Origin of the sequence: Nonomuraea bangladeshensis (assembly GCF_039529455.1) — a bacterium.
Classification (GTDB): domain Bacteria; phylum Actinomycetota; class Actinomycetes; order Streptosporangiales; family Streptosporangiaceae; genus Nonomuraea; species Nonomuraea bangladeshensis.
Window position 1 is genome coordinate 556,112 of sequence record NZ_BAAAMV010000009.1, and the last position, 54,446, is coordinate 610,557.

The following is a 54,446-nucleotide window of genomic DNA, read 5'->3' on the forward strand; positions in this document are numbered from 1 at the left end:
GGTCGTCGGCCAGGAAGACCACCAGCGTCGTACGGTCGGAGCCGGTCGGCGCGGGCAGCGGCCCGCCGGGGCGGTTGACCTTGACGAACCTGGTCACCGTGTCGGACCGGTCGCCGATGCCGCCGGCGAGCTCGGTCAGCCCGTAGTACTCGCCCGCGATGCGGGGGGCGATCGCGGCGTCGTACGGGGACCCGGGCAGCGAGACCTCCTGCGCCGCGGCGGCCGTCGAGGGCGCGGCCACCACGACCGCGTCCGGCAGCTCGCGCGCGATGTAGCCCCGGCACTGCGTGATCGCCGCCGGGTGCGTGTAGAGGCGCTTGATGTGCGGGATCTCGGTGCCGGGCCTGGCCAGCAGCGAGAACCGCACCGGCAGCAGCAGCTCGGCCGTGATCAGCAGCGGCTCGCCCCAGGCGAACTCGTCGAGGGTCGTGGTGATCGCGCCCTCGATGGAGTTCTCCAGCGGGACCACGGCTCCGTCGGCCTCCCCGGCGCGGGCCGCGTTGAGCGCCGCGCTCACGTTGGCGCAGGGCAGCCGCTCGGCCGTGGGGTCGAGGAGGCTCAGGGCCTCTTCGGTGAACGTACCCTCGGGCCCGAGGTAGGCGAGTCTGGGCATGCGTCCAGAGTAACCGCAGGTCGCCAGGCCCGCGCCCGTTTCGCCCCTGATCCGCCCTTGATCCGCCCTTGATCTGTCAGGTCAGAGCGGGCCCGCCGAGCGGCACGGCACCAGCGGTCCGAGCCCCAGCCGGGCGGCCCGCACCGCCTCCGCCTCTTCGGGCGACAGCGGCTGCTCGCCCTTGCCGCCCACCACGGGCCGCACGTACGTGCGCGTCTCGCTCTGCCCGTTGATCGAGGTCAGCACGATCCCGTCGCCCAGCCCGTTGATCATCGCCACCGAGAACGACAGCCGCCCGCGCATCTCCGACAGCGCGTCGTAGCGGCAGACCGCGACGTCCCTGATGGCCTTGAGATCGCCCATGCCCTCGCTGCTCTGCCTGGCCAGCATCCGCTGGCACTCCTCCACGGCGGCCCTGGCCTGCCGCAGCGACAGCCGGCCGATCAGCACGCCGCTGACCCCGGCGACGACGCCCACGATCACCCATGCGGTAACGAGCACGTGACCGAGGGTAACGGCTCAGTCAAGCAAGCTCGCGCCGTTTCGGCAACCACGACACCAGCAACCACACCAGGACCAGCGCCCCCAGCCCGAACCCGTTCTGGACGATCTTCCCCAGCACCAGGCTCACCCCCGGGATGCCGGCCGCGATCAGCGCCACCCCCCACCACGGGACCGGCACCACGTAGTACAGCCACACGCCGCCCGCCACCCGCAGCCGTACGCGGTCGCGCCCGTCGCCCACGATCGCCCCGAGCACCACGACGATCCAGGCCAGGTGGTGGATCCAGGCGACCGGCGAGAGCAGCACGGCCATCAGGCCGACCAGCGCCACGGCGGCGAGCGGGTCTCCCGCCCGGTGCGCGTCCCGCGCCCCCCTGAAGCCGAACCAGCCGACCACGGCGACCAGCACCAGCCAGATCGCCGACTCCACCGTCTCGTTCATGTAGAGGCGGATCAGCATGCCGCGCATCGACTGGTTCGTGGTGGCCGCGTTCGCGCCGAGCCGCTCGGGATCGAGCAGCGCCGAGAACCAGAAGTCGGCCGCGTCCTGCGGGATCACGGCGAACGGCAGCAGCGTGAGCACCGCCGTCACGAACGCCGCCATCCAGAACGTCCGCCACTGCCGGGTGACCAGGAGATAGATCAGGAACACGCCCGGCGTCAGCTTGACCGCCGTCGCCAGCCCGATCAGGAAGCCGCGCGGCCACCAGGGGCGCCTGGCCAGGCAGTCGGCGACGCAGAGTGAGACCAGCAGGATGTCCACCTGCCCGAAACGCACCTGGTCGCGGATCGGCATCAGGTACGCGCAGGCCACCATGAGCAGCCCGAACACCCACGGCGCGTACCGCCGGACCGCCTCCCCCTTCAGCACCTGCCGGAACGAGAACCAGACGGTCACGGCCAGCGTCACGTAGATCCCGGCCGTCCACACCCACTGGGCCGTCTCCCACGACATCACGGCCAGCACGACGGCCAGCATGGCCGCCACCGGCGGGTACGTGAACGGCAGCAACTGCGGCGCGGGCGTGTAGGCCGCGTACACCGGGCGCCCTTCGAGCAGCATCTGCCCGCCGGTCCGGTAGACGTCCAGGTCGACCAGGCGCTGGTCGTCCGGGTTCGTGAGCCACGTGTGCACGAGCGGCGCGACGGCCGCCGCGACGGCCAGCGCCACGATCGCCCACGTCCACCACTGCCGCCGGTTCACCCGCACCTCGCCTCTTGTCACGGTGTGGCACGTTACCGTGGCTGTTGTTGTACGAGGGGCAATCACTGGGGGTTCCATCCATGGCGTACGAGAGCGCATCCGGCCTGCCAGGAGGTCGGCCCGGCTCCCGCCCCCGCCTCGTGCACGGCCTCGCCGTCGTCCTCCTCGCCGCCCTCCTCGCCCTCCTGACCCTCACCCCGGCCGCCGCCCAGAGCCGGACGGGTGGCCGGGTGGCGCTGATCGGCGTGCCCGGTCTCCAGTGGAGCGACCTCGACGCGACCCGCACCCCCGCCCTCTGGGAACTCGTGGGCCAGGGCTCATCGGGCTCGCTCTCCACCCGGGCGGTGCCGCCGCCGGACCGCGGCATCACCTGTCCCGTCGCCGGCTGGCTGACCGTCTCCGCGGGCCAGCGCGCCGGCACCGACGGCAAGGGCTGCCCCGCCGCCCCTCAGCCGTCCGGGCGGGGCGACGGCGGCGCCACCGTGCCCGGCTGGCAGGCCATGACCGCTTACCAGTCCGACACCGGGTACGACGCCCGGATCGGCACGCTCGGTCAGCTGGTGACGGACGGCGGGGGCAAGGTCGCCGCCGTCGGGCCTGGCGCGGCCATCGCCGGCGCCAACAAGTCCGGAAATATCGCCAAATACGCCCCCACCCCCGACGCCCTGGGCGACCCGGCCCCGTACAACCTCATCGTCTTCGACGCCGCCCCCCTCGCCGACGCCTGGTCCCGCCAGCCCCTCGACGAGTACGGCGTCCCCGCCGGGATGCCCGCCGCCACCCGCCAGGCCGCCGTCGCCGAGGCCGACCGCCAGGTCGCCGCCCTGCGCGACCGGCTCCCGCCCGGCACCACGATCCTGGTCGCCGGCCTCTCCGACGTGACCCCGAACGCCCACCTCCACGTCGCAGTCGCCGCCGGCCCGTCCCCGGCCGGGGGGCCGTACCCGCGCGGCCACCTCACCGCCACCTCCACCCGCCAGGACGCCCTGGTCACCATCACCGACCTCACCGCGACCGTCATCCAGCTCCTGGGCCTGCCACAGCCGCGCGACGTAGTCGGCCGCCCCTGGCAGGCGGGCGCTCCCGCGTCCGGCAGCACGGCGGACACGGTCTCCGGCCTGGCCGACGCCGACCTCGCCAGCCAGGTGCTCAGGAACGTCCGCGGCCCGTTCTTCACCGTCCTGGTCACCCTCCAGCTCCTCTTCTACGCCTGCGCCGCCCTCGCCCTACGCCGCCGCCGCTCCACCACCCCAGCCGCACGCGACGCCGCGACCCCGCCTCAAGCCGGCATCACCGGCCTGCCCGGAGGCGCCGCGAGCTCGCCCGGAGGCGCCGCGAGCTCGCCCGGAGGCGCCGCGAGCTCGCCCGGAGCCGGCACCACCGGCCCGTCCGGAGGCGATACCGCCGCCTCACCCGGGAACGACGCCGCCATCTCCCCAGCCACGGCCGGGGGCGACGCCGACACACCGCCCGGGGGTGAGCCGGGACCCGGCGCCACGACGCCCGACGTCACCGGCACCGGCACCGGCACCGGCACCGACGACAGCCGCGGCGGCAGCAGCAGCGCCGACAACAGCATCGGCGGCGGCAGCAGCGCCGACAACAGCAGTGGCGGCGCCGACAACAGCAGCATCATCATCATCGGCGGGGATGCGAGCGCGTCCAAGCTGCTCCGCGCCGTCCAGATCGTCGCCGTGCTGAGCGGCGCGATCGCCGTCTCCACCTTCCTGGCGCAGCTCGTGCCCTGGTGGACCCTCCCCGTGCCGATGGTCTCGGTCGTCGTGACGATCCTGGGCATCGCCGCGCTCATCACCGCCGCCGCGTTCGCGGGCCCCTGGCGGGCGCACGTGCTGGGCCCGCTGACCGTCGTCGCGGCGCTGACGTCCCTGGCCCTGCTCATCGACGTCATGACCGGCTCGAAGCTCCAGGTCAACGCCGTCACCGGGTACGAGCCCGTCACCGGCGGCCGCTTCTACGGCTTCAGCAACATCGCCTTCGCCGTCTACGCCACCGGCACCATCCTGGGCCTGGCCGGGATCGCGCAGTGGCTGCTGAACAGAGGCGTCTCCAGGCTCGTCGTGGTCGGGGCCTGCGCGCTCTACGGGATGTTCGCGGTGTTCGCGGACGGGTGGCCGTCCTGGGGAGCGGACTTCGGCGGGGTGCCGGCGTTCGTGATCGGGCTGGCCGTCTTCCTGATCCTCCTTTCCGGCAGGCGGGTGTCGGTGCTCAGGCTGCTGCTGGTCGGCGTCGCGGGGGTGGTGGTCGTCGGGGTGTTGTCGGTGGTCGACTGGTTGCGTCCCGAGGCGCAGCGGACGCATCTGGGGACGTTCGTGCAGCAGGTCGTCGACGGCCAGGCGTGGACCGTCGTCGGCCGCAAGTTCAGCGCCATGATCGGCGTCACGGTCGGGAACTGGTCCTTGACCCTCCTCACGCTGGTCGCGCTCGCGTTCCTCTTCCTGGTGCTGGCCCGGCCCTCGCGGTACGGTGCCGCGGCGCTCGGACAGGTCTACGCCCTCGCCCCGACGCTCCGCGCCGGCCTGTTCGGCGCGTTGACGTGCGCGTTCGTCGGGTTCCTGATGAACGATTCGGGCATCGCCATCCCCGCCATGGCGCTCACGGTGGCGGTGCCGCTGACGCTGGCGGCGTGTGTGCGCGCCCTGCAGCTCGCCAGGCCCACACCGCCAGGGCGATCGTCAGGGCGAGCAGCACCCAGGCCGTCTGAGGCCGGACCACGCCGCTGAGCCACGCGAGGTCGGCGGGCTGCCCGTCGACGCGGGCGGGCAGGTAGGCGAGCGACAGGGCCAGCAGGTGCACGACGAGGAACGCGTCCACCGCGGACCCCGCCACGAGCGCCAGCATCCCGAAGGCCAGCCCGTGGTACCAGGGCAGCACGTACGGCGAGGCGAACACGTACGCCACCGCCAGCCCGGCCGCCACCACGGGCGCGCCGAGCCCGGCCACCCCGGCAGGCTCCGCGCCGGCGCCCCAGGCCCATCCGGTGCGGGCGGCCCAACGGAACAGCAGCCAGGCCAGCAGCGCGAGCAGCAGGAGCGAGCCGACCTGGATCTCGCCCCGGTAGGCCGTCCCCGTGCCGATCACCGACTGCAGCCACCCCTGAACCAGCTTCCAGATCGTGGCGTGCGAGATCGCCTTGCTGGTGCGCGTCACCGGCGCGATCGCGTCCGTGCCCGCCACGGCGTAGCCGGCGACCACCACCGCCAGGGCGCATCCCGCCATGACGGCCAGGCGGCCGGGGCGGCGGCGCAGCTCCCAGGCGGGGCCAAGGGCGACGAGACCCGCGTTGACCTTGATCGCCACCCCCAGGCCGAGCAGGACGCCCCCGCCCACCGGACGGCCCCTCGCGAGGAGTGCGGCGACCATGCAGGCCACGGCCAGGGTGTCCACGTGCATGCCGGCGACCAGGTGGTAGAGGAGGAGCGGGTTGGCCGCCCACAGCAGCGCGGCGCGGCGGCGGGCGGCCTCGTCATGCCTGGTGAAACGGTCGATGAGCAGGGCGGTCACGATGAAGGCGGCGGCGTTGACCAGCGCCAGAACGAAGATCGTCAGCCGGAGCGAGTCGCCGCCGACCCAGCTCGCGAACGCCTGGACCGCCGTGGCGACCGGCCCGTACACGCTGGGCTCCTCGCGCCACGGCCGCTCGACCGCGTCGGCGATCACGTCACCGGGGAGGTCGGCGGCCCCGTGCGTGTACGGGTTGATCCCCAGCGTGACCATGCGGCCGTACGCCGCGTAGTTGAGGTGGTCGCCGGAGCCCGAGGGTGGCAGGAAGGCGAGAATCGCGGCGGCGAGGCAGCCGAGCAGCATCAGCACCCGCCCGTCCGGCAGCCGGCCGCCCCCGAGGCTGGCGGCGCGCCAGGCGGCGGCCGCGCCGGGCGCGCCCCGGGCTCCGGCAGGGCCTACGGAGACGGGCAGCGCCACCTTGGCCCCCTCGGCCGCCGGAGCCGCCGACGCGCGCGCAACAGAGGCCCCAGAAGCGGGCGCCGATGCGGGCGTCGCAGGGCCCCCCGGGGCAGGCGTCGCAGGGCCCCCCGGGGCAGGCGTCGCAGGGCCCCCCGGGGCAGGCGTCGCAGGGCCCCCCGGAGCGGGCGTCGCGAGCGCGAGCAACGTGGTCAGCAGGCCGAGACCGCCGAGAATGATCGCCGCCGCACCGAGAGCGACCGTCAGATGCGGATCAGGGTGGACGTCCAGAGAGTACGACGGCTGCCAGGCGGGCCCGCCCAGCGCGGGGACCATGGGCGACGGGCCGAGCAGGCCGATGGCGGCAGTCAGCAGCACGGAGGCGCCGATCGCCCACATGCCCGCCCACGCGATCCGCCCGCGTGCGGTGTCGTGCCGCGTCTCCGTAGTCACCCGCGTATTCCAGCACACGAGCGGACGGCCTCGGCCCGGACGGCGGGCACCTGTGGATAACCGGCCGGGCACCCCCGCAGGTGCCCGGTGACCGTGGCGCGGGCTCGACCTGTCCGGAGGTGGTCAGCGGTTGGGGTGAAGTTTGTTCAGGTTTTGGACGACCACCGGGTCGCGGGTGGCCAGCGCCCGCGCCACGTCCCGGAGCTGGATCGCGCGATGGAGCTGCGCCCGCCAGTCCGTGCCCGTCGCCCGGTGGGCCATCTCGACCTCGACCTGCTCCACCCGGTATCCCTTGCGCACCAGGTCGATGGTCAGGGCTGTCTCCACGCCGAACCCGTGCGCCAGCGGCCGCGCGGCCTCGAAGGCGGCCCGGGTCAGGCAGCGCTGGCCGTTGAGCGGCTGGGCGAGCTCCAGGCCGGTCGCGCGGCGGATGCCCTCCCTGGACAGGCGGACGACTAACCCGTGGCCCCCGAGCTTCACCCTGGTGGCGAAGACGGCGATGGTCATGTCGGCCGCGCCCGCGCGTACGGGCTCGACGAGCGGCGCGGCCGCGGCGGCGGTGTCGCCGAGGTCGGCGTCCAGGAACAGCAGGTGGCGCGGTGCGGCGTCGTCCCCGTCCAGGAGGCGTACGGCCTCGGCCCCGCTCTCCATCGCGGCCGCCTTGCCCCGGTTGCGGCTGTGCCGCACCACGCGGGCGCCGGCGGCGCGCGCCGCCTTGCCGGTCAGGTCGTGCGAGCCGTCGTCCACGACCACCACGAGGGCCACGCCGGGCAGCGCCGAGGCGGCCTTGACCGTGGTCGCGATGCGTTCGGCCTCGTTCGCCGCCGGAATGACGACCGCGGTGTCACCGCTCACTGCTCGTGAACCCGGTGCGGCCGCCGTCATGATCCCTCGGATATGAGGAACTCCTGCGGAACCTCTTCGTGCACGGTGAACACCGAGTCGAGCCCGGTGACCTGCAGGATCTTGCGCACGGCGGGACGGGGCGAGGCCACCTCCAGCGTGCCCCCCTGCTCCTTCATCCTCTTGAGCGCCGAGAGCAGCACGTTCATGCCCGTGGAGTCGCAGAAATCCACGGCGGACATGTCGATGACCACCCGGCTCGGCCCTTCCTGCAGCAGCCGAGTGAACTCGGACTGCAGGTGAGGCGCCGTATAGAGGTCGATTTCCCCGGTGACCGCGACGAGCGCGAACCCGGCATGTGATCGAGTCGAGACCTTGAGCTCCACATGGGCAGGCTAGCGGCGCGGAGGCTTCCGGTCACGTTGTCACGCCGATAGGGCAAGCACAGGTTTTTGTCCTCCGTTTGGGCTCCACGGGCACGGAGAGTACGCGAAGCTTGACAGCGTGACACCTGAACACCCGCCGCGGCATCGAGAAGGAGGGACCAGGGCACGGCTGACGGGCCCCACGTCGATGAAGACCGAGAAACCCGAAGATCCTCAGCGCGAAGGGCTCCGCGACCGGCTGGAGTCCATCCTTCTCCGTACGGAGAAGGCCAACTCATGGCACGACGAAGCAGCGCGGCTGCGTGGCCTGCTCAACCACGAGGGCTACGTCCCGATCCGTACGCGGCTGGTCCGCGAAGACCTGGAGTTCCTGGCGGGGGCCCGCGCCGACCTGCTCAGGTTCTCCGAGCTGGGGCTCAGGCTGCTCGACCTGCACCAGCCCCGTGACGCGGGTGGCATCACCAGCGACGCGGCGCACCCGATCCTGCGGTGCCGGAGCTGCATGTGGCGGTGGCCGTGCCCGACGTTCCGGGCGATGGTGGAGTCGTTCGGCTCCCAGCGGGACACCACCGGCGCCCAGAAAAGCCAGGACACCGCGGCCGACGGTCCGGCCCGCCCCGCCACGGAGCTCCGCATCGGCGAGGAGACGGTCCGGAGCACACCCACCACGGAGAGCACCGTCACCGCGGAGACCACCCTCAGCACGGAGACCACCCTCAGCACGGAGACCGCTCTCAGCGCAGAGAGCACCCTCAGCACGGAGAGCACCCTCAGCACAGGGGCAGCCGGATCTCGAACCGGCACCCCGGCCCGTCGTTGACCACCCCGATCACCCCGTCATGCGCCTCCACGATGCCCTGGGCGATGGCCAGCCCGAGCCCGGCCCCTCCGTCGGCGGTCGGCGTACGCGCGCTCTCCCCCCGGAAGGCCACCTCGAACACGCGAGGCAGGTCCTCCTCCGGGATGCCGCCGCAGCAGTCGGCGACCGACAGGCACGCCATGCCGTCGTCCACGGCGGCCCGCAGCACCACGGACCGGTCCGACGGGGTGTGCCTGATGGCGTTGACCACGAGGTTGCCGAGGGCGCGCCCCAGCGCGCCCGCGTCGGCCTCGACGGGCACGGCGGCGTCCGCGGCCTCGGCGGTCAGCAGCACGCCCTTGGCGCGGGCGAGCGGTTCGGCGCCCGCGACCGTGTCGGCGACGAGGTCGGCCAGCCCGACCCGCGCCCGCGACAGCCGCAGCGCCCCCGCGTGGATGCGCGACAGCTCGAACAGGTCGTCCACCATGGCCGACAGCCGCTCCACCTCCAGCTTGATCTGCCCGTGGTAGCGGGCGACCGTCGCGGGGTCGGAGACCACGCCGTCCTCCAGCGCCTCGGCCATGGCCCGCATGCCGGCGAGCGGCGTACGCAGGTCGTGGCTGACCCACGCGACCAGCTCGCGTCTGGCGCCCTCCAGGGCCCGCTCGCGGGCGTACGACTCCTCCAGGGTGTTCGCGATCTCCTGCAGCTCGGCGGGCAGCCCCTGGGGCGCCTGGAACGGCGGCTCACGTACGGCGTCCACGAGCCGGCGGCTCTCCCGTACGACCCGCTTGGACAGCACGAACGCCACCCCCAGCCCGACCAGCCCGCCGACGGCCACCACGCTCAGCACGAAGTCCTTGACCGGCCCCTCGATGATCATCTTGGCGATGATCGCCACGACGCCGGCCAGCGTGGCCGCCACGGCCACCACCACGACCACGGCCAGCATCACGCCGATCGAACGGGTGCGCAGCCGCCCCATCGCCCAGATCCCGCCGAGCGCCACCAGCAGCCCGAGCCCGGCCGCCACGGCCACGACCATCGGCAGCTCCCCGACCGCCACGGCCGGAGAGACCCCGTGCGGCGCCATCAGCCCTCCATCGGCTCGTAGCGGTAGCCGACTCCCCACACGGTGACGATCCTGCGCGGCGCGGTCGGATCCGGCTCGATCTTCTCCCGCAGCCGCCGCACGTGCACGGTCACCGTGGACGAGTCGCCGAACGACCACCCCCACACCTGGTTGAGCAGCGCCGACCGGCTGAACGCCTGGCGGGGGTTGCGCATGAGGTAGGCCAGCAGGTCGAACTCGCGGGCGGTCAGCATGACCTCGGCGCCGCGCAGGCGTACCTCGTGGGCGCCGACGTCCACCGTCAGGTCGTCGTCGCGCAGCACCCCGGTGCCGCCGGTCACGGACGCGCCCCGCGCCCGCCGCAGCACCGACTGCACCCGCAGGGCCAGCTCGCGCGGGCTGAACGGCTTGACCACGTAGTCGTCGGCCCCCGTCTCCAGGCCGACCACCCGGTCGATCTCCTCGCCCAGCGCGGTCAGCATGATCACCGGCACCGGCCAGCGCTCCCTGAGCCTGCGGCACACCTGGAGCCCGTCGAGCCTCGGCAGCATGAGGTCGAGCACCATGAGGTCGGGCGGCTGCGCGAGGGCCCGGCGCAGCGCCTCGGCGCCGTCGCCCACGCACTCGACCTCGTGCCCGTCACGCTCCAGATAGCGGGCGACCACCTCGGAAACGGTCGGATCGTCCTCGACCACCAGGATGCGCGTGTTCACCACTTCACGGTACGGCTCACGCCCCCGGGACCGCCGCTCACGTCATCACTCCGTAAGCCTCGCGGCCCCTGCCCGCAGGACGTACGGTGGCCTCATGAGTAGAGTCGTGATGATCGTCATAGGGGCCCTGCTGGGCCTGTTCGTGGTGTTCAACTTCCTGCTGCCGCTGCTGGCGGGGCTGTTCAAGCTGGCCTTGATCGTCGGTCTGATCGCTCTGGTCCTGTTCGTCGTGGTCACCGTGATGAGCAAGTCCTCCCGTTCGCAGTGACCCAGCTCCTCTTCGACCCGTGGCTGGCCGGGATCACCATGGTGGCGATCCTGCTGCTGGTCGCGTGGGCGGCCACGTTGCTGCCCGTCCTCGGCGGGGAGCCCCTGGGCTTTCCGCTGACCTACGCGCGCCGCACCGCCTTCCAGCGTCAGCGCGACCCTGACGCCGCCGGGCGGTCCCGCCCGCGCGCTCCTTAGGCACGCCCCGCTTCCCCAGGCAAGCGGGGCTCGCCGCCGGGTGAGCCCCATCCCGATCGTCCCCATGGATGGAAGGCTCGCTTTTTCATGATCGATTCTCTTGTGACGTTCGTCGTCGGCGCGGCCGGAGGCGACGCCGCGCTCGCGATCGTGCTGTTCACGCTCGCCGTACGGCTCCTGCTGCTGCCGCTCAACGTGCGCCAGGCCCGTACGGCGAGGATCCGCGAACGCCTCGCCCCCAAGCTCCAGGCGCTGAAGAAGCGTCACGCGCGCCACCCCGAGCGGCTGGCCGAGGAGACGAGGGCGCTGTACGCCGCCGAGGGCAGCTCGCCGTTCGCCGGGTTCCTCCCGATGCTGGGGCAGTTGCCGTTCCTGTGGCTGATGTACCGGGTGGCCACGCATCCGACGGCGCTGGCGGGGCACACGTTGTTCGGTGCGCCGCTGGGGCAGCAGGTGGCGGGTCTGGTGGCGAATTACGGTCTGCTCAGTGTGCCTGTTTCGGTCTTCGCGCTGGTCATCCTGCTGGTCGCGGCGGTGGCGTGGCTCTCCGCGAGGAACATCAGGGTCGGGGACGACCAGCCGGAGCTGCTCAGGAGGATGGCGAAGCTGGCGCCGTACGGGTCGATCATCGCCGTGCTGGTGCTGCCGCTCGCGGCGGGGCTCTACCTGCTGGTGTCGAACGCGTGGGCGACCGCGGAGCGGGCCGTGCTCTACCGGCGCCCCGCCGGCGCGGGCGCCTGACGCGGCTCAAGGGCCGGTCAGCCGGCCTCCTTCAACGCCGCGACCTGCCCGTTCATCGAAGCAGCCTGAGGAGCGGGCAGGATCGCCCACACCGTCGTGGTGTCGCCGTCGTGGCGCACCCCCCAGCTCTCCGCGACGTACTCCACGATGCCGAGCCCCCGCCCCCCGAGCGAGGACAGGGTCGGCCGGGCCGCCCGTGGCTCCGTCGCCGCGCCTCCGTCACTCACCGCGACCTCGATGTGCCCGTCGCTGCGCAGCCAGGCGACTCTCACCATGCCGGACGGCAGCGGGTGCGCGTGCCGCAGCGCGTTGCTCAACAGCTCGCTCACGACGAGCACGGCGTCGTCGATCGCCGTGGCGAAGACCCCGCTGTCCTGCAGGTCCGTGCTCAGACGCTGGCGGGCGACGGCGACGCTGGACGGCGCGTACGGCAGCAGCACCACGCTTGACACACCCACCTCCCCGTTCCCTGTGCCCCCCGCGGGAACACTCCCCGGTACGACCGAAATGCCCCGTTACTCGATCCCAGAAACCGCATCTCGATCACAGCTTGTACACATTGGAAGATAGATCAGCTCAACCGTGACCACCTCGTTACCGCATCGGTGTGTCGGATCCGATAGTGCCGGCGGCCTTCAGCACCAGCCGCATCCTGGTGCCCCCGCCGGGCCTCGGATGTGCGCTCACGTCTCCTCCTTGTGCCCTCGCCAGACTGCGGACGATGTAGAGCCCGAGCCCTACTCCACCAAACCTTCTCCGGTCCCCGCTGTCCACCTGGACGAACCGCTCGAAGACCCGTTCCCGGTCAGGAGCGGCGATACCGACGCCCTCGTCGTCCACCACGACCACCACGTCGTCGTCCTCCGGCCACGCCTCCACGCGGATCAGCCCGCCCTTGGGCGAGTACTTGAACGCGTTCTCCAGCAGTTGCCCGAGCACGATGTCCGTGGCGAGCGCGTCGCCGAGCACGCACGGCAGCCCGTCGCCGATCGCGACCTCCACCCGGTGCCGGTCCGACAGCACGGGCAGCCCCAGCGTGGCCGCGTGGATGCGCTCGGCCAGGTCGAACTCCTCGATGCGCACCTTGAGCTCGTCCGCCCCGGCCCGCGCGCCGAGCAGCAGGTGGTCCATGAGCTGGCCGAGCGACCTGGCACGCTCGGCGATGGTGTGCACGGCCGCGCGCCGCTCCAGGTCGCCGAGCTTGTCCCAGCGGGCGTCGAGGGTCGAGGCGAACCCCCGCACGATCGTGATCGGCGTGCGCAGCTCGTGGCTGGTCGTGGCGAGGAACAGGTCCTTCGCCTCCTCCAGCTCCTTGGCCCTGGTCACGTCGCGGAAGTCGACCACGACCTCGCCGGTCTCCTCGATCCGCGCGCCCACGACGTCCAGCCACCGCCCGGTCTCCAGCTGGAAGGTGAGCTTCTCGCCCGGCTCGGGCAGCGGGAACGGCGGCGGCCCGCCGAGCACGGTCTCCTCGGGGATCGCGGTGATCTCGGCGGCGGCCGGGTTCCAGCGCACCACCCGCCCGGCCTCGTCCAGCACGGCGATGCCGTCGGCGCTGGCGTCGAAGACGGCCCGCTCGTGGGCCCGCTGCCGTACCGCCTCCTGGTAGGCGACGGCGTTGCCGACCGCGATGCCCGCGTGCCCGGCCAGCAGCTCCAGCAGCTCCAGCTCCAGGTGGCCGGGGGTGCTCCTGGCGAACAGCGCGTAGAGCGCGCCGTAGGGCCGGCCGCCGACCGCGGCCAGGCCGAGCGCGATCGTGTGCAGGCCTTTCAGCCGCGCCCACACGAGGTCGTCGAGCCCGCTCGACTCCAGCAGGACGGTCTTGCCCGTGCGTAAGAGCCGGTCCACGAGGCTCGTCCGCAGGTCGGTGGTGGTGCCGCGGAGCCCGTCAGGCAGCTCGTACGTGCTCACCAGCCGCAGCCGCTCCCCCTCGATGAGCACGAACCCGCCCGCGTCGGCCCCGGTCAGCTCGGTCAGGCTGGCCGAGATGCGGTCGAGCACGGCCGACAGCTCCAGGTCGGAGTTGATGTCGCCGACCACGTCGGTCAGCCGGCGCACCAGCCTGGCCCGGCGCGCCATCCGGGTCTTCGCGACCTGGTCGGCCCGCGCCAGGTGGTGGACGCACACGTAGCCGGCGACGGCGCTGCCGAGCCGCAGCGCGCTGATGTCCACCCGCACGTCGAGGAGGTCGCCTGCGCTGTCGAGCCGTTTGGTGCGCACCGACACCTGGCCGCCGGTCCGTACGCGCTCCAGCGCCGCGTTGTGCTCGGCGGTCAGCTCCGCCGGGACGATCGGCGCCCGGCGGCCCAGCATCTCCGCGGCCGTCCAGCCGAACAGCCGCTCGGCCGCCTCGTTCCAGACCAGCACGGTCTGGTCCCTGTCGACCGCGACGACGGCGTTGGGCGAGCTGTCGAGCACCGCGCGGGCGATCTCGTCGTCACTACCGGCCCATTCGTCCCCCACTCCTCCATAGTGCACGTGGCGCGGTGGGTGCGTCGGGCGATCCGTCCGATACGCTGCGGTCACGACGATTCCGGGAGGGCGAGGGCATGACGAGCGGCGAACTGGACGCCCTGCTGCGCGTGACCTCCAGCACCTACCGGGGAGACGCACCCGACATCGCGTTCGGCACCTACGACGGCGCCGTGGGCCGGCTCGTGCTGGCGGTGACCGCCAAGGGCGCCGTGGCCTGCTCCTTCGAGCCGGAGAACGACGTCTTCGAGCTGATCAGCCGCACCGTGGGCCGCTTCATCGGCCCCGACCCGCGCCGCCTCGACCCGCTGCGCAGAGAGCTGGACGCCTACTTCTCGGGGCGGCTGCGGGCCTTCGCCACGCCGGTCGACCTGGCGCTCGCCACGCCGTTCGCGCGCACGGTGCTGCAGAAGACGATGGCGGTCCCCTACGGCACCACCACGACGCTGGAGCTCATCGGCGAGAGCATCGGCCGGCCGCGCGCGCTGCGGGCGATCGGCAACGCGCTGGCCTCCAACCCCCTCTGCGTGATCGTCCCCTGTCACCGGGTGGTGCGCGAGGACGGCGCGCTCGGCGACTACGCGGGGGGCGTCGCCGCCAAGCAGCACCTGCTCAACGTCGAACGGCGCGCCTCGACCGGCCCGTGAGCCACCCGGCGAGCAGCGTCACCAGCGCCGCCACCAGGGCCGCGCCGAGCGCGCCGTTCATCCACGGCTGGCGGGTGAAGCCGATCGCGTCGCGCAGGCCCGCCCAGATGCCGTCCCAGGCGGCCACGGTGGGCGTCGAGGTGGTCAGCCAGTAGGCGACGAACCCGAGCGCCCACGGCACCAGCATGCTCCAGCGCGAGGGGGCGTCCTCGGCGGTGTTCCAGTGGCCGGCGCGGGCGAAGACGAAGTAGTCCACGGCCAGCACGGCGAACATCGGCACGAAGACCGCCCCGATCACGCCGAGGAACGCGCCGTAGGAGGTCACGTCCACGACCAGGGCGATCGCGACGGTCAGCACGCCGATCGCGACGGAGAACACCCGCCGGTCCACGCGCGGCATGAGGTTCTGCAGGGACATCGTGGTCGAGTAGACGTTCGCGAACGACTGGTCGGTCTCGCGCAGCACCAGGATGCCGAAGAACAGCGCGCCGAGCGGGGCCGCCACGAACGGCGCGAAGACCGCGGTGCTGTCGGCGATGACGGCGGCGGAGCCGGCGATGGCGACCGCGTACACGCCGAGCCCCAGGCAGGCGACCTGGGCCAGCGTGTAGCCGCCGACGACGCCGGTGAACGCGGCGCGGCTGGAGCGGGAGTGCCGGGCGAAGTCGGCGGCCATCGGCACCCAGGAGACCGACAGGGCGATCACGTAGTCGACGGCGGCCGGGAACGCGGTCCACGAGCCGCCGGTGTACGTGGGGGCCTCGTTCAGGAAGAACCAGGCGAACCAGAGCATCGAGATGATCACGCCGACCGTGACGTAGCGGCGCAGCAGCCTGATCGAGCCGAGCGGCCAGATCGTCAGCGCGGTGGTGAGCACCCCGGCGACGATCACCCACACCTGGTAGGGCACCCCGCCGAAGATCGCGGTGGCGGCCTTGGCGATCACCCACAGCTCGAACGCCCCCCAGCCGAGCATCTGGACGATGTTGAGCACCGTGGGGACGTAGGAGATCTTCGCCCCGAACAGCCCGCGCAGCAGCACCATGGCGGGCTGCCCCGTCCGCGTGCCGGGGACGGCCGACAGACCGACCATGGCGGTGCCGATGAGGCTGCCGACCAGGGCCGCGACGAGCGCGCCCGCCAGGCTGAGCGGGGCGTTGCCGAGGGGGTCGAGCAGGAACAGCGCCCCGGAGAAGCCGAGGAGGCTGACGCCGAGGTTGGCCCAGAGGGCGCCCTGGTCGAGGACGCCGAGCGTCTTCGGCGGAGCGCCGTCGAGGGTCAGGGGGACTTCGTCGGCGACATGCGCCATCGCACACTCCCTACGCCGGCATTACCCGGACAGGTTCAGGCGGTCGGCAGCGGCTGGTCAGCTGCCCTCTCAGCCCGGCGAACCCCGAGCTCCCGCGACGATCTGTAGTTTTCGCCCTCATGATGCCTCAATGGCGCCAGAAGCGCCATATGAGGCTCTTCCTCGGCCGATCAGGCCACGAACGGGTCCTGACCGGTCTCGCTCACCATGGGCCGGCGCGCGGCCTCCCACGACTGCATGCCGCCGCCGACGTTGACGGCGTCGCGCCCGAGCTGGTTGAGCCAGGCCGCGACCTGCAGCGACCGGCCGCCGACCCGGCAGACGACGTAGACGGTGCGGTCGGCCGGGATCTCCTCGACCCGGCCCTGGATCTGGGTCATGGGGATGTGCACGGCCTCCGGCGCGTGGCCCGCGAGCCATTCGTCCTGCTCACGCACGTCGAGCAGGTAGGCGTCCGCGGGGACGGCGCTGGCCTCGGTCTCAGGAACGGTCATGCTTCCATTGTCCCGCCCGCGCGGAGCTATTTGAGCAGCTTGGACATCCGCCGGTCGGCCAGGGGCTTGCCGCCCGTCTGGCAGGTCGGGCAGTACTGCAGCGAGGAGTCGGCGAACGACACCTCGCGGATCGTGTCGCCGCACACGTCGCAGGGCTGCCCCGCCCGGTTGTGCACGCGCAGGCCCGACTTCTTCTCCGCCTTGAGGTCCTTGGCGGCCAGGCCGTGCGCCCGCTCGACGGCGTCGGCGAGCGTCGTGACGATGGCCTCGTGCAGGTCGGCGACCTGCGCGTCGGTCAGCGTCCCGGCGATCTTGAACGGGGACATCCGCGCCGCGTGCAGCACCTCGTCGGAGTAGGCGTTGCCGATGCCCGCGATGACCTTCTGGTCGCGGAGCAGGCCCTTGATCTGCGTGCGGTTGCCGCCCACGATGCGCTTCAGCGCGTCCACGGTGAAGGCCGGGTCGAGGGGGTCGGGGCCGAGGGCGGCCACGCCGGGCACCTCGTCCGGATTTTTCGTGACATAGATGGCTAGCCGCTTCTGCGTCCCCGCCTCCGTCAGCTCGAACCCCGGCGCCTGCCCGTCGTCGTCGGGCGCGAAGCGCACCCGCGCCGCGAGCGGGCCCTTGCCCGGCCGCACCGGCTTGGCCCCCGACATGTCGTCGCGCCAGCGCAGCCATCCGGCCCGCGCCAGGTGGAAGACCAGGTGCAGCCCGTCACAGTCGAGGTCGAGGAACTTGCCGTGCCTCGCCACCCCGGTGACGGTGAGCCCGCCGAGCGCCGTGACCGGCGGATCGAACGTCTTGAGCGCCTGGATGCCGACCACGTCGATGGCCATGATGGACCGGCCCACCGCCCGTTCGCGCAGGAAGTGGGCCAGAGACTCCACTTCGGGAAGTTCCGGCATGCCCCCAGAGTACGGTGCGCACCGGACCATCCACAGCCTGTGGAAAGCTCCGGGCGATTAGTGTCGGGGCATGAAGGTGACGATCGCCGAAGAACTCCTCCTGCTCGCGTACAGCGAGGACGAGGGCAAGCAGCTCATCAGCACCGTGCAGCTCGACCCCGCGCTGGCCGGCGCGCTCCTCGCCGAGCTCGCCGTCGAGGGCCGCGTCGAGCTGACGGACGACAGGCTCGTGCTCATCGACTCCGCGCCTACCGGGGACGACGAGCTGGACGCCGCGCTGAGCCGCCTGGGCGGCGAACGCAAGGAGCGCAAGCCCGCCTGGTGGGTGCAGCGCCTGCAGTCGCACAAGCTGCGGGCGCGCCTGCTGACCAGGCTCGCCCAGTCCGGCGTGCTGACCGAGCAGCGGGGCAAGGTGCTCGGGATCTTCCCCGTCACGCGCTGGCCGGAGGCCGATCCCAGCGTGGAGGCCGACGTCAGGGAGCGGGTGGCGAGCGTGCTCGGCGGCGCGGAGCCCGACCCCCGCACCGCCGTCCTGATCGCGATCATGCACGCGGCCAAGCTCGACCGCAAGGCGTTCCCCGGGGCGAGCAAGGAACGGGTGAAGGAGCTCGCCGAGGGCGCCTGGGCGGGCGACGCGGTGGCCAGGACGATCGCGGCCATCAACGCCGCCACCATCGCCGCGATCACCGCCACCACGGTCGCGGCCACCGCCGGCGGCGGCTGACCGGCCGGGGCGCGGAGCCTCAGTTGGCGTCGATCACTTCCTTCGGCACCGGCTTGTCCTCCTTGAGCGCGTCGAACAGGGCGACCGCCTTGGTGCGGTCCCACTTGATCGCCGTGCCGCCGCTCGCCACGGCCTCCTCCCCGCCGAAGGGCACCACCGTCGTCACCGGGCTGTCGCCCATGGACAGCCCGAGCGACAGCATGTCGAACACGCCCGTGTCGGTGTCGACCTCGACGGCGTCGGTGGCGCTCATGGCCAGCGGGATCGAGGTGAACGGGTTGATCAGCACGCCGGGGCTCGCCGCCTTCTTCACGACCGCGCCGAGGAACTGCCGCTGCCGCTTGGTCCGCTCGAAGTCGGGCAGCGCGCCGCCCTTCCTGGTGCGTACGTAGCCGAGTGCCTGGGAGCCGTTGAGCACCTGGGTGCCCTTCTTCAGCTTGAGCCCGGCCTTGGGGTCGTCGACCGCGGCCCGTACGTTGATCTCGACCCCGCCGACCGCGTCCACGATGTCCACGAACCCGGCGAACCCGATCTCCATGTAGTTGTCGATGTGCAGCCCGGTGACCGTCTCCACGGTGCGGACGAGCAGCTTGGGTCCGCCGAAGGCGTAGGCGGAGTTGAGCTTGTCGCGGCCCCTGCCGGGGATCGTGACGGCGGAGTCGCGCGGCAGGCTGACCAGCGTGGGCCTGTCGCCGCTGTCGGGGATGTGCAGCAGCATCATCGAGTCCGTACGCTGCCCGACCGCCCGCCCGGTCGCCAGCTTCTTGCGCTGGGCGGCCGAGAGGCCCTTGCGGCTGTCGGAGCCGACCAGCAGCCAGTTGGTGCCGGGGGTGTCGTCCGGGCGGCCCTCGTAGGGGTCGAGCACGCCCTCGATGCCGGTCAGCCGCGAGTTGACCCAGAAGAGCAGGCCGATGCCCGTCACCAGCAGCGCCACCAGTGCCGCCGCGATGATCTTGACGATGAGCCGGCCGGACGGCCGCCTGCGCGGCCCCCGTGGCGTCCCGCCGCGGCCCTGCTCGGGCGGTTCGCCGCCGCCGCCCGACGACGAGCGCAGCGGCCGGACCGGGCCGCCGCCGCCGCCGGAACGTTCCCGGCCGTAGACGCGCGAGCGCCCCTGCGCCGGCGCGCCGTCGTTCGCGGCGCGCGGGGACGACGGCTCGGGCGCCTGCGGGACGGTGGGAAGCTTGTGGGTGGGCGCGTTCGCCCCTCTCAAGGGCGGCGTCTGGTGGGCGGGAGCGCCGCCCGAGCGGAGGCCGTCGTCCGGCCTCGGCGGCAGCGGGCGCCCGTCGCCCGGCGAGCGCATGGCTCGCGTCCGGTCGTCCTCAGACACTTCGCCCTCTTCCCCTTCGGTATGTCATAGACGGTACGTCGATCCCCCCGACTGTGCGGAGTGCCGCCAAGGTTGCTCCACGGAAAAGTACCGGGAACCAAAAGATCGTAAGCGGCGCGGACGCCCTCGAATGACCCTTGTGACGGGTGTGACGGAAGCAGCGGCGGAAACATAGACGCCGCCTGCGTCGTTAGTTAAGGGACGACCTCTATCGAAGGGATGATCGTGTCCGCTCCGGACCCGTGGAGTCCATGCCCGTGCCGGTGCACGGGTTCCTCTGAGGGCTCACTGCGGTGAGCGCCTATCTCGGGCTACTGGCCCTGTTCCTCCTCACCGCCGCGACCGGATTCTTCGTCGCCCAGGAGTTCGCCTACGTCGCCGCCGACCGGGGTGTCCTGCGCGAGCAGGCCGCCGCCGGTGACGCCGCCGCCGACAAGGCGCTCAAGGTCACCTCGCGCCTGTCGTTCATGCTCTCCGGCGCCCAGCTCGGCATCACGGTCACCGCGTTGCTGGTCGGCTTCCTCGCCGAGCCGGCGATCTCCGTGATCGTCCGCCCCTGGCTGGAGGGGACGGGCATGTCCGACACCATGATCTCCGGCGTGTCCGTGGCCTGCGGCGTGCTCGTGGCGACGGTGGTGCAGATGGTCCTCGGCGAGCTGGCGCCCAAGAACCTGGGCATCGCCAGGCCCGAGCCGGTGGCCAAGTTCCTGGCCCGGCCGACGCTGGTGTACCTGGCGGTGGTCGGCCCCGTCGTGCGGCTGTTCGACTCGGCCGCCACGGGCCTGCTGCGCCTGGTCGGCATCGAGCCCGTGGAGGAGGTGGAGCACGGGGCGACCCCCGAGGAGCTGTCGCGCATCATCGAGGAGTCGACCCGCGCGGGCGAGCTGCCCCCGCGGCTGTCGGACCTGCTGGAGCGGGCGCTGGAGTTCGGCGACCGCACCGCCGAGGAGGCCATGGTGCCGCGCCCCCGCGTGGTCGTGCTGCGCGAGTCGCAGCCCATCTCCGACCTCCTCGGCGTCATGCGCGAGCGCGGCCACTCCCGCTACCCGGTGCTGGCCGAGGACGGCGACGTGCTGGGCGTGACGGGCGTCCGCGAGCTGCTGGCCTCCGGCCTGGAGGAGGGGCGCGTCGGCGCGGTGACCCGTCCCGCGCTGCTGGTGCCCGACAGCCTGCCGCTCCCGCTCGTCCTCGACCGCATGCGCGGCGCCAAGGACGACATCGTCTGCGTCATCGACGAGTACGGCGGCCTGGCCGGCGTCATCACCGTCGAGGACCTCGCCGAGGAGCTGGTGGGCGAGCTGCTGGACGAGAACGACCCCGAGCCGCTCGGCGCCGTGCAGCGCCCCGGCGGCGTCTGGGAGGTGCCGGGACGGCTGCGCCTGGACGAGGTCGAGCGCGCCACGGGCCTCAGCCTGCCCGAGAGCGACGACTACGACACGCTCGCCGGCCTGGTCCTGGCCCGCCTGGGCCGCCTGCCCGACCCGGGCGACGCGGTGTCCGTCCCGGTCACCGCGGACACGGACGACCCCTTCGAGGAGGACGAGGGCGGCCGTACGGCCCGCCTGACGGTGATGTCGCTCAACAGACGAGTGCCGGAGTGGGTCCGCGTGTCCCCAGAGGAACAGCCGGCGGAACAGCCGGCGGAACAGGCTGCTGAGCAGCGGGGCGAGTGGGCGGAGGCGGCCCGATGACGCTGCTGCTCCTCAGTCTCGCCCTGCTCGCGTTCAACGCCCTGTTCGTGGCCGCGGAGTTCGCCTTCGTCTCGGCCCGCCGCCACCGGCTGGAGGAGATGGCCACGGGCGGCAACCGCCTGATCCGCGTCGCCGCCAAGTCGGCGGTCGGCGGCGGGCGGCAGCTCTCCCTCATGCTGGCCGGCGCGCAGCTCGGCATCACCCTGTGCACCCTGGGCCTCGGTCAGGTCACCGAGCCGGCGCTGGAGCACGCGATGGAGCCGCTGTTCGCCGCTCTGGGCGTCCCCGAGGGCCTGCGCCTGCCGATCTCGCTCACCATCGCCCTGGCGCTGGTGACGTTCCTGCACATGGTGGTCGGCGAGATGGCGCCGAAGTCGTGGGCGCTGACCCACCCCGAGCGGGCGGCGCTGCTCCTGACGCTGCCGTTCCGCGCGTTCACCAGCGCGATGAGCCCGCTCCTGCGCTCGCTCAACGCCCTGACGAACGCCATACTGCGCCTCTTCGGCGTCCAGCCGAGGAACGAGCTGGCGACCACCCGCACCCCTCGCCAGCTCGCCATGCTGGTGGGCGAGTCGGGCCGCATGGGCCTGCTCGACCGCGAGGAGCACGACCTGCTCACCCGGGCGCTCCGCCTCCAGGCGGAGGGCATCGAGCGGCTGATGGTCCCCATCGAGCGCGCGGTGAAGGTCGGTGTGAAGGCGACCGGGCGGGAGATCAGGAAGGCGGCCGCCGGCAGCGGGCACCTGAGGCTGCTCGTGGAGGGCCCGTCGGGCGTCGAGGGCGCCCTGCACGCCAGGGACGCCCTCCTGCGGCCCGAGGCCACCGCGGAGTCGCTGAAACACCCCCTGCCGAGGCTGGCGTGCGTCACGCAGGTGCCGGAGGCCGTGACGGCCCTTCAGGACGCGCGGGCGCACCTGGCCCTGGTGACGAACGCCGCGGGCGCCGTCATCGGCATGGTGAGCCTCACCGACCTCCTGGGCGAGCTCCTGGACACCAGGGCGGCAGGGGCCACGGCGGGCTGAGCTCGGGTTCCCTCGTGCCGGCTCGTCGCCGAGCCGGCACGAGAAAGCCCTTTTGTGAGCTAAATCACGCAAGCCACCCGAAAGTGATCTGCAAGCGGAGCCATCTACCGTCCTCCTTGCGGAGCGCGGCCGTGCGCACCAGGGCCCGACAAAGAAAAAGCCCCGGCTCTTGCGAACCGGGGCTGCTTTCGTCAGTGTGGGTCTGCCGATTTCATCGGTGACCCGAGGTGGGCGAGGAGGGATTTGAACCCTCACGTCCTTTCGGACACACGGACCTGAACCGTGCGCGTCTGCCGTTCCGCCACCCGCCCTTGTGGGTGCGGAAAGAACATTAGCACGGAACAGCCAGTGGTACTGAACCCGGATACGATCGCATAAGACACGGGAGCGGAGGAGCTGGGCGCGACAGCCGACGGGCGCCGAGGAACGCCGCCACGTGGAACAAGCGGAAACCGGGCGCCGGGCGCGCCTGGGGGCCGCGATCATATGCACGGAGGAAGGGAGGTACCCGGTGGGAGTCCTTCAGCGCTTCGAGCGAAGGCTCGAGGGCTTGGTTGAGGGAGCCTTTGCGCGGGCGTTCAAATCCGATCTCCAGCCGGTCGAGGTCGCCAGTGCGGTTCAGCGTGAGATGGACGAGCGCGCGGCGATCGTGGCCCAGGGTCGGACGCTCGTGCCCAACGACTTCGTGGTGGAGCTGTCCACGACCGACAGCGAACGGCTTGAGGTCTACGCCGACAGCATCAGCCACGAGCTGGCCAACCTCGCCAGGGAGTACGCCAAGGAGCAGGGCTACTCCTTCGTAGGACCGGTCCGGGTGCGTTTCGAGACCGCCGGCGATCTGGCTGTGGGCCTGTTCCGCATCCGGTCGGGGGTCATCCGCGGCGCGACGGTCGAGCAGGACGAGATCCGCCAGCCGGCGAGCGACCTGCCTCCGTCCCGGCCCAACGCGTTCAACGGGCGGCCCAGGCTGCTCGTGTCCACTCAGGACGACCCGCAGGGCGACCGCTCCTACGAGCTCACCACTCCGGTGACCTTGCTCGGCAGGGGCACCGACTGCGATCTTCGTCTCGTCGATCCGGGCGTCTCCCGGCACCACGCCGAGCTGCGCGTCGAGGGCCAGACAGTGGCTCTCGTGGATCTCGGATCGACGAACGGAACCTTCGTCAACGGCCAGCCGGTACGCAGGATCGAGCTCCAGAACGGCACGCGAGTGACGCTGGGTCGCACGACTCTGGTTTTCCGGCGCGATTAGAGGTAAACAGACGGTCCATGTCCGAGCTCACGCTGCTGCTGATCCGGCTAGCCTTCCTGGCGGTGCTGTGGTTCTTCGTCATTGCCGCAGTCGGCGTGATCCGGACTGACTTGTTCGGTTCACGCACGGCTCCCGCGGCCCCGCGCAAGGCGCCACGGACCACGAAGGCACCGGCGAAGCCCAAGAGCAAGAAGGGCGAGCCACGCCAGCTCATCGTCACCGGTGGCCCGCTGCAAGGCACCACCATCGACCTCACGGAGACGCCCATCACCATTGGCCGGGCGAACGACGCCACGCTGGTAGTCAGCGACGATTACGCATCCAGCCGGCACGCCCGGCTCTTCCCACAGGACGGCCAGTGGATCGTGGAAGACCTCGGCTCCACCAACGGCACATACCTCGACCGCAACAAAGTCACCCGCCCGACCCCGGTGCCGCTCGGTGTTCCGATCCGCGTCGGCAAGACAGTCATTGAATTGCGCAAATGACCATCGCACTCCGCTACGCCGCCCGCTCGGACGTCGGCCTCCTCCGCGAAGGTAACGAGGACTCGGCGTACGCCAGCGGCCGCCTGCTCGCCGTCGCCGACGGCATGGGCGGGCACGCACACGGCGAGGTGGCGAGCTCAGTCGCCATCGCCGCCATGGCCTCTCTCGAAGAGGCCCCCCAGGGGGGTGACCTGCTCAACGCCATTGAGGCAGCGGTACGCGATGCCAACCGCAGGCTGCACGAGATGGTGGGCCGGGATCCCAGCCTCAAGGGCATGGGCACGACGCTCACGGCCATGCTGTGGAGCGGCACCCAGGTAGCCCTCGTCCACGTGGGAGACTCGCGCGCCTACTTGCTGAGACGCGGCGAGCTCTACCAGATCACCCATGACCACACCCTGGTCCAGCAACTCGTCGACGACGGGCGCATCACGCCGGAAGAGGCCGCCACGCACCCGCAGCGCTCGATCCTGCTGCGCGCGCTCGACGGCAGCGGCGAGGTCGATCCCGACCTAACGCTGCGGGAGGCGCAGGTGGGCGACCGCTACCTGCTGTGCTCCGACGGGTTGTCAGGGGTGGTGAGCGCGGAGACGCTGCACGCCACGCTCACCAACATCGACGACCCCGAGGAGGTCGTCCGCCAGCTCATCGACCTGGCCAACCGCGGTGGCGGGCCGGACAACATCACCTGCGTGCTGGCCGACGTCCTGGAGATCGACGATGGGCAGCCGGTGCCCGCCGAGGCCGCCGTCGTCGGCGCGGCGGGGATGACCCGGCTGCATGGCGCCCCCCAGGACACCCAGCCGGGGCGAGCCGACGCGGTGACCGCGCCCCAGCCGGTCCTCATTGACGACGACTTCGGAGAGCCGGTCGCCCAGCGGCCGGCCGGCCGGCGTCGTCGCCGGATGTGGCCCGTGCTGGTCACCGTGCTCGGCGTGGGCGGCGCGGCCGTCGGCGTCGGCGGCTACTTTGGATACCAGTGGACCCAGGACCAGTTCTTCGTCGGCGCTAGGGGCGACGAAGTGGTCGTTTATCGGGGGGTGCAGAAGGAGGTGGGTCCCTTCCAGCTCTTCAGTGTCTCCCGGCCGACCGGGCGGCAGCTCTCCCGGCTGTCCGAGGCCGATCAGGCGCTGGTCAAGAGCGGCATACCGGTGACCAACGCCGACGCGGGCGTGGAGAAGATCAACAGCTTGAAGTTCTCCACGAGCCAGGCCGACGACGGCTCGACGACGGCGTCCCCGTCCCCCACGCCGTCGGCGTCCGCGACCAAGACCAAGACGAAACCGCAATAGATGAGCGAAGTCGCAGCTTCCCCCGTCCCCATGCCGGCCAAGCGCCGGGTGGCCCAGCTCGTGATGCTGGCGCTCGCGGTCCTGATCGTCATGGGCGCCTACGCCAACGTGGGCCTCGCCGTGGACGGCCGGGTGCCCGCGGGCATGCTGGCCTACGGTCTCGGCCTGGGCGGCATCATGCTGGTCGCCTACCTCGTGCTGGCCAAGTTCGCCCCTTGGGCCGACCCGCTGATCCTGCCGCTGGTCACGCTGATCAACGGCCTCGGCCTGGTGATGATCTACCGGCTGGAGTCGGCCAAGATGGCCGGCGCGTCGGCCGCCAGCCAGATCATGTGGACCGGCCTCGGCGTCGTGATGTTCGCCGCCACCCTCATCGTGCTGCGTGACCACCGCATGCTGCAGCGCCTCACCTACACCGCGGGCGCGATCGGGCTGGTGCTGCTCGCGATCCCCGCGCTGCTGCCCGGCTCGCTGAGCGAGGTCCAGGGCGCCAAGATCTGGATCCGCATCGGCGGCTTCTCGATCCAGCCGGGTGAGTTCGCCAAGCTGGCGCTGGTGGTCTTCTTCGCCGGCTACCTCGTGGCCAAGCGCGACGTGCTGGCGCTGGCCGGCCGCAGGCTGCTCTTCATCGACCTGCCCCGGGCCCGCGACCTCGGCCCCGTCCTCGTGACGTGGGGGCTGAGCCTGCTCGTGCTGGTCTTCGAGAAGGATCTCGGCACCTCGCTGCTGCTGTTCGGCACGTTCATCGCGATGATCTACATCGCCACCCAGCGCACCTCGTGGGTGCTGATCGGCCTGCTGCTGTTCGTCGGCGGCGCCTATCTCGCCGGGCTCGCGTTCTCGCACGTGGGCGACCGGTTCGAGATCTGGCTCGATCCGGGCAACCCCGAGTTCTACGACCGCGAGATCGGCGGCAGCTACCAGATCATGCAGGGGCTGTTCGGCTTCGGCGCCGGCGGCATCCTCGGCACCGGGCTCGGCCAGGGGCATCCCGAGCGGATCCCGTTGTCGTTCTCCGACTTCATCTTCGCGGCCACCGGCGAGGAGCTGGGCCTGACCGGCCTCATGGCGTTGCTCATGCTCTACGCGCTGCTGGTCGAGCGGGGGCTGCGCACCGCGCTGGCGGCCCGCGACCCCTTCAGCAAGCTGCTCTCGGGCGGCCTCGCGTTCCTGCTGGCGTGGCAGGTGTTCATCATCGTCGGCGGCGTGACCAACCTCATCCCGCTGACCGGCCTGGTCACCCCGTTCATGTCCCAGGGCGGCTCCGCCCTGCTGGCCAACTGGATCCTCATCGCGCTGCTGGTACGCACGTCCGACGCCGCCCGGCGCCCCCCACCCCAGGCGATCCAGAACGAAGGATTGACGCAGGTGTTCCAGCGATGAACAGCACACTGAAGCGCGTGTCCGTGGCCTGCCTGGCCATGTTCGCGCTCCTGATGATCAACGTGAACTTCCTGCAGGCGGTGCGGGCCGAGGAGCTGAGCGCCGACGCGCGCAACATCCGCAACTTCTACGAGCGCTACTCCATCGAGCGCGGGCGGATCACCGCCGGCGGCAAGGTGATCGCGCAGTCCGTGGAGACCGACAGCAAGCAGTTCAGGTTCATCAGGCAATACCCCGACGCCAAGCTGTACGCGCACGTCACCGGCTTCTTCTCGCCGGAGAGCGCGAGCGCGATCGAGGCCAGCGAGAACAAACTGCTCGACGGCTCCAGCGCCGACCTGCTGCTGCGCCGCAGCATCGACCTGTTCACCGGCGAGCCGACCAAGGGCGCCAACGTCGAGGTCACGATCAACCCCAAGGCCCAGAAGGCGGCCTACGACGCGCTGCGCCAGAGCGGCAAGCGGGGCGCGGTCATCGCGATCGAGCCCAAGACGGGCGCGATCCTCGCCATGGTGTCGCTGCCCACCTACGACCCGACCGAGCTGTCGGGCACCGACAAGGGCAAGGTGTTCTCCCGCTACGACGAGCTGGCCAAGGCCAAGGACCAGCCGCTGCTCAACCGGACGATCGGGCAGACCTACCCGCCGGGGTCGACGTTCAAGGTCGTGACGATGGCGGCCTACCTGGAGGACGATTCCGACCGCGGGCCCGACACGACCGTGGACGCGCCGCAGAACCTCCCGCTGCCCGGCACGAACATCAGCCTGCCCAACTACGGTGGCGCGGCCTGCGGCTCCGGCTCGGTCACGCTCACGTACGCGCTGGAGAGGTCCTGCAACACGCCGTTCGGCAAGATGGGCATGGAGCTGGGCTACGACAAGATGAACGAGCAGACCGAGAAGTTCGGCATGGGCACCCAGATCGGCGTGCCGATGTCGGTGGCGCAGAGCGACTTCGGCAAGGAGGAGGACAAGGCGGCGCTCGCCATGGCCTCCATCGGCCAGCGCAGCAACCGCATGACGCCGCTGCAGATGGCCATGATCGCGGCCGGCATCGCCAACAACGGCACGGTCATGAAGCCCTATCTCGTCAACAAGATCACCGACTCCAAGGGCGACACGATCGACGAGGCCGACCCCGACGAGCTGACGGACGCGGTCAGCGAGGAGACCGCCGGCAAGCTGCGGCAGATGATGGTCAGCGTCGTCCAGAACGGCACCGCCAACCTCGCGCAGGTCCCGGGCGTCCAAGTAGCGGGAAAGACGGGCACCGCGGAGACGGCCGACGGCCAGCCGCCGCACGCCTGGTTCATCTCCTTCGCGCCCGCCGACGACCCGAAGATCGCGCTCGCGGTCATCGTCGAGTCCGGTGCGGCCAACGTCGGCGCGGAGGCGACCGGCGGCCACACGGCCGCCCCGATCGCGAAGGCCGTGCTGGAGGCGGTGCTCACCAAGTGACCGACGGTAACCTGCTGGATCATGCGGCTCCGTAACCGCTACCTCCTGGTCTCCCGCATCGCCATGGGCGGTATGGGAGAAGTGTGGCGTGCCCGGGACGAGCTCCTGGGCCGCGAGGTGGCCGTCAAGATCCTCCGAAGTCACATCCACGTCGACCCGGCCTTCCGCGAGCGGTTCAGGAACGAGGCCAGGATCACCGCGTCCCTGGCCGACCCCGGGATCGCCCAGGTCTTCGACTACGGCGAGCAGAGCGATCTGGCCTACCTCGTGATGGAGCTGGTCCACGGGGAGCCGCTGTCGGCCATCCTGGCGCGCAACGGCGCCATCGGGGCCGAGGTGACCCTCGACGTGGTGCACCAGACCGCCAGGGCGCTGCACACGGCGCACGCGGCGGGCGTCATCCACCGCGACGTCAAGCCGGGCAACCTGCTCGTCACGCCCGAGGGCGTGATCAAGGTCACCGACTTCGGCATCGCGCGGGCCCTGGAGGCGGCGCCGGTCACGCAGACCGGCACCGTGCTGGGCACCGCCCAATACGTCAGCCCCGAGCAGGCGCAGGGCTTCCCGCTCACCCCGTCGACCGACCTCTACTCGCTCGGGGTGGTCGCCTACGAGTGCCTGGCCGGGCGCACGCCGTTCCTGGGTGACAATCATGTGGCCATCGCGCTGCGGCATCTCAACGAGGCGCCCAGGCCGCTCGGCGTGGACGTGCCCGCGCCGGTGCGCGAGCTGGTGATGAGGCTGCTGGCCAAGGATCCCGGGCTGCGGCCGGGGACGGCGATGGAGGTGGCCGATCGGGCGTACGTGCTGCGCGAGTCGCTGGCGGCCGCCGCCGAGCGGCCCGCCGAGCTGAGCATGCTCACCGACCCCGGCGGCTTCCGCGTACGCGAGCCGTCGCCGGAGGACGAGCAGGAGACCGACCTGGTCACCCCCACAGCACCCGACGAGACAGCGCCCGACGAGCACGCCACCGGGCGGGCGCCGGCGAGGCGGCGCCGCCGGGGCGCCCGTACACTGGCCGTGGTCGCCACGGCCGGCTGCGTCGCCGCGGTGGGGCTCAGCGCCATGACCCTCGCCGCCCGGACCCCCGGCATCACCGCCACGCCAGGCACCGCGGAGCCGACGCCCCCGGTGCCCTCGCCCGCGCAGGTGCGGCCGGGCAGGACCAAACCGCGGACCCACCGGCCCCCGGTGGTTCCGGTCAGGTCGTCGCGGCCTACACCCTCGCGGTCGGCTACGGTAAGCAAGTCGGCTACTCCCACAAGAAAGCCGACCCCCAAACCGACCCCGACGACGCGAACCCCGACGCCTACCCCCACAACCCCGAAGCCCACCACAACCCTGACAACTCCGACACCGCCCGCTTCGCCGGATCAGGGTGCGACAAACACGCCCGAGGAGGAGACGTGACGCGCCAGGGGGTCGATGATGGACACCGGCGGCCCCCGAGCAGGCCGGTACCCAAGATGAACGGTAAGGGACAGTGCAGGAAATGACTCAGCCTCGGCTACTCGGAGGTCGTTACGAGCTCGACGGTGTCGTCGGGCGCGGCGGCATGGCTGAGGTGTATCGCGCCCGAGACATCCGGCTGGACCGCATAGTCGCGATCAAGACCCTCCGCTCCGACCTGGCGCGCGACCACACCTTCCAGGCCCGCTTCCGCCGCGAGGCGCAGTCGGCGGCCTCACTCAACCACCCCGCCGTCGTCGCGGTGTACGACACCGGCGAGGACGTCACCGACGGCGCGCCGGTCCCGTACATCGTGATGGAGTACGTCGACGGCCGCACGCTGCGCGACCTGCTGCGCCAGGACCGGCGGCTGCTGCCGGAGCGCGCGGTCGAGCTGGTCGACGGCATCCTTCGGGCGCTCGACTACAGCCACCGCGGCGGCATCGTGCACCGCGACATCAAGCCGGCCAACGTGATGATCACCCGTGCGGGCGACGTCAAGGTGATGGACTTCGGCATCGCCCGCGCCATGGCCGACTCGGCCGCCACGATGACGCAGACCGCCCAGGTGATCGGCACGGCCCAATACCTCTCGCCGGAGCAGGCGCGGGGCGAGCGGGTCGACGCGCGCAGCGACATCTACTCCACCGGCTGCCTGCTCTACGAGCTGCTGACGGGCCAGCCGCCGTTCACCGGCGACTCGCCGGTCGCGATCGCCTACCAGCACGTCCGCGAGGAGCCGATCCCGCCGTCGCAGATCGACCCCGAGATCCCGGCCTGGGCCGACGCGATCGTGCTCAAGTCCATGGCCAAGGACCCCGCTCAGCGCTACCAGAGCGCGGGCGAGATGCGCGCCGACATCCAGCGGGCGATGTCCGGCATGCCGACCGACGCCCAGACGATGGCGATGAACGCCGGCGGCTACCAGGGCACGCGCATGATGACGGCCACGCACGCGGCGACCGGCCCGGCCACGCAGCGCACCAACGCCGTCCCGCCCTACGAGTACGGCGACGGCGATGGCGGCGGCCGTGGCGGCCGGCGCCGGGCCTCAGGAGGCGGCGGCAACGGCCTCAAGACCGCCCTGTGGATCATCATCCCGCTGCTGATCATCGGCGCGTTCGTGACGGTCGGCTACATCGTCTTCGCCAACGGCGGCGGCGGCGCCACCTCCGACAGCCAGGTCACGATCCCCTCACTCGCCTCGCAGGAGCGGGCGTACGCGGAGGAGCAGCTCAAGGCGCTCGAGCTCAAGGTCGAGGTCGTCCAGGAGAACAGCTCCGAGATCGACAAGGGCAGCGTGATCCGGACCGACCCGCCGGAGGACACCAAGGTCGAGAAGGGTTCGGCGGTCAAGCTCTACGTCTCCAAGGGCCCGGCCAAGAAGAAGGTGCCGGACGGCCTCATCGGCCTGTCCCAGGAGGACGCGATCGCCGCCCTCGAGAAGGAGGGCCTGCGCGGCACGGTCAAGACCAAGGTCTCCAGCAAGAAGCAGGGCACGGTCATCGACACCAACCCCAAGGCCGGCGAGGAGATCGAGGAGAACGGCACCGTCACCCTCTTCGTGCCCAAGGAGCTGGGCGAGGTGCCGAGCGTCATCGGGCTCACCCAGGAGGACGCCTCCGCGCAGATCAAGGCGGCCGGCTTCCGGGTGAAGGTCGTTCCGCAGCCGAGCGACCAGCCGCAGGGCACGGTCATCCAGCAGAACCCCGGCGAGGGGGCCAAGCTGGCGCCCAACACGACGATCACGATCGTGGTGTCCACCGGGCCGCAGCAGCCGCAGCAGCCGACGCAGGAGCCGAGCGACGACTTCCCCGAGCAGCCCAGTGACGAGCCGACCAGCGACAACCCGATCGACGAACCGCCGACGAACGACAACCCGATCGACGACGAGCCCGACGGGTTCTAGCGACCGGTCCTGACGCCGCTGAGGGCCGCCTCTCCCTTCCGGGAGGGGCGGCCCTCGGCGTTTCTGGGACGAAAAAAGAACGCCCCCGCCGCTCGGGGGCAACGGCGGGGACGTTCACTGGTAAGTCGGTGGCAGCGCGACATTTGTTACATGGTTCGCCGAAGCCAATTTTCCAGCAGCTTGTAGCCGTGCTCGGACAGGACCGATTCGGGGTGGAACTGGACGCCCTCGACCGGCGCCCGGCGGTGGCGCAGGCCCATGACCACGCCGTCGGCGGTGCGCGCGGTCACCTCCAGCGCCTCGGGCACCGTCTCGGGCAGGACGGCGAGCGAGTGGTAGCGGGTCATCCGCACCGGCGAGGGCAGCGTCTCGAACACGCCCTCGCCGTCGTGCAGGATGTCGCTCGTCCGGCCGTGGAACAGCTCGGGCGCGCGGGTGACGGTGGCTCCGAAGGCGACGGCGATGGCCTGGTGGCCGAGACAGACGCCGAGCAGCGGCTGCCGCCGCGCGACCGCCCGGCGGACCAGCGGGACGCTCACGCCGGCCGCCTCGGGGGCGCCGGGGCCGGGGCTGACCAGCACGCCGTCGAAGCCGTCGGCGTCGGCCTCGCGCACCTCGTCACGCGGGCGCACGTCGCACTCGGCCCCGAGGACGCGCAGGTACTGCACGATCGTGTGGACGAAGCTGTCGTGGTTGTCCACCACCAGCACGCGGCTCATTCCTTGACCGTCACCTCGTCGAGCGTCACCAGCGGCTCCAGTAGCGGAAAGACCACAAACCACAGTACGGCCACCACGGCCATGACCAGCACGGCGGCGGTCAGGACGCGGCGGGGCAGGGGGCCGGGCAGCTTGCGCCAGAGCCAGGCGTACATCTGGGGCTCATTCCTTCCTGAGCTGGGTCTCCTTGAGCACGCCGTACACGATGAGGCGCTGGGCGGCGGAGTACTCCGGATGGCAGGTGGACAGCGTGATGTAGGCACGGATGGGGCGGATGTCGGGCTTGCCGGGCACGGGGGCGAGCACGTCCACCTCGTCGGGCTCCACGACGTCCTGGGAGGTGACGCGGTAGGTGTAGCGGGCCTCGCGGGCGTCCACCACGATCTCGTCGCCGCGTTCCAGCTCGTCGAGCCGGTTGAACGGGGCCGCGTACGTGGTCCGGTGCCCGGAGACCACGAAGTTGCCGATCTGGCCGGGCAGGGCGCTGCCCGGGTAGTGGCCCGGCCCCTTCCTGAGCTGGTCGGCGCCGACGCCTTCGACGATCGCGTACCGGTAGCCGGGGCCGAGCTTCGGGATGCCGAGCACGGCGACGGCCCGGCCCAGGTCGATCCGGTCGAGACGGCCGCGCTCGCCGGCCGCCTTCGCCGCGGCCAGCTCGCGCTGGAGCAGCAGTTGCTGGCTCCGGGTGTAGGCGCCGGTGCCCCAGAGCAGATAGGCGCAGAACAGCATGAGGATGAGGCCCGCGGTGATGCTCGTCTCCCCCAGGGCCCGGAGCGCAGCCCGCATTCGATCAGGGTAGACGGGGGAGTCGCGGCGGCCGGGGATCGCCAGGACGTGCGCGTGGCGACTATCCTGGGCCCGTCTCGATTAGGCTAACCGAAGAGCCTGCGGACGATCCGGATGCCCCAGGCCCTCAGCAGGAGTTACCCAGTGCCCAAGTCCAAGGCTCGTAAGAAGGCGGTTTACACGCCGCCGCAGAGGTCGCAGCAGGTCAAGGTCAGCCCGCGGTGGCTGGCGCCGACGATGGTCGTCTCGTGGATCATCGGCATCCTGTGGATCGCGGTCTACTACGTCGCGCCCAGCACGCCCTTCATCGGCGAGCTCCAGAACTGGAACCTGCTGATCGGGTTCGTGTTCATCATCTTCGGTGTGGTTCTTTCCACCCGCTGGCGTTAGTTCTTTCCACAGTTTTTTCCACACCCTGTGGGCGCCGTCACGTGGCGGCCCTCGTTCAGGCCCCGTTCAGGCCCCGACGGCGGCCTGGATGGCCGACACGCGCACCAGCACCAGGGCGATCAGCACGATCAGCACGCCCGCGATGGTCGCCGCCTGCCACAGGGTCCGGTTCCTGCTGGGGGCGTAGGCGATGGCCGCCGCCAGCAGCGAGCCGGTGATCAGTCCGCCGACGTGCCCGGTCCAGCTGATGCCCGAGACCACGAAGGTGATCGCCAGGTTGATCACGATCAGCACGGCGATGCCGCGTACGTCCATGTTGAGCCGGCGGCCGACCACGAAGACCGCGCCGAACAGGCCGAAGATGGCGCCGGAGGCGCCGACCGTCGGCTGGCTGAGCGGGTCGAGCCAGAGGCCGAGCACGCTGCCGCCGAGCGCGCTGATCAGGTAGATCGCGATGTAGCGGGCGTGGCCGAACGAGCGCTCCAGGTAGGGGCCCACGACGTAGAGCGCCCAGGAGTTGAACAGGATGTGCATCACGCCGCCGTGCACGAAGGCGGCGGTGATCAGCCGGTGGTACTGCTCGCCGAGCGCGACCCCGGCGGGCCACATCGCGAGCTCGCCGGTGACGCGGTCGCCGGTGAGATATTGGGCGCCGAAGATCAGCAGGTTGATGACCAGGATCGCGTACGTGACGATCGGCGTGCGTACGACGTTGCCGCCGAAGGTGGAGCGGGCCTGACGGATGCCGCGGTTGCCCTCGGCCACGCATTCGGGGCACTGGAAGCCGACTGCCGCGTCACGCATGCAGTCGGGGCAGATCGGGCGCTCACAACGCTGGCAGCGGACCCAGGTTTCCTTGTCGGGATGCCGGTAGCACGTGGGCACGGCCTCGGCCGGCTGCTCCGGCTGAGGGGGCGGGCTGGGCGGCTGGCTGGTCATGACCGAAAGCCTATGGCCTGTTACGGCTTGCTGCGCTTCGCCCGCCCCTCAGGAACGCGGGCTCAGCCCTGCACGCGGTCGATGGTGACCGACTCCAGGATGACGTCCTCGATGGGCCGGTCGCGGGCGTCGGTGCGGGTCTTGGCGATGGCGTCGACGACGTCCTGGCCCTCGATGACCTCGCCGAAGATGGTGTGCTTGCCGTTGAGGTGCGGCGTCGGGACGACCGTGACGAAGAACTGCGAGCCGTTGGTGCCCTTGCCGAAGCGGATGCCCGCGTTGGCCATGGCCAGCAGGTAGGGGCGGTTGAACCAGAGCTCGGGGTGGATCTCGTCGTCGAACTCGTAGCCGGGGCCGCCGATGCCCTGACCCAGCGGGTCGCCGCCCTGGATCATGAAGCCCGGGATGACGCGGTGGAAGATGGTGCCGTCGTAGTAGCGGCCCGTGCTCTTCTCGCCGGTGCCCGGGTGCGTCCATTCGCGGGTGCCTTCGGCCAGCTCCACGAAGTTGCGCACCGTCTTCGGCGCCCTGTTGGGAAAGAGTTCGACCTTGATGAGGCCGCGGTTGGTCTGCAGGTTAGCGATCAGCTTCTCAGCCACGAGACAGCTGCCCCCCTTTATGTACAGGGTTGTTGGTGATCTTGTGCGAACTGTGGCCTTATGGCCGCTGTGACCATCCTCCCACGGACCGCAATGAATGGACCGCCTCCCCCAGGGAAGGTCAGGCTCGGGATCCCAACGACAGGGGAGGTTGTCGTGTCCCTGACACTGAGAAAGCGCCGCGTGGCCATAGAGGTACCCGCCACGTGGATGGGTCGCGTGAAGACCCGGGCCGTGCAAACCGGCGAACGCATGTCGCCGATGGCCGACCAGGCCAGGATGGCCGCCACGCACCGTATCGAGGACGCCCGCTCGTGGGCGGCACCGCGGCTGGAGTCCGCGGCGCACGGCATCGAGGACCAGGTCGCTCCGTACATCAGCTCCATGCTGACCGCGGCGGCCAGGAAGATCGAACCGGCTCGGACACGGTCGCGCAAGTGGCCGATGCTCGTCCTGATGACCGGACTCGCGGTGGGTGCGATGGGCTACATGGCCTACCGCCGCAATGCCCAGCAGTGGACCGAGCACATGAAGGACTCCGCCTCCGATGCCTCACGGTGGGTCAGTGAGAAGGCGGACCGTACCGCCGATATGGCGAGCGGTGTGTCGGACCGGGCGGACGAGACGTCTCGCAAGATGTCCTGATCCGGCGACCAGGGTAGGCGCCTCCGTGCTCCGGCACGGGGGCGCTTCTCCTTTCCGGGGGGTTTGACCGCTTACCAAGCGCTTGCTACAAACGGACATGAGCCTGTCGCCCCTCGACGACCACCCCGTCCACCAGGCGGCCCAGGTCATGCGGCACGTGACCACCTCCGACCGCAACTTCTACGACCGCTACTACTTCAACTGCCATGCGGGCACCGACGAGCTCATGCTCATCGTCGGCCTCGGCCAGTACCCCGACCTGGGCGTCACCGACGCCTTCGCCCTGGCCCGCCGGGGGGACCTGCACCGGGTGGTGCGGGCCTCGCGCGAGCTCGGCGCGGACCGGATGGACACCGGGGTCGGGCCGTTCCGGGTCGAGGTGGTCGAAGGGCTGAAGCGGCTGCGCGTGGTCCTGGAGCCGAACGCGTACGGGCTGTCCTTCGACCTGAGCTGGGAGGGCACGATCCCGGCCACCCTGGAGCCGCGGCACTTCCTGCGCTGGCAGGAGCGGGTGATGTTCGACTCCGTCCGGCTCGCGCAGACCGGCCGCTGGTCGGGGCACGTACGGATCGGCGACGAGGAGATCCCGGTCACGCCGGACCGCTGGCTGGGCACCAGGGACCGCTCCTGGGGCATCCGCCCGGTCGGCGAGGCCGAGCCGCCCGGCATCCAGTCCAGGAACGCCGGCACCTTCTACTGGCTGTACGCCCCCATGAGCTTCGGCGACCACGCGATCCTGTGCATCGTCCAGGAGGACGAGCGGGGCCGGCGGCTGCTGGAGGAGGCCGTCCGGGTGTGGGCGGACGGGCGCGAGGAGGAGTATCTGGGCCGCCCCGACTACCGGCCCGTCTACGCGCCCGGCACCCGGGACGTCGTCGAGGCCGTCATCACCTTCACCCCGCCCACCGGCAAGCCCTTCGACGTGCGCTGCACCCCCGTCCTGCCGGTCCACCTGATGGCCGGCACCGGCTACGGCCTCGAACCGGACTGGCGGCACGGGATGTACCAGGGGCCGGATCCGGTGGTGCAGGGGGTGACGTACCGGCTGCCGGAGGACGCGGACCGGATGTGGGGGCTCGTGGACGCGGTGGGGCGTTTCGAGTACGACGGGCTGGTGGGACACGGCCTGTTCGAGTACTGGGCCCTGGGCCCGCACCCGTCGTTCGACCGGGGATAGCGCGTCGCCGCCCATTCTCGTAGCGACGCGGCTACTATCTGCTACTCAGACGAGGAGATACAACCACCGGGGCGACGAGTCCGGGAGGCGGCCCGGCTCGCCCGGCTTTCCCTCCTCGCCGCTGCCGCCGATGCGGACCGGTGACTGGCTGGCCAAGCCCGCCTCGCGCATCGCCGGCGCCTTCCATGAGGTCGAGGACGCGGCCGGTTGGCTGGCCCGCGAGCTTGGCAAGGTGCGCGCGTCCCTCATCCGGCCGGAGCGCATCCCCCTGGAGGAACGCCTGGTCAACGCCAGGGACGCGCTGCCCAGGGGCGTGGACGTGCAGTGGGGTGAGTGGCTGAAAGGTGGCAGGTTCGTGAGCCTGGGGCTGATCTGCTGCCCCAACCGGCACGTGTCGCATCCCTGCCCCTCATGAGCAGCCGCTTCACACCGGGCGGGAGTACGCCGTGCTGCGGTGGGCGACGGCGAAGCCGGCGCGTTCGTACACGGCGACCGCGCCCGTGGGGTTGGCGGCGTCCACGCCGAGCCCGGCCGCGTCGTAGCCCTGGGCGGTGAAGGCGGCGAGGGCGTGGGCGAGCAGCGCGCCGGCCACGCCCTTGCCGCGCCACTCGCGCAGCGTGCCGACGATCTGGATCCAGGCGACGCGCTCGCCGGCCGGCGTCTCGCGGTGATGGGTCATGAGCACGCCGACGGCCCGCCCGTCCGCCACAGCCACGAACGACGAGCCCGGCAGGAAGTTGGGCGGGCCGGTGATGGCGGCCCGCCAGCTCTCCGGGGTGTGCGGCACGCTGCCCCAGTGGTCGCGGAAGGACTGGTTGCGTACGGCACGGGCGCCTTCGTCCAGGTCCGGCGACCAGGGAAGGACGGACACGCCGGCCGGGGGCCGGACGGCGGGCAGGTCGCCCGGCAGCGGGCGGGCCATGCGGGCGAAGGTGCGTACCGGGACGAACCCGGCGGCCTCCGCGAGCACCGCCGCTCCGGGGTCGGTGGCGTACGCGGTGAGGTGGACCTCCGCGGGAACGCCGGGGAAGGCCCGCGCGCTCAGCGCCGGGGCGGCACGCAGGCTCCAGTTCACGATCCGCCGGCCGAGGCCGCGGTGGCGGTGGTCCGGATGCACGCCGCCCCAGAGCCGCATGGTGTGCGTCTCCGGGGCGGACTGCATGACCGGCAGGTGGCCGAAGGCGATCAGGCGGTCGCCCTCCCAGGCCGCGAGGGTGCCTTCGGCCAGGTCGAGCAGCGGGCTGGAGAGGTAGCCGGCCACCTCGTCCACGCCGTGGGCCACGCCGGCGCGGTCCACGGCCTCCATCGCGCCCAGCAGGTCGGCCAGCGGCCGGGCGTCCGCCAGGGTCAAAGGCTCCCATTTCATGACAAGGGAGCCTAGGTCAGCTCACGGCTTGACCACGCGCGAGTTGTGGAAGGAGGCGAAGCGCCAGCCCTCGGGGGTGCGCAGCGCCGTGAAGGTGACGGTGGACGTCCGGCTCGGGTCGGGGACGCCGTTCACGGACGACGACCCGCCCGTCACGACCACGGCGACGTCGTCGGTGATGTGCCTGATGCTCGGCTCGACGTCGCTCTCGTCGAGCTTGATCGCGCTGCGGAACAGCCCCCGGTGCGTCTCCTCGATCGCCTCGCGGCCCTTGAGGTGCAGGCCGAAGAAGGTGACGTAGTCGGCGTCCGCGGTGAACAGCTCCGCGTAGCCGGCGGAGTCGCCGGCGTTCCAGGTCTCGGTCAGGCGGGCGAGCAGGCCGTTGATCTCGACGGTGGATTCGGTGGTGGACATGACGCGGTTCCTCTCGGTCGCGGCGCCTATCCTGGGCTTTGCGAGTCCGGACAGGGCAGGCGCCTTGGTCGGATGCCGGCCGCCGTGGTGTTGGCGCACCTCGGCGGCCGTTTTTCAGGTGGGCGAGCTCCAGTCGAGCTCGCCCTGGTCCAGCCGGGCGAGCAGGTCGCCGAGCCAGGCCAGCTCGGCCCGGTGCAGCGCCTGCTCGTACTCCAGCTCCAGCGCGAGCACGGCGGGCAGGCCGTTCTCCGCCATGGCCCGCCGGTGGGCGTCCATCCCGGCGAGGACGCCCTCGATCGTCGCGGCGCGGGCGCGCAGCGCCCGCTGGGCCTCGGGCGGCGGGAGGCAGCCCATGAGCGAGACCGCGGCGACGAACGCGCGCCGGTCGGGGTCGGGCCGTTCCAGGAGCAGGCGTAGCCGGGCGGCCAGCTCCTCCCGGCCCTCGTCGGTGATCTCGTAGACCGTGCGCTCCGGCCTACGGCCCTCGCGGTCGGTCTTCGCGGGCACGATGAGCTCGTCCCTGGCCAGCCGCTCGACCGCGTGGTAGAGGCTGCGCGGCAGGCCGGTGATGTAGTCCTTGTGCCAGTCGACGATGAGCCGGTGCAGCTCGTACGGGTGAGCGGCGCGCAGCGTGAGCAGGGCCAGGACCGTGAGCCCGACCAGATCGTGGCGGCGCGCCATGATGCTCCTTCCTATAGTGCAATTTGCACTATAGGCGCGTGCAGCACCGGAAGTCGAGAGTCCGAGGGCGATCAGGCGTCGAGCTGCAGGAAGGCGCGGTCGATCGCCTGCCTGCTGGTCTCCTCCGGGTACGGGAAGCGGCCGATGAGGTCACGCAGTCCTTCCGTGTGCGCCCGCCTGGCCAGGTCGGCCACCAGCGCCAGCTCGGCCTGCTGCCCCGACGCGTACGCGCGGTCCACCACCGCGCCGTGCCCCGGCACGATCACCGGCTCGGGCATCTCCCTGAGCATCGCGGCCAGCGTCACCGGCCAGTCCAGCGGGTACGAGTCCCCGAACGCGGGCGGCGCCCCCTCCTCCACCAGGTCACCCGCGAACACCACCCCCGCGTCCGGCACCTGCACGACGACGTCGTTGCTGCTGTGCCCGAGCCCGAAGTGCCGCAGATGCACCATGCGCCCGCCGATGTCGAGGCTCGCCGCGCTGGTGAACGTGCAGTCCGGCGCGACGATGGTCACCTCCTCCACCTCGGGAAGCCGTTCCAGGAGGGCGGCGCGCTGCTGCTCGCCGTACGTCTCGATCTCCTCGGCGCAGCGGGTGTGGCCCCAGATCTCGGCGGGGCGGAAGAGCGCGTTGCCGAAGTAGTGGTCGAAGTGGGAGTGGCTGTTGACGACCGTCCAGGGGCCGTGGGTGATCGTCCTGATCGCCTCGATCAGGTCGGCCGCCTGGCGGTGCGAAGCCCGCGTGTCGAGCACCAGGCAGTGCCCGTCGTCGCCCACGACCAGGCCGGTGTTCATGTCGTAGGAACGGTGCCGGCGGACGTAGACCCGGTCGCCGATCTCCTGCCACTTCTCGTCCATGGCACCGAACCCTACTTTTCACCTCCACCTATGGCATACAGGTGAACCGGAGCCCTTCGAACGTCCCCGAGGACCGCCACTGGTCGATGTAGGTGAAGAACGCCGCCGCGCCCCCGGGATAGCCGCCGTTCAACCGCCCGCGTACGCCCAGGTCCCGCCCCTCGTTGTTGTAGTAGCCGGGCGTGCAGTCGGGCGAGCCGAGCAGCGGGCCGTTGCCGGACAGCAGCAGGTCCACCCAGCCGTTCTCGGCCTCCTCGGTGACCTCGACCTCGGTGTGGCCGTTCGCCAGGGCGTGCGCGACGACGGTGGCGACCGTGCGGCCGGCCTCGGTGAGGTTGTGGGGGATGTTGGAGAGCAGGTTCGCGCCCTGGGTGTGGCCGATGAGGAAGGCGTTGGGGAAGCCGTGCACGTGGATGCCGTGCAGCGAGCGCATGCCGCCCGCCCAGTGCTCCGACAGCCGGCGGCCGTCGCGGCCGATCAGGTCGTAGCCGGCGCGGCGGGTCCAGTCGGTGCCGACCTCGAAGCCGGAGGCGTAGATGACGCAGTCGACCTCGTACTCGCGGCCGGCGACGACGCCCTTCTCCGTGATGCGCTCGACGCCCTTGCCGTCGGTGTCCACGAGGTGGACGCCGGGCAGGTTGAACGCCTGGAGGTACTCGTCGTGGAAGCAGGGGCGCTTGCAGAGCTGGCGGTACCAGGCCTTGAGCCCGCGCGCGGTCTCCGGGTCGCGTACGACGGCGTCCACGCGGGCGCGGATCTCCTCCATCTTCTCGAAGTCGGAGTCCTCGAAGGCGGCCAGCAGCGTCTGCGGGGTGATCTCGGGCAGCTCTGCGACCCTGGCCCTGACCCGGCGGGCGAGGTCGGTCCAGCCGTCCATCACCAGGTCCTCATCGGCCTGGGCCCCGGTCTGCATGGCGGTGAAGTTCTCCAGCCAGCGCCGCTGCCAGCCGGGCGTGGCGATGCCGGCGAACCATTCGGGGTCGGTGGGGCGGTTGTCGCGTACGTCCACGCTCGACGGGGTGCGCTGGAAGACGTACAGCTCGGCGGCGGCCCTCGCCAGGTGGGGGACGCACTGGACGGCGGTCGCGCCGGTGCCGATGATCGCCACCCGCTTGTCCGCCAGCCGGTCCATGGGAGCGCCGGCCGGGTCGCCGCCGGTGTAGGCGTAGTCCCAGCGGCTGGTATGGAAGGCGTGGCCGCGAAAATCCGCCATCCCGGGGATGCCGGGGAGCTTCGGCACGTGCAGCGGCCCGATGCCCATGACGACGAACTGCGCCGTGAAAGCGTCGCCCCGGCCGGTGCGCACCAGCCACCGGCCGCCGAGCCATTCCAGGCCGGTGACCTCGGTGTGGAACAGCGCGTCGTCGTAGAGGCCGAAGTGCTTGCCGATGCGGCGGCAGTGCTCCAGGATCTCGGGCGCGTGCGCGTACTTCTCGGACGGCATGTGGCCGGTCTCCTCCAGGAGCGGCATGTAGACGTACGACGCCGTGTCGCACTGCGCTCCCGGGTAGCGGTTCCAGTACCAGGTGCCGCCGAAGTCGCCGGCCTTGTCGAGGATGCGCACGTCCTGGACGCCGGCCTCCTTGAGCCTCGCCCCGGTGAGCAGCCCGGCGAAGCCGCCGCCGATGACCGCGACCGTGACGTGGTCGGTCTTGGGGGCGCGCTCGGTCCTGGGCGTGTACGGGTCGTCCAGGTAGTCGGCGGGCAGGCGGAGGTACTGGTCGTTGCCGTCCGGGCGGAGCCGCTTGTCGCGCTCCTCGCGGTATTTGCGGCGCAGGGCCTCTTTGTCGATGCGGCCGATCGCGGCTGTCATGCGTCCTCCGGTGGATTGTCCGAGGCGATTCCAGAATCACATTCGGCGCCGGTCGCCGACAAGGCCCCGCGCTGGACGGCCGTCGGGCGAGTTGAGGGCCGCTATGGTGATTAATCCGTACGTAAAGAAGCTGCCCGAGGAAGCTGCACCGCCTTGGCTCATCGCGCGCTGGTCATCGCCCTCCTGCCCGCCATCGGGCTGCGCGTGCTCGCCGTGCTCGGGTTCCCGCCCGCGCTGCTGTTCTACGGCGACTCGTTCGCGTTCCTGCGCGAGGAGCTGACGCCCGGCACCGCCCGGCCGTCCGGCTACTCCCTGCTGCTCGCGCTGCTGCGCCCGGCCCACAGCCTGACGCTCGTCACGGTCCTGCAGCACCTGCTGGGGCTGGCGCTCGCGATCGGCGTGTACGCCCTGCTCAGGAAGCGCGGCCTGCCCGGCTGGGGCGCGACGCTGCTGGTCACCCCGCTGCTGTACGACGAGTTCCTGATCCTCCTGGAACACATGATCATGGCGGACGCGGTCTTCGTCGCGCTCGTCACGGCGGCCGTCGTGCTCGTGGTCTGGCGGGTCACCCCGGCCACGGCGGCGACCGCCGGGCTGCTGCTCGGCCTGGCCGGCATCACCAGGACGGTCGGCCTGCCGCTGCTGCTGCTCACGGCCGCGTACCTGCTGGTCCGCCGGTACGGCTGGCGCCCCCTCGTGGCGCTGGTCGTGGCGGGGGCGATCCCGCTCGGCGCGTACGCGACCTGGACCAAGGCCGAGAAGGGCAAGTTCGCGCTCACCGAGGCGGACGGCAACTTCCTCTGGTCGAGGACCATGAGCTTCGCCGACTGCGCGGTGATCGACCCGCCGGAGCGCCTCGCCGTGCTCTGCCCGAACATGCCCGTCGAGCAGCGCCCCTACCCGCCCCACTGGCTGTGGGAGGACTTCTCGCCGCTGCTCAAGGTGCCGGGCACGGCCAACCGCAACCAGCTCGCCGGGGAGTTCGCCCGGCAGGCCATCCTCGCCCAGCCGGTCGACTACCTCGCCGCCGTGGCGACCGACCTCCGGCAGCTGCTGCGCTGGGAGCGCACGGCCGTGGACGAGAAGACGCCGTACAAGCTGCCCGCCGCCGAACGGCCCATCAGCGAGTCCGTGCGCGGCATCGCGGAGTCGTACGAGGCCGGGCCGGCCGCCACGCGGGTGGTAGAGCCGTACGCCGGCTGGCTGCGGGCCTACCAGCGCTTCGGGTACGTGCCGTTCCCGCTGCTGATGGTCGCGCTGGTGGCCGCGTTCGGGCTCATGGTGTGGCGGCGGCGCTGGGACGCGCTGCTCCCAGCGCTGGTCGCGCTCGCGCTCGTCGTCTCGCCGCCGTTCCTCGCCGCCTTCGACGTCCGGTACGTGGTGCCGGCGATCCCGCTGATCTTCCTGGCCCTCGGCCTCGCCCTGAGCGGACGTACCACGGAGCCCGCCGCCGAGCAGGAGTCCGCGGTGCTCAGCCGAGCAGGATGACCAGCCCGACGGCGATCAGCACGAGGGGGAGCAGCACGTGCCCCCAGCGGCTCAGCGCGCGGGCGACGAGCGGCCGGGTGGCGAACAGCCGGCCCGCCAGGCACCAGACGGCGACCAGCACGAGGAAGACGGCCGCGTACCCGGCGATGCCGGCCGGGCCCGAGGTGGCGAAGACCGGGACGTAGACGCCCACGTTGTCGCCGCCGTTGGCGAACGTGACGGCGGCCACCGCGAGCGCGCCGGGACCGCCCGGACCTCCTCCGGGTTCCTCCTCGTCCCCGCCGTTCCGCTCGCGCCAGGCCCGCCAGGCCGCGCGGACGCCGAGGGCGAGGGGGAGCAGGCCCAGGTACGGCAGGACCTGCTCGGGCAGCAGCGTGGCCCCGAGCGCGGCGGCGACGGACACCGCGAGGATCGCCGCGAAGCCGAGGTACTGGCCGAGGACGATGCGCGCCGCGCCGCCCCGGTGCCCGGCGGCCTGGGCGAAGAACAGCGCGAGCAACACGAGATCGTCGACGTTCGTGACGGCGAACAGCCCGGCGGCCTGCGCGACGACGCCTCCGATGCTGTTCCCGGTGTGCATGGGCACCATGATCCCGGACATGCCTGGCGGGTAGCCGCGGGGTTGGCATAATGACCGCCAAATGGCGAAATTTCAGGGTCTGGCGGAGTATGCGGCGGCGATCGCCCCGATCATCGACGCGGCCCACGTCAACGTGCACGCCACGGCCCGCCGCGCCGCCACCGAGCTCGCCGAGACCTCGGGCGTCACCCCCGGCCTCCTGCCCGACCTGCGCTTCGTGCTCCCCCTGCGCCCGCTGACCCGCGCCGGGCTCGCCGTGATCCACCGCTACCACGACCCGGCTGCGCTGGAGGACGCCGTCCTGGAGCACCTGCGCGAGGGCACGCTGGCCGACGGGGACGACGGCCTGCGGCTGACCGCCCGCGGCCTCGCGTACGTCCACGGCCTGTACGAGGTCCACGCCGCCGCCACCGCCCGTGCCTGGCCAGGCGACCTGCGTGTTCTGGCCGAGCTGGCCGGCCGCGTCCTGGAGCACGCCGAGCGCGTCCCCGGCGGGGCGCTGGAGCTGGTGGCGCCGCCGTACGAGCCGGGCGGCGCCTCCCCCGGCGTGCTGCTGTTCAACCGCCTGGCCGCGCTCCGCTACCACCGCGCCGACGCCCACGCCGCGGCCTGGGAGGCGGCGGGCCTGTCCGCGGCCGAGATCGTCGGCCTCCGGGACGGCCCGGTGCGCGCGGAGGTCGAGGCGGCCACGAACCTCCGCGCGGGCCGGCCGTACGCCGCGCTGTCCGCCGCCGAGCGCGACGCCCTCCACGACGGCCTGCTCACGCTCATCTGATCCGCCTCCCCGACCGGCGACGCCGAAGTTCGCAAAGTCCCACCTCCCGGTAACCGGCCGGGTGGCGCACTATGGTCGTACTTCTCATCAGGAGGCACCGTGGAACAGGAACTGCCCGGCGGTGCGAGGCTGATCGTGGGAGTGGACGAATCCCCGGCCTCGCGCTGGGCGCTGGCCTGGGCCATCGGGGCGGCCAGGCTGCACCGGATGGCCCTGGTCGCCGTGCACGTCAGTCGCGCGCCGGTCCATCCCTTCCCCGAGGCGCTGCCCGTGCAGCACGCGGTGCGGGCGGGCGAGGAGGCCCGCTGCGCCGAGGTGATCACGGCGGCGTTCGAGGACGTGGCGGGCGGGGTGCCCGACGACCTCACGACGGCCGCCATCGGCCGGGTCGGCGACCCCGGCTACCATCTCGTCGATCTCGCCGGCGAGGGCGACCTGCTGGTGCTCGGCCGGGGGAGACGCGGGCTGTTCAGCCGCATCTTCCTGCCCTCCACCAGCATGTACTGCGCGCGGCACGCGCGTACGACGGTGGTGATCGTGCAACAGCCGGCCGCGCCGGACGACCCCGAGCTGTCAGGTGACCGAGGCCGGCGGTCCTGGGGCCGCCGGCATCCGTAGCGAGCGGCCCAGCAGGCGCAGGCCCTCAGGGACCAGGTCCCTGGTGATCCCGCCGTAGCCCAGCACCAGCCCGGATTGCGGAGCGCCCTCCGCGCAGTACGCCTCCAGCCGCTCCACCGCGAGCCCCGGCGCCGGCTCGAAGGACACGCCGGGCGCGAGCCGGGCGCACAGGTGCAGCCCAGCGCTGGAGGGCACCGGCCGCAGCCGCTCGTCGGCGGCCAGCGCCTCGGCGATGGGCGCGTGGCGGGCGGCGTACTCGCGGGTCGCCTTCCTGATGTGCCGGGCCAGCAGCCCCTCGTCGATGAAGCGGGCGAGCGCCGCCTGCGCCGGCAGCTCCCCGTGCCAGTCGGACAGCTGCTTCGCGGTGCGCAGCGCGGGCGCGAGCGAGGCGGGCGCGACGAGGAAGCCGAGCCGCAGCATGGGGAGCAGCGTCTTCGAGAACGAGCCGACGTAGATGACCCGGCCCGCCCGGTCGAGGCTCTGGAGGGGCGCGAGCGGGCGTTCGCCGAAGCGGAACTCGCTGTCGTAGTCGTCCTCGATGAGCACCGCGCGGCGGCGCTCGGCCCAGGCGAGCAGCGCGGCGCGGCGGGCCGGCGACATGGGCGTGCCCAGCGGGAACTGGTGGGACGGCGTCACGTACACGACGCGGGCCGCGCCGGGGATGGCCGCGACGTCGATGCCCTCGGCGTCCACCGGCACGGTCGCCACGCGCGCGCCGAGCGAGCGGAACAGCAGGCGGGCCGGCCAGTAGCCGGGCTCCTCGACGGCCACGCAGGCGCCGGGCTCGATCAGCACCCGGCCGATGAGGTCGAGGGCCTGCTGGGCGCCGTTCGTGATGAGCACGTCGCCGGGCCCGGCGTGGACCGAGCGGCTGAGGCCGATGTGCCGGGAGATCGCCTCGCGCAGCGCCGGGTGCCCGGCCGGGTCCGCGTAGCCGCCGATGCCGGCGCGCAGCTCGCGGGCCACCAGGCGGCGCCAGGTCTGCATGGGGAACAGGCGGGGGTCGGGCATGCCGACGCGGAAGTCGTAGCGGGCGGGCGGGACCTGCGGGGGCGGGCTGAGGTCCGCCCAGGGCGCGCGCGGGAGGATGACGCCCTTCGGCGCGGCCCTGCCGCGCACCGGCGCGGCCGAGACGAACGTGCCCGCACCCGCCCGGCCCACGAGGAAGCCGTCGGCCACCAGCCGGTCGTAGGCGAGCGCGACCGTGTTCCTGGAGATGTCCAGCCGGCGGGCCAGCTCGCGGGTCGGCGGCAGGCGCTCGCCCGAGCGCAGCCGGCCGTCGAGGATGGCGTCCATGAGCTGCCGGTACACCTGGGCGGCCAGGTTGCCGCGCCCCTCGTGAAGGGTGATGTGCACGTCCATCTTGGCCCAATCAATTGGCTGGAAATTGGAGCTTATCCTGGGACAAGCCAGGCGCGAGGATGAACTCATGACCGAACGCATGAACCTCGGATCCCTGGCCCGCGAGGCCTACCGCGGCATGGCCGGCCTGGACCGCTTCGTCGCCGCGAGCCCCCTCCCCACGTCCCTCGTCCACCTCGTCAACCTGCGGGCCAGCCAGATCAACGGCTGCGTCTACTGCGTGGACATGCACAGCGCCGACGCCAAGAAGGAAGGGGAGAGCGACGCGCGGCTGCACGCGGTCGCCGTGTGGCGGGAGGCGCCGTTCTTCACCGAGCAGGAGCGGGCCGCGCTCGCCTTCACCGAGGCCGCCACCCGGCTGTCCACCGACGACGTCACCGACGCGGTCTGGAACGAGGCCGCCGCGCACTTCAGCGAGGAGGAGCTGGCGGCGCTCGTGGTCGCGGTGGCGGCGATCAACGCCTGGAACCGGATCGGCGTCTCCACCCGCATGACTCCGGAGTCGTACCAGCCATGACCACCCTCACTCTCGCCGCCCCCACCCCCGCCGGCCGCCTTGGCTCAGGGCGGCGCGTGCTCGCCCAGGCGCAGTTCGCGAACTCCGTCGGCGACGGGGCCTACCTCGTCGCCTCCGCCTTCTACTTCGCGAAGGTCGTGGGCCTGCCCCCGGCCCAGATCGGCATCGGCCTCACGGCGGGCTGGGCGGTCGGCATGGTGGCGGGGGTCCCGCTCGGGCACCTCGCCGACCGGCGCGGCCCGCGCGGCGTCGCCGTGGCGCTGGCGGTCGCGACCGCCGTCGCGGTGGCCTCGTTCGCGCTGGTCCGCTCGTTCGTGCCGTTCCTGCTGGTCACCTGCCTGTACGGCATCGCGCAGACCGGCCTGTCGGCGGCCCGCCAGGCACTGCTCGCCGGCCTGGTGCCGCCCGCCGAGCGGACCGCGGCCCGCGCGATGCTCCAGGCCACGCTGAACGGCGGGCTCGCGGCGGGGGCCGGGCTCGGCGGGATCGCGTTGTGGCTGGACACGCCCGCCGCGTACACGGCGCTCTTCGCCCTCGACGCGGCCGGCTTCCTCGTGGCCGCGGCCCTCCTGCTGCGGCTCCCCGCGCTCCGCCCGGTGAGCTCCGCCCCCTCCGGCCGGTTGACCGTGCTGCGTGACCGGCCGTACGCGCTGGTCACGCTGATCAACGCGGTGCTGCTGTTCTACATGCCGCTGCTCAGCGTCATCGTGCCGCTGTGGATCGCCGGTCGCACGTCCGCGCCGTCCTGGGTGGTGGCCGCGCTGCTCCTCGTGAACACCGGCAGCGTGCTGGCCTTCCAGGTGCGGGTGGCCCGCCGGGTGCGGACCCTGCGGGAGGCGTCCGCGTCGGTGCGCCGGGCCGGGCTGATGATGCTGGCGGCCTGCGCGGTGTTCGCGCTCAGTCCGTACGGGTGGCCGTACCTGCTGGTGGGTGCCGCGCTGCTGGTGTGGGGCGAGATGCTGCTGGCGGCCGGCGCCTGGGAGATCAGCTTCGGCCTGGCCCCCGACGACAGGCAGGGCCAGTACCAGGGCTTCTTCGGCACCGGCACCGCCGTGGCCCGCATGCTCGGCCCGGTCGCGCTCACCACGCTCGTCCTCGGCGGCGGGACGCTGGGCTGGCTCGCCCTCGGCGCGATGTTCGCGGCGGCCGGCGCCGCGATGACGCCGGCCGTCCGCTGGGCCCGCCGCTCGGCCTCGCGCTCAGAACGCGCGTAGCTTCGACGCCCGCCCCCGCTCAGCGGAACGCGCGGAGCCGCAGGCTGTTGCTGACCACGAACACGCTGGAGAACGCCATGGCCGCCCCCGCGATCATCGGATTGAGCAGCCCCGCCGCCGCCAGCGGCAGCGCCGCCACGTTGTACGCGAACGCCCAGAACAGGTTGCCCTTGATGACCGCCAGCGTCCGGCGCGAGAGCCGGATCGCGTCCGGCGCCACCCGCAGGTCGCCGCGCACCAGCGTCAGATCGGCGGCCTCGATGGCGGCGTCGGTGCCGGTGCCCATCGCCAGCCCCAGATCGGCCTGGGCCAGCGCGGCGGCGTCGTTGACCCCGTCGCCCACCATGGCCACGACCTTGCCCTCGCCCTGGAGCCGCTTGACGACGTCCACCTTCTCGGCGGGCAGCACCTCGGCGATCACCTCGTCGATGCCCACCTCGGCGGCGACCGTACGGGCCACGGCCTCGTTGTCGCCGGTCAGCAGCACCGGGGTGAGCCCCAGCGCCCTGAGCTGCGCGACCGCCTCCTTGCTGGTGGGCTTGACGACGTCCGCCACCACCAGCAGCGCCCGCGCCTTGCCGTCCCAGCCGACCGCGACGACCGTACGGCCCTTGGCCTGCTCCTCCTCCAGCTCGGCCGCGAGGTCCGCGGGCAGGTGCTGTGACCACTCGGCGAGCAGCCTGGGGCGTCCGACCAGCACCGCGTGCCCGTCCACGATCCCCTGCACGCCGAGCCCCTCGACGTTCGCGAAGTCCTCGACCTTGGCCTGCGAGGCGGCCTCGCGGGCGACGGCCTGGGCGATCGGGTGCTCGGAGGCGTTCTCCAGCGCCCCCGCCAGCCGCAGCACCTCCTCGCGGGTCTCCCCCTCGGCCAGGTGCACGGCGGTCAGCGTCATGCGGCCCTCGGTGACCGTGCCGGTCTTGTCCAGGACGACGGTGTCCACCTTGCGCGTGGACTCCAGCACCTCGGGGCCCTTGATGAGGATGCCGAGCTGCGCGCCCCGCCCGGTGCCGACCAGCAGCGCCGTCGGCGTGGCCAGGCCCAGCGCGCACGGGCAGGCGATGATGAGGACCGCCACCGCGGCCGTGAACGCCGCCCCCGCCCCGTTGCCGGTGCCGAGCCAGTAGCCCAGCGTGGCGACCGCCAGCGCGATCACCACCGGCACGAACACGCCCGAGATCCGGTCGGCCAGCCGCTGCACCTGCGCCTTGCCGGTCTGCGCCTCCTCCACCAGCCGCGCCATCTGCGCGAGCTGTGTGTCGGCGCCGACCCTGGTGGCCCGGACGATGAGCCGGCCGCCCGCGTTGACGGTCGCGCCGGTGACGCCGTCGCCCGGCTTGACCTCGACCGGCACCGACTCGCCGGTCAGCATCGAGGCGTCCACCGCCGAGGAGCCCTCCTCGACCACGCCGTCCGTGGCGATCTTCTCCCCCGGCCGCACCACGAACCGGTCGCCGGTCTGGAGCCGTTCGACCGGCACCCGGCTGCCGTCGGCCAGCTCCACGTCCTTCGCGCCGAGCTCCATCAGCGCCCGCAGCGCCGCGCCCGCCCGCCGCTTGGAGCGGGACTCGAAGTAGCGCCCGGCCAGGATGAACGCCGTCACCCCCGCCGCCGCCTCCAGGTAGATGTTGCCGGAGCCGTCGGTGCGCTCGATCGTGAACTCGAACGGGTGCGTCATCCCCGGCGTGCCCGCCGAGCCGAAGAACAGCGCCCAGAGCGACCAGCCGAGCGCCGCCAGCGTGCCCATGGAGATCAGCGTGTCCATGGTGGCCGCGCCGTGGCGCAGGTTGGTCCAGGCCGCCTTGTGGAACGGCCAGCCCGCGTACACCACGACCGGCGCCGCCAGCGTCAGCGACAGCCACTGCCAGTTCGGGAACTGCAGCGGCGGGATCATCGCCATCGCCACCACCGGGACGCTGAGCACGATCGCGGTGATCAGCCTGCGGCGCAGCTCGTCCGGCGGCTCCGCCTTCTCCTTCCCCTCCTCCTCGGCGGCGGGCGGGGCGGGGAGCGCGGCGGTGTAGCCCGCCTTCTCGACCTCCTCGACCAGCGCCCGCGGATCGAGGCCCTCCGGGAAGGTGACCTTCGCCTTCTCGGTCGCGTAGTTGACCGTCGCGGTCACGCCGTCGAGCTTGTTGAGCTTGCGCTCGATCCGGTTGGCGCAGGACGCGCAGGTCATGCCGCCGATCGTGAGCTCGACAGCCTTGCCCTCGGTCATGGAGGACATGTCACCTCTCCCTTCGTCGCGTCCGTGCCGTTAGTGGCCGTGGTCGTGGGTGGCCGAGGGCGCGTGCCCGTCGGCCAGGGTGGCGGGGACGGTGAAACTCGCCGTCCGCACCTGGTCGTCGTGCTGGAAGTCGAGGAACAGCCGGTAGTTGCCGACGCTCGGCACCTCGGCGTAGAACGTGATCTCCGGCCCGGCCTGCTCGCTCTCCTCCGGGTGCACGTGCAGGTAGGCGAGGTCGCCCGCGCGCAGCGCGACCAGATGTCCGTACGCGCCCAGGTATGGCTGGAGGTCCGTCACCGGCTTGCCGTTCTTGCTGACCGTGAGCGTGAGCTTGCTCGACCGGCCTGGCACCAGGTTCCCTGCGAGGTTCACAGTGTAGTCACCGACCGTCGCCGTACGGCTGACGTGCGGCAACGGCTGCGGCTGGTAGTCGCCCGCGGCCTGGAGGTCGGCGCCCAGCGTCAGCTTCTCGCCGCCCTCGGGGCCTTCAGGGACGAAATCGGCGAAGGCGCGGTAGGCGCCGGGGGCGGGCAGCGTGAGGCTGGTCTTCCAGGTGCCGTCCGGGGCCATCTCGGGATGGACGTGCTGGAAGCTGGTGAGGTCGCGGGAGACGACGATGAAGTGCATCTTCTTGTCGTGCTCGACCTTGTAGCCGGTCACGGGGCGCTGATCGGGGCCGGTGACGCGGAACGTCAGGTCCATCGGGCGGCCGGTGACCGGGGTGGTGAGCAGGGAGAGGGTGTAGCCGTTCTGGGACACCTGGAGCCCCCCGGGGGTATCAGTTCTGGTAGTGGTGGCGCTGTTGGTGGTGGCCTCATGACCGCCGTCCGCGCCGTCGTGCCCGCCCGTTTCCGCATGCTCCGCCACCGCTGCGGACTTCCCCTGGGTGGGGGCGTCACCGGGGCCGGTGACCCGCCCTACTCCCAGGGCCCCGCCGAACACGACGGCCAGCCCCAGGACGTAGGCGCCCAGCTTGCCGGCGGCGTTCATGACCGGCCTGCCAGTTCGTACCCGGCTTCTTCCACGGCGGCGGCGATCCTCGCCTGCTCGACGGGCTCGTCACTGCTCACCGTGAGCAGGCCGCTCTCCAGCTCGACCTCGACGGAGGTGACGCCGGCGACCTCGCCGACCTCCTCCTTCACCGAGCTGACGCAGTGGCCGCAGGTCATGCCCTTGACGGTGTAGGTGGCGGTAACGGTCATCACGGTCTCCTCAACATGGTCAAATACGTCCTCTTCGAGTCTAACACCGTACCCCCCTAGGGTATTTCGGTGCCCCGCCTCTCCCTATGACGTACGGACAGAGGCGGTCCAGCGGCGGGCCGTTCGCTCACAGCGTCCCGCCCAACCACTGCGAACCTAACATACCCCCCTAGGGTATGAGCAAGCCCCCGAATCCGGACAGGCGGCCCCGTCGGCACGTGAGAACCGTCACCCCTGGATATGGTGGGCTCTTGAACACGCGAAGACTCGCCGAGCACCCGCTCGCTTGAAAAGTTGCCTGAGCAGTCGTTTCGGCACCTGCCCGTATCCCTATCCATCCCCCAATCCGCACATTTCACCGCTCAATCCGCACATCTGGTCCGCGCACAACACGAGGACCGCAGCCATCCCTTGCTAGGCTGCATGTCAACCGTTGGGTCTCACCCCGGCAGGTGAGGCCGTCGAAGAAGTGGGGTCACACCGTGAAGAAGCTGCTCGTGCTTGCGCTGATCGCCCTCGGGGGGCTGCTGATCTGGCGCAAGGTGCAGGCCGACCGCGCCGAGCTCGATCTCTGGACCGAGGCGACCGGCAGCGAGAACTAACCGACCGGCGAGGCGATGAGTGACATCGTCCCCATCAAGCTGGTGTGCCTGGACCTTGCAGGCACCACGGTCGGTGACATCGCCATGGTCGAACGCGCCTTCGCCGAGGCGATCGCGACACAGGGCATAGTGCCCGGGACCGGAGCGTACGCGCGAGCCATGGTTCACGTGCACCGGTCCCGGGGCTGCCCCAAGATCGACGTCTTCCGCGGCATCTTCCCCGGCAACGAGGCCCAGGCCCAGGCGGCCAACCTGACCTTCGAGCGCTCCTACGAGGGCACCCTGGAGCGCGCGGGTCTCGAACCCATGCCCGGCGTCCTCGAAGTCCTCGACAAGCTCCGCGGCAACGACGTCAAGCTCGCCCTGATCACCGGCTTCAGCCGCACCACGCTGAGCCGCGTCCTCGGCATCCTCGGCTGGCACGACCGCATCGACCTCGCCATCAGCCCGGAAGACGCGGGAGGCCGCGGCCGCCCCTGGCCCGACATGGTCCTCCACGCCGTCCTTCGCCTCGGCATCGCCGACGTACGCAACGTGGCCGTGATCGGCGACTCGGAGAGCGACATGCTCTGCGGCCGCCGCGCCGGCGCCTCCGTGGTGGCCGGCCTCATGACCGGAGTCCACAGCCGCGAACGCCTCCTCAAGGGCGGCGCGACCCACATCCTGGACTCCATCGTCGACTTCCCCGACCTGATCCTGAGCGACAGCATGGGCGCGACGCAGGTGGCATCCTCCGCCCGGTAAGCTATCTTCGTCTCGAAGGGGCCTTAGCTCAGTTGGCAGAGCGCCTGCTTTGCAAGCAGGATGTCAGGAGTTCGAATCTCCTAGGCTCCACTCCAAGCAAAAGGCCACTTCCCCTGATCGGGGAGGGGCCTTTTCGGTTTTATACGGCTACCACAGTTGTAGGGCGCGTTCAGCGCCGCCTTGGCGCTAGGCGACGCGTCGCAGCGTGAACCAGAAGGTCGGCACCGAGTTGGTGCCCGGTGTGACGTCGAGGAGTTCCCAGCCGGCGAACCTGGCCCGGAGTTCGTCGGCTGTGACGCCCGCCGCCCACGACTTGATCTCGGTGGTCGGGTTGTCGAGCGGCTCGGGGCCGTACCCGAACATCAGCAGCCGTGCTCCGGGAGCGGCGCGGTGGGTGAGCCCGGCGGCGTAGGCGTCGCGGCGGTGCAGCAGGATTCCGCAGTAGCAGCTCAGGTCGAAGAACAGGTCGAAGGGGCCGGGCACGTTCAGCTCGTCGAGGCGGGTGGCGTCTCCGTGCAGCAGCCGCACCGTCACTCCCGCCGCCTCGGCCCTCTGCCTGGCCTGGTCGACGGCGCGGTCGATCAGGTCGACGGCCGCCACCTCCCAGCCGTGCCGGGCGAGGTAGATGGCGTTGGTTCCCGTGCCGCAGCCGAGTTCGAGGGCGCGGCCGGGCGGCAGCGCGCCTTGCCCCTCTACCAGGGCCACCAGCTCGGGCGGGGTGACGCCGGTGTCCCATGGCGGCTTGCCGGCTCGGTAAAAGCCCTCCAGTGCGCGGTGTACGGACTCCTCCTCCTGGGCCTGTTCCGTTGGGGTCAGGTCCGAGTCCGGGTTCTGGGCGTTGAGCTGATCCATCGTCTCCTCCAAAGAAGCTAGAGTTGAACTCTAGTGTCGAACTCTGAAGTTATACTCGCAAAATGGAGAGAGTCAACCGGCCGGACAAGCGAGCCGAGCGCTCACGCCGTACCCGTGAGAAGGTCGTCGAGGCGGCTCGCGAGTTGTTCGTCGCACAGGGTTACGGAGCGACGAGCCTTCAGGAGGTCGCCGACCGGGCAGGTGTGGCCGTCCAGACGGTCTACTTCGTCTTCCGCAACAAGCGGACGCTGTTCAAGGACGTCGTCGACACGTCCATCGCCGGGGACACCGAGCCCGTCGCCACCATGGATCGTGAGTGGTTTCGAGCCGCGTGCGCCGAGCCC

The 54,446-nt window shown here is 71.7% G+C and carries 57 protein-coding genes, 2 tRNA genes, 1 pseudogene and 1 riboswitch (2 of these 61 running past the window's edge); of the genes and pseudogenes, 29 read left to right on the forward strand and 31 right to left on the reverse strand.

What is annotated here, in order from left to right; genetic code table 11:
• The 3 genes from pheA to ABD292_RS32000 all read right to left on the reverse strand — a co-directional run.
• On the reverse strand, positions 1–613 hold the 5' portion of the coding sequence (gene pheA / locus ABD292_RS31990; protein ID WP_344213866.1) for a prephenate dehydratase. It extends 311 nt beyond the left edge of the window; 613 of the gene's 924 nt are visible here — the first part of the coding sequence; its start codon is at positions 611–613; the stop codon falls past the left edge of the window.
• Between the two features lie 81 nt (positions 614–694).
• Positions 695–1,114, reverse strand: coding sequence for a DUF4446 family protein (locus ABD292_RS31995; protein ID WP_344213868.1), 420 nt, complete (start codon positions 1,112–1,114; stop codon positions 695–697).
• Between the two features lie 22 nt (positions 1,115–1,136).
• Complete coding sequence (locus ABD292_RS32000) at positions 1,137–2,342, reverse strand: glycosyltransferase 87 family protein (RefSeq protein WP_344213871.1); 1,206 nt, start codon at positions 2,340–2,342, stop codon at positions 1,137–1,139.
• Between the two features lie 59 nt (positions 2,343–2,401).
• On the opposite strand from ABD292_RS32000, the gene ABD292_RS49045 reads away from it, so the two are divergent.
• The gene (locus ABD292_RS49045) at positions 2,402–5,062 is read left to right on the forward strand and encodes a serine/threonine-protein kinase (RefSeq protein ID WP_425565203.1); all 2,661 of its coding nucleotides are present in this window, start codon (positions 2,402–2,404) and stop codon (positions 5,060–5,062) included.
• A gap of 268 nt (positions 5,063–5,330) precedes the next feature.
• Here the strand turns inward: ABD292_RS49045 and mptB are convergent.
• The 3 genes and pseudogenes from mptB to ABD292_RS32015 form a co-directional block, all read right to left on the reverse strand.
• A pseudogene (mptB, locus tag ABD292_RS32005) lies at positions 5,331–6,638 on the reverse strand (polyprenol phosphomannose-dependent alpha 1,6 mannosyltransferase MptB); the annotation flags it as partial.
• Between the two features lie 177 nt (positions 6,639–6,815).
• Positions 6,816–7,577 (reverse strand): glycosyltransferase family 2 protein, encoded by a 762-nt coding sequence (locus ABD292_RS32010; protein WP_371248807.1) that lies wholly within the window; start codon positions 7,575–7,577, stop codon positions 6,816–6,818.
• Positions 7,574–7,921: an STAS domain-containing protein gene (locus tag ABD292_RS32015; protein WP_091081001.1), complete on the reverse strand. Its 348-nt coding sequence runs from the start codon at positions 7,919–7,921 to the stop codon at positions 7,574–7,576. Before ABD292_RS32015 ends, ABD292_RS32010 begins: the two co-directional genes overlap by 4 nt.
• Positions 7,922–8,108: 187 nt before the next feature.
• Between ABD292_RS32015 and ABD292_RS32020 the strand changes: the two genes are divergently transcribed.
• Positions 8,109–8,741 carry a hypothetical protein gene (locus ABD292_RS32020; RefSeq protein WP_344213878.1) on the forward strand — a complete coding sequence of 211 codons (633 nt, stop codon included), beginning with the start codon at positions 8,109–8,111 and terminating at the stop codon, positions 8,739–8,741.
• Here the strand turns inward: ABD292_RS32020 and ABD292_RS32025 are convergent.
• The gene (locus ABD292_RS32025) at positions 8,692–9,813 is read right to left on the reverse strand and encodes a sensor histidine kinase (protein WP_344213880.1); all 1,122 of its coding nucleotides are present in this window, start codon (positions 9,811–9,813) and stop codon (positions 8,692–8,694) included. The two genes, ABD292_RS32020 and ABD292_RS32025, sit on opposite strands and share 50 nt — an antisense overlap.
• The gene (locus ABD292_RS32030; RefSeq protein WP_344213881.1) at positions 9,813–10,505 is read right to left on the reverse strand and encodes a response regulator transcription factor; all 693 of its coding nucleotides are present in this window, start codon (positions 10,503–10,505) and stop codon (positions 9,813–9,815) included. Before ABD292_RS32030 ends, ABD292_RS32025 begins: the two co-directional genes overlap by 1 nt.
• 94 nt (positions 10,506–10,599) lie before the next feature.
• Between ABD292_RS32030 and ABD292_RS32035 the strand changes: the two genes are divergently transcribed.
• The 3 genes from ABD292_RS32035 to ABD292_RS32045 all read left to right on the forward strand — a co-directional run bounded on the left by ABD292_RS32035 (position 10,600) and on the right by ABD292_RS32045 (position 11,711).
• Entirely contained in the window at positions 10,600–10,773 is a 174-nt protein-coding gene (locus ABD292_RS32035) for a hypothetical protein (protein WP_329588153.1), read from the forward strand.
• On the forward strand, positions 10,770–10,970 hold the full coding sequence (locus ABD292_RS32040; RefSeq protein WP_344213882.1) for a DUF6412 domain-containing protein: 201 nt from the start codon (positions 10,770–10,772) through the stop codon (positions 10,968–10,970). The genes ABD292_RS32035 and ABD292_RS32040 overlap by 4 nt, the downstream gene beginning before the upstream one ends.
• An 87-nt stretch (positions 10,971–11,057) precedes the next feature.
• Entirely contained in the window at positions 11,058–11,711 is a 654-nt protein-coding gene (locus ABD292_RS32045; RefSeq protein ID WP_344213883.1) for a YidC/Oxa1 family membrane protein insertase, read from the forward strand.
• 17 nt (positions 11,712–11,728) lie between these two features.
• Here the strand turns inward: ABD292_RS32045 and ABD292_RS32050 are convergent, their stop codons facing one another.
• Positions 11,729–12,163, reverse strand: a complete 435-nt coding sequence (locus ABD292_RS32050) for an ATP-binding protein (protein WP_329588147.1) — start codon at positions 12,161–12,163, stop codon at positions 11,729–11,731.
• A 142-nt stretch (positions 12,164–12,305) separates the two neighbouring features.
• Positions 12,306–14,174, reverse strand: a complete 1,869-nt coding sequence (locus ABD292_RS32055; protein WP_344213884.1) for an ATP-binding protein — start codon at positions 14,172–14,174, stop codon at positions 12,306–12,308.
• 86 nt (positions 14,175–14,260) lie between these two features.
• On the opposite strand from ABD292_RS32055, the gene ABD292_RS32060 reads away from it, so the two are divergent.
• A complete protein-coding gene (locus ABD292_RS32060) occupies positions 14,261–14,830 on the forward strand; it encodes a methylated-DNA--[protein]-cysteine S-methyltransferase (RefSeq protein WP_344213885.1) in 570 nt (189 codons plus the stop codon).
• Here ABD292_RS32060 and ABD292_RS32065 read toward each other — a convergent pair.
• The 3 genes from ABD292_RS32065 to ABD292_RS32075 all read right to left on the reverse strand — a co-directional run bounded on the left by ABD292_RS32065 (position 14,796) and on the right by ABD292_RS32075 (position 17,538).
• A complete protein-coding gene (locus ABD292_RS32065; protein WP_344213886.1) occupies positions 14,796–16,139 on the reverse strand; it encodes a purine-cytosine permease family protein in 1,344 nt (447 codons plus the stop codon). The genes ABD292_RS32060 and ABD292_RS32065 overlap by 35 nt on opposite strands.
• A riboswitch (TPP riboswitch) is annotated at positions 16,130–16,245 on the reverse strand. Its footprint overlaps the gene before it by 10 nt.
• A gap of 64 nt (positions 16,246–16,309) precedes the next feature.
• Positions 16,310–16,633, reverse strand: coding sequence for a rhodanese-like domain-containing protein (locus tag ABD292_RS32070; protein ID WP_344213887.1), 324 nt, complete (start codon positions 16,631–16,633; stop codon positions 16,310–16,312).
• A 26-nt stretch (positions 16,634–16,659) separates the two neighbouring features.
• On the reverse strand, positions 16,660–17,538 hold the full coding sequence (locus tag ABD292_RS32075; RefSeq protein WP_344213889.1) for an Fpg/Nei family DNA glycosylase: 879 nt from the start codon (positions 17,536–17,538) through the stop codon (positions 16,660–16,662).
• Positions 17,539–17,608: 70 nt separating this feature from the next.
• On the opposite strand from ABD292_RS32075, the gene ABD292_RS32080 reads away from it, so the two are divergent.
• Positions 17,609–18,262 carry a GOLPH3/VPS74 family protein gene (locus tag ABD292_RS32080; protein WP_344213891.1) on the forward strand — a complete coding sequence of 218 codons (654 nt, stop codon included), beginning with the start codon at positions 17,609–17,611 and terminating at the stop codon, positions 18,260–18,262.
• A 19-nt stretch (positions 18,263–18,281) separates the two neighbouring features.
• On the opposite strand, the gene ABD292_RS32085 is transcribed toward ABD292_RS32080, so the two are convergent.
• The gene (locus ABD292_RS32085; protein ID WP_344213893.1) at positions 18,282–19,592 is read right to left on the reverse strand and encodes an LCP family protein; all 1,311 of its coding nucleotides are present in this window, start codon (positions 19,590–19,592) and stop codon (positions 18,282–18,284) included.
• A gap of 293 nt (positions 19,593–19,885) precedes the next feature.
• Between ABD292_RS32085 and ABD292_RS32090 the strand changes: the two genes are divergently transcribed.
• Complete coding sequence (locus tag ABD292_RS32090; protein ID WP_344213895.1) at positions 19,886–21,283, forward strand: hemolysin family protein; 1,398 nt, start codon at positions 19,886–19,888, stop codon at positions 21,281–21,283.
• On the forward strand, positions 21,280–22,305 hold the full coding sequence (locus ABD292_RS32095; protein ID WP_344213897.1) for a CNNM domain-containing protein: 1,026 nt from the start codon (positions 21,280–21,282) through the stop codon (positions 22,303–22,305). The genes ABD292_RS32090 and ABD292_RS32095 overlap by 4 nt, the downstream gene beginning before the upstream one ends.
• 228 nt (positions 22,306–22,533) lie before the next feature.
• Here the strand turns inward: ABD292_RS32095 and ABD292_RS32100 are convergent.
• A tRNA-Leu gene (locus tag ABD292_RS32100) sits at positions 22,534–22,616 on the reverse strand.
• A gap of 200 nt (positions 22,617–22,816) precedes the next feature.
• Between ABD292_RS32100 and ABD292_RS32105 the strand changes: the two genes are divergently transcribed.
• From ABD292_RS32105 to pknB, 7 genes are all read left to right on the forward strand, one after another.
• The gene (locus tag ABD292_RS32105; protein ID WP_091081864.1) at positions 22,817–23,557 is read left to right on the forward strand and encodes an FHA domain-containing protein; all 741 of its coding nucleotides are present in this window, start codon (positions 22,817–22,819) and stop codon (positions 23,555–23,557) included.
• Between the two features lie 17 nt (positions 23,558–23,574).
• Entirely contained in the window at positions 23,575–24,045 is a 471-nt protein-coding gene (locus ABD292_RS32110; protein WP_344213899.1) for an FHA domain-containing protein FhaB/FipA, read from the forward strand.
• Positions 24,042–25,337 (forward strand): Stp1/IreP family PP2C-type Ser/Thr phosphatase, encoded by a 1,296-nt coding sequence (locus ABD292_RS32115; RefSeq protein WP_344213901.1) that lies wholly within the window; start codon positions 24,042–24,044, stop codon positions 25,335–25,337. Before ABD292_RS32110 ends, ABD292_RS32115 begins: the two co-directional genes overlap by 4 nt.
• Positions 25,338–26,720, forward strand: a complete 1,383-nt coding sequence (locus ABD292_RS32120) for an FtsW/RodA/SpoVE family cell cycle protein (RefSeq protein WP_344213903.1) — start codon at positions 25,338–25,340, stop codon at positions 26,718–26,720.
• Entirely contained in the window at positions 26,717–28,177 is a 1,461-nt protein-coding gene (locus ABD292_RS32125; protein ID WP_344213905.1) for a peptidoglycan D,D-transpeptidase FtsI family protein, read from the forward strand. Before ABD292_RS32120 ends, ABD292_RS32125 begins: the two co-directional genes overlap by 4 nt.
• A 21-nt stretch (positions 28,178–28,198) precedes the next feature.
• Complete coding sequence (locus ABD292_RS32130; protein ID WP_344213907.1) at positions 28,199–29,587, forward strand: serine/threonine-protein kinase; 1,389 nt, start codon at positions 28,199–28,201, stop codon at positions 29,585–29,587.
• Positions 29,588–29,669: 82 nt separating this feature from the next.
• Positions 29,670–31,535 carry a Stk1 family PASTA domain-containing Ser/Thr kinase gene (pknB, locus tag ABD292_RS32135; RefSeq protein ID WP_344213909.1) on the forward strand — a complete coding sequence of 622 codons (1,866 nt, stop codon included), beginning with the start codon at positions 29,670–29,672 and terminating at the stop codon, positions 31,533–31,535.
• A 146-nt stretch (positions 31,536–31,681) separates the two neighbouring features.
• Here pknB and ABD292_RS32140 read toward each other — a convergent pair whose 3' ends face one another.
• From ABD292_RS32140 to ABD292_RS32150, 3 genes are read right to left on the reverse strand one after another with little or no spacing between them, the layout of a single operon-like run.
• Entirely contained in the window at positions 31,682–32,254 is a 573-nt protein-coding gene (locus tag ABD292_RS32140; protein ID WP_344213911.1) for an anthranilate synthase component II, read from the reverse strand.
• Positions 32,251–32,409 (reverse strand): hypothetical protein, encoded by a 159-nt coding sequence (locus ABD292_RS32145; protein ID WP_344213913.1) that lies wholly within the window; start codon positions 32,407–32,409, stop codon positions 32,251–32,253. The genes ABD292_RS32140 and ABD292_RS32145 overlap by 4 nt, the downstream gene beginning before the upstream one ends.
• A gap of 7 nt (positions 32,410–32,416) precedes the next feature.
• Positions 32,417–33,040, reverse strand: coding sequence for a class E sortase (locus tag ABD292_RS32150; RefSeq protein WP_344213915.1), 624 nt, complete (start codon positions 33,038–33,040; stop codon positions 32,417–32,419).
• A 144-nt stretch (positions 33,041–33,184) separates the two neighbouring features.
• On the opposite strand from ABD292_RS32150, the gene ABD292_RS32155 reads away from it, so the two are divergent.
• Positions 33,185–33,430 (forward strand): cell division protein CrgA, encoded by a 246-nt coding sequence (locus tag ABD292_RS32155; RefSeq protein WP_344213917.1) that lies wholly within the window; start codon positions 33,185–33,187, stop codon positions 33,428–33,430.
• Between the two features lie 66 nt (positions 33,431–33,496).
• Here ABD292_RS32155 and ABD292_RS32160 read toward each other — a convergent pair whose 3' ends face one another.
• Both ABD292_RS32160 and ABD292_RS32165 read right to left on the reverse strand, forming a co-directional pair.
• The gene (locus ABD292_RS32160; protein ID WP_344213919.1) at positions 33,497–34,369 is read right to left on the reverse strand and encodes a rhomboid family intramembrane serine protease; all 873 of its coding nucleotides are present in this window, start codon (positions 34,367–34,369) and stop codon (positions 33,497–33,499) included.
• 62 nt (positions 34,370–34,431) lie between these two features.
• On the reverse strand, positions 34,432–34,968 hold the full coding sequence (locus ABD292_RS32165) for a peptidylprolyl isomerase (protein ID WP_344213921.1): 537 nt from the start codon (positions 34,966–34,968) through the stop codon (positions 34,432–34,434).
• A gap of 156 nt (positions 34,969–35,124) precedes the next feature.
• Here ABD292_RS32165 and ABD292_RS32170 point away from each other — a divergent pair, with 156 nt between their 5' ends.
• The 3 genes from ABD292_RS32170 to ABD292_RS32180 all read left to right on the forward strand — a co-directional run bounded on the left by ABD292_RS32170 (position 35,125) and on the right by ABD292_RS32180 (position 37,205).
• On the forward strand, positions 35,125–35,613 hold the full coding sequence (locus ABD292_RS32170; RefSeq protein ID WP_344213923.1) for a hypothetical protein: 489 nt from the start codon (positions 35,125–35,127) through the stop codon (positions 35,611–35,613).
• Between the two features lie 97 nt (positions 35,614–35,710).
• Positions 35,711–36,790 carry an Rv3169 family protein gene (locus tag ABD292_RS32175; RefSeq protein WP_344213925.1) on the forward strand — a complete coding sequence of 360 codons (1,080 nt, stop codon included), beginning with the start codon at positions 35,711–35,713 and terminating at the stop codon, positions 36,788–36,790.
• Between the two features lie 130 nt (positions 36,791–36,920).
• On the forward strand, positions 36,921–37,205 hold the full coding sequence (locus tag ABD292_RS32180; RefSeq protein ID WP_344213927.1) for a hypothetical protein: 285 nt from the start codon (positions 36,921–36,923) through the stop codon (positions 37,203–37,205).
• Positions 37,206–37,214: 9 nt separating this feature from the next.
• On the opposite strand, the gene ABD292_RS32185 is transcribed toward ABD292_RS32180, so the two are convergent.
• From ABD292_RS32185 to ABD292_RS32205, 5 genes are all read right to left on the reverse strand, one after another.
• Entirely contained in the window at positions 37,215–38,156 is a 942-nt protein-coding gene (locus ABD292_RS32185; RefSeq protein WP_344213929.1) for a GNAT family N-acetyltransferase, read from the reverse strand.
• A 21-nt stretch (positions 38,157–38,177) separates the two neighbouring features.
• Positions 38,178–38,570 (reverse strand): SgcJ/EcaC family oxidoreductase, encoded by a 393-nt coding sequence (locus ABD292_RS32190; protein ID WP_344213931.1) that lies wholly within the window; start codon positions 38,568–38,570, stop codon positions 38,178–38,180.
• Between the two features lie 114 nt (positions 38,571–38,684).
• On the reverse strand, positions 38,685–39,251 hold the full coding sequence (locus ABD292_RS32195; protein ID WP_344213933.1) for a PadR family transcriptional regulator: 567 nt from the start codon (positions 39,249–39,251) through the stop codon (positions 38,685–38,687).
• Positions 39,252–39,322: 71 nt separating this feature from the next.
• Positions 39,323–40,108 carry an MBL fold metallo-hydrolase gene (locus tag ABD292_RS32200; protein WP_344213935.1) on the reverse strand — a complete coding sequence of 262 codons (786 nt, stop codon included), beginning with the start codon at positions 40,106–40,108 and terminating at the stop codon, positions 39,323–39,325.
• Between the two features lie 28 nt (positions 40,109–40,136).
• On the reverse strand, positions 40,137–41,921 hold the full coding sequence (locus ABD292_RS32205; RefSeq protein WP_344213937.1) for a flavin-containing monooxygenase: 1,785 nt from the start codon (positions 41,919–41,921) through the stop codon (positions 40,137–40,139).
• Between the two features lie 153 nt (positions 41,922–42,074).
• On the opposite strand from ABD292_RS32205, the gene ABD292_RS32210 reads away from it, so the two are divergent.
• The gene (locus ABD292_RS32210) at positions 42,075–43,409 is read left to right on the forward strand and encodes a hypothetical protein (RefSeq protein WP_344213939.1); all 1,335 of its coding nucleotides are present in this window, start codon (positions 42,075–42,077) and stop codon (positions 43,407–43,409) included.
• Here the strand turns inward: ABD292_RS32210 and ABD292_RS32215 are convergent.
• The gene (locus ABD292_RS32215) at positions 43,393–44,010 is read right to left on the reverse strand and encodes a cadmium resistance transporter (protein WP_344213941.1); all 618 of its coding nucleotides are present in this window, start codon (positions 44,008–44,010) and stop codon (positions 43,393–43,395) included. The two genes, ABD292_RS32210 and ABD292_RS32215, sit on opposite strands and share 17 nt — an antisense overlap.
• Before the next feature lie 40 nt (positions 44,011–44,050).
• Between ABD292_RS32215 and ABD292_RS32220 the strand changes: the two genes are divergently transcribed.
• Both ABD292_RS32220 and ABD292_RS32225 read left to right on the forward strand, forming a co-directional pair.
• The gene (locus tag ABD292_RS32220; protein WP_344213943.1) at positions 44,051–44,764 is read left to right on the forward strand and encodes a hypothetical protein; all 714 of its coding nucleotides are present in this window, start codon (positions 44,051–44,053) and stop codon (positions 44,762–44,764) included.
• 99 nt (positions 44,765–44,863) lie between these two features.
• The gene (locus ABD292_RS32225) at positions 44,864–45,382 is read left to right on the forward strand and encodes a universal stress protein (RefSeq protein WP_329588066.1); all 519 of its coding nucleotides are present in this window, start codon (positions 44,864–44,866) and stop codon (positions 45,380–45,382) included.
• On the opposite strand, the gene pdxR is transcribed toward ABD292_RS32225, so the two are convergent.
• A complete protein-coding gene (gene pdxR, locus ABD292_RS32230) occupies positions 45,338–46,744 on the reverse strand; it encodes a MocR-like pyridoxine biosynthesis transcription factor PdxR (protein ID WP_344213946.1) in 1,407 nt (468 codons plus the stop codon). The genes ABD292_RS32225 and pdxR overlap by 45 nt on opposite strands.
• Before the next feature lie 67 nt (positions 46,745–46,811).
• On the opposite strand from pdxR, the gene ABD292_RS32235 reads away from it, so the two are divergent.
• Positions 46,812–47,261: a carboxymuconolactone decarboxylase family protein gene (locus tag ABD292_RS32235; protein WP_344213948.1), complete on the forward strand. Its 450-nt coding sequence runs from the start codon at positions 46,812–46,814 to the stop codon at positions 47,259–47,261.
• Complete coding sequence (locus ABD292_RS32240; RefSeq protein WP_344213950.1) at positions 47,258–48,475, forward strand: MFS transporter; 1,218 nt, start codon at positions 47,258–47,260, stop codon at positions 48,473–48,475. Before ABD292_RS32235 ends, ABD292_RS32240 begins: the two co-directional genes overlap by 4 nt.
• A 19-nt stretch (positions 48,476–48,494) precedes the next feature.
• Here the strand turns inward: ABD292_RS32240 and ABD292_RS32245 are convergent, their stop codons facing one another.
• The 3 genes from ABD292_RS32245 to ABD292_RS32255 are packed head-to-tail and all read right to left on the reverse strand — an operon-like array spanning position 48,495 to position 51,904.
• Positions 48,495–50,702, reverse strand: a complete 2,208-nt coding sequence (locus ABD292_RS32245; RefSeq protein ID WP_344213952.1) for a heavy metal translocating P-type ATPase — start codon at positions 50,700–50,702, stop codon at positions 48,495–48,497.
• 30 nt (positions 50,703–50,732) lie between these two features.
• On the reverse strand, positions 50,733–51,692 hold the full coding sequence (locus ABD292_RS32250; protein WP_344213954.1) for a hypothetical protein: 960 nt from the start codon (positions 51,690–51,692) through the stop codon (positions 50,733–50,735).
• On the reverse strand, positions 51,689–51,904 hold the full coding sequence (locus ABD292_RS32255) for a heavy-metal-associated domain-containing protein (RefSeq protein ID WP_344213956.1): 216 nt from the start codon (positions 51,902–51,904) through the stop codon (positions 51,689–51,691). Before ABD292_RS32255 ends, ABD292_RS32250 begins: the two co-directional genes overlap by 4 nt.
• 482 nt (positions 51,905–52,386) lie before the next feature.
• Between ABD292_RS32255 and ABD292_RS32260 the strand changes: the two genes are divergently transcribed.
• The 3 genes from ABD292_RS32260 (at position 52,387) to ABD292_RS32270 (ending at position 53,340) form a co-directional block, all read left to right on the forward strand.
• Positions 52,387–52,506 (forward strand): DLW-39 family protein, encoded by a 120-nt coding sequence (locus ABD292_RS32260; RefSeq protein WP_020542320.1) that lies wholly within the window; start codon positions 52,387–52,389, stop codon positions 52,504–52,506.
• 15 nt (positions 52,507–52,521) lie between these two features.
• Positions 52,522–53,250 (forward strand): HAD-IA family hydrolase, encoded by a 729-nt coding sequence (locus tag ABD292_RS32265; protein ID WP_344213959.1) that lies wholly within the window; start codon positions 52,522–52,524, stop codon positions 53,248–53,250.
• Positions 53,251–53,267: 17 nt separating this feature from the next.
• Positions 53,268–53,340: transfer RNA gene (locus tag ABD292_RS32270), tRNA-Ala, on the forward strand.
• A 96-nt stretch (positions 53,341–53,436) separates the two neighbouring features.
• On the opposite strand, the gene ABD292_RS32275 is transcribed toward ABD292_RS32270, so the two are convergent.
• Positions 53,437–54,102, reverse strand: coding sequence for a class I SAM-dependent methyltransferase (locus ABD292_RS32275; protein WP_344213961.1), 666 nt, complete (start codon positions 54,100–54,102; stop codon positions 53,437–53,439).
• A 62-nt stretch (positions 54,103–54,164) separates the two neighbouring features.
• Here ABD292_RS32275 and ABD292_RS32280 point away from each other — a divergent pair, with 62 nt between their 5' ends.
• On the forward strand, positions 54,165–54,446 hold the 5' portion of the coding sequence (locus tag ABD292_RS32280) for a TetR/AcrR family transcriptional regulator (RefSeq protein ID WP_344213963.1). 357 nt of this gene lie beyond the right edge of the window; the window shows 282 of its 639 coding nt (coding positions 1–282); the start codon lies at positions 54,165–54,167; the stop codon falls past the right edge of the window.

Coding starts and splice junctions, on each gene's coding strand:
- ABD292_RS49045 (WP_425565203.1), top strand. CDS start 2,402: ATGGCGTACGAGAGCGCATCCGGCCTGCCAGGAGGTCGGCCCGGCTCC.
- ABD292_RS32010 (WP_371248807.1), bottom strand. CDS start 7,577: ATGACGGCGGCCGCACCGGGTTCACGAGCAGTGAGCGGTGACACCGCG.
- ABD292_RS32020 (WP_344213878.1), top strand. CDS start 8,109: ATGAAGACCGAGAAACCCGAAGATCCTCAGCGCGAAGGGCTCCGCGAC.
- ABD292_RS32025 (WP_344213880.1), bottom strand. CDS start 9,813: ATGGCGCCGCACGGGGTCTCTCCGGCCGTGGCGGTCGGGGAGCTGCCG.
- ABD292_RS32035 (WP_329588153.1), top strand. CDS start 10,600: ATGAGTAGAGTCGTGATGATCGTCATAGGGGCCCTGCTGGGCCTGTTC.
- ABD292_RS32045 (WP_344213883.1), top strand. CDS start 11,058: ATGATCGATTCTCTTGTGACGTTCGTCGTCGGCGCGGCCGGAGGCGAC.
- ABD292_RS32060 (WP_344213885.1), top strand. CDS start 14,261: ATGACGAGCGGCGAACTGGACGCCCTGCTGCGCGTGACCTCCAGCACC.
- ABD292_RS32065 (WP_344213886.1), bottom strand. CDS start 16,139: ATGGCGCATGTCGCCGACGAAGTCCCCCTGACCCTCGACGGCGCTCCG.
- ABD292_RS32070 (WP_344213887.1), bottom strand. CDS start 16,633: ATGACCGTTCCTGAGACCGAGGCCAGCGCCGTCCCCGCGGACGCCTAC.
- ABD292_RS32075 (WP_344213889.1), bottom strand. CDS start 17,538: ATGCCGGAACTTCCCGAAGTGGAGTCTCTGGCCCACTTCCTGCGCGAA.
- ABD292_RS32080 (WP_344213891.1), top strand. CDS start 17,609: ATGAAGGTGACGATCGCCGAAGAACTCCTCCTGCTCGCGTACAGCGAG.
- ABD292_RS32095 (WP_344213897.1), top strand. CDS start 21,280: ATGACGCTGCTGCTCCTCAGTCTCGCCCTGCTCGCGTTCAACGCCCTG.
- ABD292_RS32110 (WP_344213899.1), top strand. CDS start 23,575: ATGTCCGAGCTCACGCTGCTGCTGATCCGGCTAGCCTTCCTGGCGGTG.
- ABD292_RS32115 (WP_344213901.1), top strand. CDS start 24,042: ATGACCATCGCACTCCGCTACGCCGCCCGCTCGGACGTCGGCCTCCTC.
- ABD292_RS32120 (WP_344213903.1), top strand. CDS start 25,338: ATGAGCGAAGTCGCAGCTTCCCCCGTCCCCATGCCGGCCAAGCGCCGG.
- ABD292_RS32125 (WP_344213905.1), top strand. CDS start 26,717: ATGAACAGCACACTGAAGCGCGTGTCCGTGGCCTGCCTGGCCATGTTC.
- ABD292_RS32130 (WP_344213907.1), top strand. CDS start 28,199: ATGCGGCTCCGTAACCGCTACCTCCTGGTCTCCCGCATCGCCATGGGC.
- pknB (WP_344213909.1), top strand. CDS start 29,670: ATGACTCAGCCTCGGCTACTCGGAGGTCGTTACGAGCTCGACGGTGTC.
- ABD292_RS32140 (WP_344213911.1), bottom strand. CDS start 32,254: ATGAGCCGCGTGCTGGTGGTGGACAACCACGACAGCTTCGTCCACACG.
- ABD292_RS32145 (WP_344213913.1), bottom strand. CDS start 32,409: ATGTACGCCTGGCTCTGGCGCAAGCTGCCCGGCCCCCTGCCCCGCCGC.
- ABD292_RS32150 (WP_344213915.1), bottom strand. CDS start 33,040: ATGCGGGCTGCGCTCCGGGCCCTGGGGGAGACGAGCATCACCGCGGGC.
- ABD292_RS32160 (WP_344213919.1), bottom strand. CDS start 34,369: ATGACCAGCCAGCCGCCCAGCCCGCCCCCTCAGCCGGAGCAGCCGGCC.
- ABD292_RS32175 (WP_344213925.1), top strand. CDS start 35,711: ATGAGCCTGTCGCCCCTCGACGACCACCCCGTCCACCAGGCGGCCCAG.
- ABD292_RS32180 (WP_344213927.1), top strand. CDS start 36,921: ATGCGGACCGGTGACTGGCTGGCCAAGCCCGCCTCGCGCATCGCCGGC.
- ABD292_RS32185 (WP_344213929.1), bottom strand. CDS start 38,156: ATGAAATGGGAGCCTTTGACCCTGGCGGACGCCCGGCCGCTGGCCGAC.
- ABD292_RS32190 (WP_344213931.1), bottom strand. CDS start 38,570: ATGTCCACCACCGAATCCACCGTCGAGATCAACGGCCTGCTCGCCCGC.
- ABD292_RS32195 (WP_344213933.1), bottom strand. CDS start 39,251: ATGGCGCGCCGCCACGATCTGGTCGGGCTCACGGTCCTGGCCCTGCTC.
- ABD292_RS32200 (WP_344213935.1), bottom strand. CDS start 40,108: ATGGACGAGAAGTGGCAGGAGATCGGCGACCGGGTCTACGTCCGCCGG.
- ABD292_RS32205 (WP_344213937.1), bottom strand. CDS start 41,921: ATGACAGCCGCGATCGGCCGCATCGACAAAGAGGCCCTGCGCCGCAAA.
- ABD292_RS32215 (WP_344213941.1), bottom strand. CDS start 44,010: ATGTCCGGGATCATGGTGCCCATGCACACCGGGAACAGCATCGGAGGC.
- ABD292_RS32220 (WP_344213943.1), top strand. CDS start 44,051: ATGGCGAAATTTCAGGGTCTGGCGGAGTATGCGGCGGCGATCGCCCCG.
- pdxR (WP_344213946.1), bottom strand. CDS start 46,744: ATGGACGTGCACATCACCCTTCACGAGGGGCGCGGCAACCTGGCCGCC.
- ABD292_RS32235 (WP_344213948.1), top strand. CDS start 46,812: ATGACCGAACGCATGAACCTCGGATCCCTGGCCCGCGAGGCCTACCGC.
- ABD292_RS32240 (WP_344213950.1), top strand. CDS start 47,258: ATGACCACCCTCACTCTCGCCGCCCCCACCCCCGCCGGCCGCCTTGGC.
- ABD292_RS32245 (WP_344213952.1), bottom strand. CDS start 50,702: ATGTCCTCCATGACCGAGGGCAAGGCTGTCGAGCTCACGATCGGCGGC.
- ABD292_RS32250 (WP_344213954.1), bottom strand. CDS start 51,692: ATGAACGCCGCCGGCAAGCTGGGCGCCTACGTCCTGGGGCTGGCCGTC.
- ABD292_RS32255 (WP_344213956.1), bottom strand. CDS start 51,904: ATGACCGTTACCGCCACCTACACCGTCAAGGGCATGACCTGCGGCCAC.
- ABD292_RS32265 (WP_344213959.1), top strand. CDS start 52,522: ATGAGTGACATCGTCCCCATCAAGCTGGTGTGCCTGGACCTTGCAGGC.
- ABD292_RS32275 (WP_344213961.1), bottom strand. CDS start 54,102: ATGGATCAGCTCAACGCCCAGAACCCGGACTCGGACCTGACCCCAACG.